This window comes from Nocardioides sp. Root190, from assembly GCF_001428565.1.
Taxonomy (GTDB): domain Bacteria; phylum Actinomycetota; class Actinomycetes; order Propionibacteriales; family Nocardioidaceae; genus Nocardioides.
Map to the genome: position 1 here is coordinate 280,942 of NZ_LMIA01000012.1, position 55,140 is coordinate 336,081.

Consider the following 55,140-nt stretch of genomic DNA (forward strand, 5'->3'; position numbering starts at 1 on the left):
CGCGCCGAGCTCGACGCGGTTGCGCTCGAGGTGGCCGCCGCCATCGCCGACAAGGACACCCGGGTGATCCGCGCCGCCAAGGAGGCGCTGAACGGGATCGAGCCGGTCGACGTGAACAAGAGCTACCGGTTCGAGCAGGGGTTCACCTTCGAGCTCAACCTCGCCGGTGTGTCCGACGAGCTCCGCGACGACTTCGCGGGCACTGACAAGGCAGGCAAGAAGTGACCAAGCCCCGCGACAAGCAGCTGACGATCGACGAGGTCGTCGCCCAACTCTCCGACGGGATGACGATCGGCATCGGTGGATGGGGTCCGCGGCGCAAGCCGATGGCCCTGGTCCGCGCGATCCTCCGCTCCGACCTCAAGGACCTCACCATCGTGAGCTGGGGCGGCGCCGACGTCGGCCTGCTGGCTCGCGCCGGCAAGATCCGCAAGCTCGTCTACGCCTTCGTCTCGCTGGACTCGATCCCGCTGGAGCCCAACTTCCAGAAGGCGCGCCAGGAGGGCACGATCCCCGAGATCGTCGAGCTCGACGAGGGTATGTTCCAGACCGGCCTGTACGCCGCTGCCCAGCGCCTGCCGTTCCTGCCGATGCGCGCCGGGCTCGGCTCCGACGTACTCGTCAACAACGCGTGGATCACGACCGTCACGTCGCCGTACGCCGACGAGAACGGCGACTTCGAAGAGCTCACCGCCGTCCCGGCGCTCAGGCTCGACGTCGCCCTGGTGCACCTGAACCGCGCCGACGTCCACGGCAATGCGACCTACCTCGGCCCGGACCCGTACTTCGACGACCTCTTCGTGCAGGCCGCCGACAAGGCGTTCGTCTCGGTCGAGCAGATCGTCGACACGGCCGGCCTCACGGTCGACACCCCGGTCCAGCGCCTGCTGATCAGCCGGATGATGGTCGACGGCGTCGTCGAGACGCCGAACGGCGCGCACTTCACGGTCTGCACCCCGGACTACGAGCGCGACGAGAAGTTCCAGAAGGCGTACGCCGCCGCAGCAGGCGGGTCCGACGAGGACTGGGCCGCCTTCGAGCAGCGATTCCTCTCCGGTGACGAGGCCGCCTACCAGGCCGCCGTCGCGGAGTTCCGTGCCGAGCAGGAGGCAAGCAAGTGACCGAGTTCTCGCGCGCAGACGTCTGCGCCGCTGCGATCGCCGACGCCTTCAAGGACGACGGCGAGATCTTCGCCTCGCCCATGGGCATGCTGCCGATGCTCGGGGTCCGGCTCGCCCGGCTCACGTCCAACCCCGACCTGGTGATCTCCGACGGCGAGTCGGTCTTCCTCGGCGGGACGCCCCCGCTGTTCGCCAAGGCCGACGTCGTCGAGGGCTGGATCCCGTTCCGCCGCGTCTTCGACGTCGTCGCGTACGGCAAGCGCCACGTGATGATGGGCGCGACCCAGGTCGACCGTCAGGGCAACCAGAACATCTCCGCGATCGGTGACTTCGCCCAGCCGAAGCGCCAGCTGCTCGGCTCACGCGGCGCGCCGGGCAACACCGTGAACAACCGGACGTCGTACTGGGTGCCGAAGCACAACACCCGGGTGTTCGTGGAGAACGTCGACATCGTCTCCGGCGTCGGGCCCGCTCGTGCCCGGGCCGCCGGCCCGGGTGCCTCGAAGTACAACGACATCCACCGGATCGTCACCAACCTGGGTGTGTTCGACGTCAAGGGCGCGGGTGACACCGTCCGACTGCTCTCCGTGCACCCGGGCGTGAGGGTCGAGGAGATCGTCGAGGCGACCGGTTTCGTCCTCGAGATCCCGACTGACGTACCGACCACGCGTGAGCCGTCCCTCGAGGAGCTCGTCATCATCCGCGAGGTGCTCGACCCCAAGGGCCTGCGCTTCCGCGAGGTGCCGGAGCCGGAGGCAGCCCGGTGATCGAGCAGCAGATCCGCACTCCGTTCACCGACCTGGTCGGGGTCCCGCACCCGATCGTGCAGACCGGCATGGGCTGGGTCTCCGGACCCCGTCTGGTCGCCGGCACGGCCGACGCCGGCGGTCTCGGCATCCTGGCCTCCGCGACGATGACCTTCGAGGAGCTCGAGAAGGCGATCGTCGAGGTCAAGGGACGCACCGACAAGCCCTTCGGCGTGAACCTCCGTGCCGATGCCGGTGACGCGGCGGCACGCTGCCAGCTGCTCATCGAGTACGGCGTGAAGGTCGCCTCGTTCGCGCTCGCACCCAAGCCCGAGCTGATCTCCAGGCTCAAGGAGCACGGCATCGTCGTGATGCCGTCCATCGGCGCTGCGAAGCACGCGAAGAAGGTGGCGGCCTGGGGCGCCGACGCCGTCATGGTCCAGGGCGGCGAGGGCGGCGGGCACACCGGACCGATCCCCACGACCCTGCTCCTGCCCACGGTGCTGGACGCGGTCGACATCCCGGTCATCGCCGCTGGTGGCTTCTACGACGGCCGGGGCCTGGCCGCCGCGCTGTCGTACGGCGCCGCCGGGGTCGGCATGGGCACGAGGTTCCTGCTGACCAAGGACTCCGCAGTGCCGGACGCGGTCAAGCAGCTCTACCTGGAGCGTGGCCTCACCGACACGGTGGTCACCGCCAAGGTCGACGGCATGCCCCACCGGATGCTGCGCACCGAGCTGGTCGAGTCCCTCGAGGAGACCTCGACCGTGCGTCGCCTCGGCCCGACCGCGCGCCGGACGCTGGAGTTCAAGAAGACCTCCGGCATGTCCTGGAGCCAGCTGCTCAAGGACGGGCGCGCCATGAAGAAGGCGCAGGGCCGCACCCTCGGCCAGATGGCGCTCGCCGCCAACACCCCGACCATGCTGCGGGCCGGTCTCGTCGAGGGCGACACCTCGGCGGGCGTTCTCGCCAGCGGTCAGGTCGTCGGCGTGATCGAGGACCTGCCGACCTGCGAGGAGCTGATCGAGCGCGTCGTGACCAGCGCCGCTGACGAGCTGCGTCGCGCTGCGTCGTACGTCCTCTGACCCCCGGAGCTCAGTCCCGGGGACTCCCCTGCTGGGCGCGGCGCTCCTGGAGGCGCTGCTCGGCCTCGGCGATGAACTCGAGGCAGGGAGCCTCGCTGGCGGGGTGCCGCTCGCGGAGGTGGAAGGTCCAACGGTCCATGGTCGCCATGAAGCCGTTGTCGTCACCGGGGCGGTAGGCCGACCACGGTCGCTCGCCCTTCGACGTCGTGGTGGTGCACTCGGTGCAGGTGATCTTGTAGACGAACTGCTCCTGCTGGTCGACCTCGATGCGCACCCGCGCCAGGGGACCTGCCTGCGCACCTGCCTTGCGCTCCCGAGCGGAACGGCTCGCCACCATGTCAGCCTCCTGGCCTCGTCGGACCAGCGAGCCTACCGACGCGGTGCCCGCGGTGTCGGACCCCTCCCCTACTGTTCGTCACGTGAGGCACCGATGAGCAAGATGGACGCAGTGCGCGCGATGCGCGAGGCCAGGTACGCCGAGGCCCAGGCCCGGTCGAGCAAGCCCGCCGCCGGCGCGGCGAGGAACGCCCCGACGCCGAAGGCCGCCGCGGCGCCGAAGAAGGCGACCAAGCCGGTCGCAACCCCCGACGCCGCCGGCGAGGACGCCGCGACCGAGGAGCTGTGCGGTCACCGCAACATGAGCGGGCGCACCTGCACCCGCGAGCGCGGGCACTCCGCCAAGTCGCACCGCTACTCCTGAGCGTCGCCCAGCGATCGCTGGTAGGCCCACTCGCGTCCGAGGACCTGGTAGCCCAGCACCTCGTTGACGCCGATCATGTGGTCGTTGGACTCCGCGTTCCACGTGTCGATGGTCGTCAGGTCCGGCGCCGCCTCGCGCAGCCAGCGCAGCATCTCGACCTTGAGCAGCAGGCCCAGCCGGTGCCCCCGGTGGGCCCGCACCACCGACGTGTCGTGCTGGTCGCCCCAGGTCGGGTCCGCGCTGGTCGTGGTCACCACGGTCTGTGCAGCGAGGTCGTCGCTCGGGCGGTGCCGCGCGACGATGCGATGGATCTGCTCGCCCCGGCCAGCCATCGCGGTCTCGTAGGCACGCATCCGGGTCGCGTCGAAGACCTCGTCCTCGTAGTCGAGGTCCCCGATCGGCGCGTCGTTGATCGCCGAGGCCATCTCGGCGAGCGCGTCCAGCCGCTCCTCGGGCGTGGGCACCGGCCACCGCTCCAGGACGTAGTCACGCGCGAACGGCAGCGCCGCGTCGTACCTCTCGTCCAACCTCGGCCAGTCGACATCGGCGAGGACCTGGCGTCGGTTGATCGAGGAGAGCTTGCGCTCGAACCCGTGACGTGAGGCGAAGGCGTCCGCAGCCGCCGACTCCCACGCCTCGCAGCCCACACTCGTGCGCCCCAGCCGCGCCACCTCGCTCAGCAGCTGCTCGATCATCGCAGTGCCGTGTCCCTTGCGACGCTCGTGCGGCAGGACCTCGACACGCAGCCAGGCGAGGTCGAGGTTGTCGTACTCGCTGGTGCCGATCGCGCACCAGCCGACCGCTCGCCCCTCGACCACCGCGAGGTACGGCGTGTCCGGCTCCTCGTCCCAGCCGTGGCGGAACCGACCCGCGCCCAGGGCGGGCGTCTGACGACGGTTCCAGGGGGCATCGGCGGCCGACACGGCGTTCGTCACGGCGGACCAGGTCTCGAGGGCGGCCACGTCGTCGGGGCCGAAGGGATGCAACTCCATGCTCAGCAGCATGCGATGTCGGGGCGCGCGATGCCACTCGATATTCTTGGTCGGTGACGCAGCAACCGGCTCCGCGCCGACGGCACCTGATGGATCCCAACGCCCCACGCAAGGCTCCGGATCCGCGCGACCTCGAGCGACTGCAGCGGGTCCAGCGACGGGTGATCTCGGTGCTGGCCATCACCACGGTCCTGCACCTGGCCGCCGGCTTGGTGATCGCCGCCGACCACGTCGACCCCGACCGCCTCGATGCCCGGATCGGGCTCAACGTCATCGCGTCGGCGTTCATGACCGGCGGCATCGCCGCCACCCTGCTCCTCAATGGCCGCCGATGGCTCTCGCCGTGGCTCCTGCTGGGCCTGGTGCCCTGCCTGGTCGGCCTGTGGTGGACGGTCCTGTGAGAGCCGTCAGTCCTCGCTGATCTCGACCGGGTACACGTCGTGCTCGGTACCCGCGGCGAGCGTGAAGCCCCAGCCGGTCGGGAGCGCGACGTAGGGCCAGATGGCGGGATGCGCCCGGTACATGTCCTGGAGCGTGGCGACCGTGAAACCGACCGTCCTGCTGACCTCCTCGAAGTCGTCGTTCTCGGCGAACACGACCCACCCGGTGTCCCGGCGCGACGCGTCAGCGGGGAACCGGGCGCCGTAGACGAGGAGGGACTGTGGGGTGAGGTTCTTGGCCAGCAGTCCGCTGCCCATCGGCCACGGCGGCTCCGGGCGCGCACCGACCCGGTCGCACACCTCCTGCTGGTCGCTGCGCAGGCGCGGCGGGGCGAGGCGATCCATCGCAGACGACGGGTCCACTCCCGGATTGTCGGGATCGGCCTCCCACTTCGCGAGGAACGCCAGGTAGTCATCGAAGCGGTCGACCCGCGCACCGGTGGCGATCAGGTGGGACAGCGGAATCCGCAGCCGGTCGTTGGGCAGGAGGCGGGTGTGGGTGCCGAACGGGAGGTTGTCCAGAGCGCATTCGACCGTGTCGCCCTCTACCTCCAGCACGATGGCCCACATCCTCTCCACCTGCGCGACGAGGCGGGGGTGGCCTGCCTCGTCGTACGGCGTCAGGCCGTCGCGCACCACGTCAGCGATCGTGGCGACCTGGAACATCGCGCGCACCATGCTCCCGGGCCCCAGGGCGCCGAGCTCCGCCGCGGTCGGCATCGCGAAGGTGTCCGGGTGCTGGGCTGCCGTCGGACGGGGGTCGAGCAGCTCCCATCCACCGTGGGCGAGCAGGGCCGACACGTCCCGGGAATCGGTCATGGCCCCGGAGCGTACCGGTGGGTCGACGCGCGAGCCCGCTCAGGTTCGGCGATCTCCTGCCGACCGGAGGGGCATGGCGGCGACGCGTCCGGTCGAGACGACAGCGGAGACGGTCCACCCCGCCCTGCTCCAGGCGGTGACCCTGACGTTGCGCCCGACCCACGGCGCCCCGGTCACGGTGGAGACGAGGGTCCTCGACGCCGAGCCACAGAGCGACGGCACCGCCACCATCGTGGTCGCCTGTCCGGAGGGCCTGGACCCCCACGAGCACCACTTCGACGCGACCGTCAGCTGGACCTACCCGCTCGGTCGCATGGAGTGCACCGTGAGCACGCGTCCCGGAACCCGGAACTACGGCCGGGTCTGGCTCCTGCGCCCCTCCGCGCCACCCTCACGCCTCCAGCAGCGGGCGTACTTCCGGGCACGCCTCGCCGTCCCCGTGGCCCTCAGCTGGCCGCAGGAACCGCCGACGCCTGACGTGGGCGAGGAGACCGGCGCCCACGAGGTCCTCGGCACCGCGATCGACCTCAGCGAGGGCGGTCTGCTCGCTTCGACCGGTCTGCCGCTGCCTCCGGTCGGCGCCGCCGTCACGGCGACGGTCCGCATCGACGGCGAGAACCTCGAGCAACAGGCCCGGATCGTGCGCCACGTCCAGTTCGCGGGCGGCGGTTCCGGCATCGCCGCGAGCTTCGTCGATCCGACGACCCACGGCGACCGCATCCGCCGGCTCGTCTTCGAGACCGAGCGGCGGCGCCGCCGTCCGCGATGAGTGATCCGCAGTGAAGAGTCCAGCTCAGCCGAGGCGCTCGATGATCGTGACGTTGGCCTGACCGCCGCCCTCGCACATGGTCTGCAGGCCATAGCGGCCGCCGGTGCGCTCGAGCTCGTTCAGCATCGTGGTCATCAACCGCGTGCCGGTCGCACCGATCGGGTGGCCCAGGGCGATGCCGCCGCCGTTGACGTTGACCTTCTCGTGCGGCGCGCCCGTCTCCTTCATCCACGCCAGGGCGACCGAGGCGAAGGCCTCGTTGCACTCGAACAGGTCGATGTCGTCGATGGCGATGCCCGACTTCTCCACCGCGTGCCTGGTCGCCGCGATCGGACCGGTGAGCATCCACACCGGGTCGTCGCCGCGCACGGACAGGTGCACGATCCGCGCCCGCGGGGTGAGCCCGTGGTCCTTGACGGCCTGCTCGGAGGCGATCAGCATCGCCGACGAGCCGTCACAGATCTGGGACGCGACCGCGGCCGTGATCCGGCCTCCCGGAGCGAGCGGCTGGAGCCCGGCCATCTTCTCCAGCGAGGTCTCGCGCGGGCACTGGTCGACCTCGAAGACGGTCCCGTCCTCGAGGGTCAACGGCACGATCTCCCGGGCGAAACGGCCCTCGGCGATGGCGGTCCGGGCGCGCTGGTGCGAGGCCAGGGCGAAGGCCTCCATCTCCTCGCGCGTGATGTCCCACTTCTCGGCGATCATCTCGGCCGAGCGGAACTGGCTGACCTCCTGGTCGCCGTACCTCTTGAGCCAACCCGGCGACTCCGCGAACGGCGTCGAGAAGCCGTACTGCTGACCGGCGAGCATCGCCGAGGAGATCGGGATCGCGCTCATGTTCTGGACGCCGCCGGCGACCACGAGGTCCTGGGTGCCGGACAGCACGCCCTGGGCGGCGAAGTGCACGGCCTGCTGCGAGGAGCCGCACTGCCGGTCGATGGTCACGCCGGGCACGTGGTCCGGCAGGCCCGCGACCAGCCAGGCGGTGCGGGCGACGTCACCGGCCTGCGAGCCGATCGTGTCGCAGCAGCCCAGGATCACGTCGTCGACGGCTCCCGGGTCGACCCCGGTGCGCTCGACGAGCGCCGCGAGGGTGTGGGCCGCGAGGTCGGCGGAGTGCACGCCCGCGAGGGCGCCGCCCCGCTTGCCGACCGCGCTGCGGGCGGCGTCGATGATGTAGGCCTCAGCCATGGTTCTTCCCTTCAACAGCGATCCCGTCGAGCAGGATGCGCACGTACTGATCGGCAATGTCGGTGTGCGTGAGGTCGCGGCCGGGGCGGTACCACCGCACGGCGACCCACACGGTGTCGCGGATGAAGCGGTAGGTGAGCGTCACGTCGAGGTCCGCACGCAGGACCCCCGTGCGCACGCCCTCCTCGATGAGGGTGACCCACACCTGCCGCGACTGCGCGTTGCGGTCGGCGAGGTAGCCGAAGCGCTCGAAGCTCCCGAGGTGGTTGGCGTCGTTCTGGAAGATCGCGACCTCGTGCGGGTGCTTGTCGATCGCCTCGAAGGACACCCGGACCGCGGCCTCGAGCTTGCTGCGGGCGTCGTCCCCGCTGGCGAGGATCGCGTCGTACTGCCCGAACAGCTCCTCCTGGAAGGCCACCAGGATCTCGTCGACCATCGACTCCTTGGAGTCGAAGTGGTGGTAGAGGCTGCCGGACAGGATGCCCGCGGCGTCGGCGATGTCGCGGACCGTCGTGTTGCGAAAGCCCTTCTCCGCGAACTGCTGTGCCGCGATGGCGAGCAGCTGCTCGCGGCGGCTGGGTCCGGCGCCGGTCGGGTCAGGCGTGCTGGCTGCTGACACTGATCACCTCACCGGTCAGGTACGACGAGTAGCCGCTGGCGAGGAAGACCATCACGTTCGCAACCTCCCACGGAGCCGCCGCACGGCCAAATGCCTCGCGCTGCTTGAGCTCGACCAGCAGCTCGGCCGAGGTGACCTTCTCGAGGAACGGATGCATCGCCAGGCTCGGCGAGACCGCATTGACCCGGATTCCGTGCGGTGCGAGGTCGAGCGCGGCACAGCGGGTCAGTGCCATCACGCCCGCCTTGGCAGCGGCGTAGTGCGCCTGGCCCTCCTGGGCACGCCATCCGATCACGGAGGCGTTGTTGACGATGACGCCTGCCTTGCCGGCAGCGACGAAGCGCTGACCAGCAGCCCGGGTCGCACGCATCGTGCCGTTCAGGGTGATGTCGATGACGCGGTTCCACGCCTCGTCGGTGACCTCGAGGATCGAGTCGGTTCCGCCCAGTCCTGCGTTGTTGATGAGGACGTCGACGCCGCCGAACTCGTCGGCCGCATCGAGCAGCGCCTGGACGTCCGCCTCCTGGGTGACGTCGCAGACGAGCTGACGGACCCGCTCGGCGCCGAACTCGGCCGCGAGCGCGTCCTCGGCCTCCTGGAGCCGGCGGGCGTGGGTGTCGCTGAACACGACTGCCTTCGCCCCTTCCTCCAGGGCGCGACGGACGACGGCGGCACCGATGCCGGCACCGGCCGCAGCGGTCACCACGACGACCTTGCCGGCCAGCAGGTCGTGGCCGGGCACGTAGTCAGGGGTGGGCTGCTCGGGACGCAGGGCGGTCATCAGGTTCCCTTCGGTTCACGCGGAAGGCCGAGCACACGCTCGGCCAGGATGTTCTTCTGGACCTCGTCACTGCCGCCGTACAAAGTGTCGGCGCGGGAGAAGAGGAAGAGTCGCTGGTGCTCGTCCAGGTCGTAGCCCCCTGGACCGGCCGGGCCTGTCGACCGGGCCAGCAGACCTTCGGCCCCGGCGACGTCCATCGCCACCTCGCCGAGGGTGCGGTGCCAGTTGGCCCAGGCCAGCTTGAAGATCGAGCCGGCGCCACCCCCGGCTGCGGAGTCCTGCCCGCCCTCGACCAGGGCGAGCGTGCGGAGCGCGAAGGAGCGGATCACGGCGAGCTCGGTCTTCATGGAGGCCAGTCGGTCACGGATGACCGGGTCGTCGATCGCGCCGTTGGCCTTCGCGCGGTCGACGACGGACGCGAGCTCGCGGGCGAATCCGACGGTCTGGCCCAGCGTCGACACGCCGCGCTCGAAGCCGAGCAGGCCCATCGCGACGCCCCACCCGTTGCCGGGCTCCCCCACGACCAGGTCGCCGGCGGTGCGGGCGCCGGTGAAGAAGACCTCGTTGAACTCCGAGCCGCTGGTCAGCTGCTCGATGGGCCGGATCTCCACGCCCTCCTGGTCGAGCGGGACCAGCAGGAAGGAGAGGCCCTGGTGGCGTGCGGAACCGGCCTCGGTGCGGGCGACGACGAAGCACCAGTCGGACAGGTGCGCGAGCGAGGTCCACACCTTCTGACCGTCGATCACCCACTCGCCCGTGCTCTCGTCGCGGCGGGCACGGGTCTGCACGTTCGCGAGGTCGGAGCCGGCATTGGGCTCGGAATAGCCCTGTGACCACAGCTCGCGAACCGCCACGATCTCCGGCAGGAAGCGCTTCTTGTGCTCCTCGGTGCCGAACGCGATCAGGGTCGGCCCGAGCAGCTGCTCGCCGAGGTGGTTGACGCCGGCAGGTGCGTCGGCACGGGCGTACTCCTCGTGGAAGATCACCTGCTGCCACAGCGAGAGGCCGCGGCCGCCGTGCTCGGTCGGCCAGCCGACGGCGGTCCAGCCGTGCTCGGCGAGGTGCCGGTTCCAGGCGAGTCGTTCGTCGTGGGCCTCGTGCTCCCGTCCGGGGCCGCCGAGGCCGCGCAAGGACGCCCACTCGCCGGTGAGGTGCTCGGCGAGCCAGGTGCGCACCTCCTCGCGGAAGGCGCGGTCGGCTGCACTCTCGGTCAGGTCCACACGGGGAGCATACCAAGCAAATGCTTGGTAGGGTGTCGGCGTGGACACGATTCCTGCCGTCCTGCGCCATGCGGCCACCACGTGGAGCGACCGGACTGCCTACGTCGAGGGCGCGCGCAGCCTCGGCTTCGCCGACCTCCTCGAGCGGGTGCGGTGCACCGCCGCGGGCTACCGGGCACGGGGATTCGCACCCGGCGAGCGGGCCGCGATCTGGGCCCCCAACAGCATCGACTGGGTGATCGCCGCCCTCGCCGTCTCCTACGCCGGCGGCACCCTCGTCCCGCTCAACTCCCGCTACACCGGGCACGAGGCCGCGGACATCATCGACCGGTCCGGCGCCACGCTGGTCGTGGTCGCGGACGGCTTCCTCGGACGCCACCAGGTCGAGGAGCTCCGCGCGGCCTCCGGGCTGGCTGGCGTGCGCGACCTCGTCGACATCGCCGACCTCGACCAGGTCGCGGCCGATCCGGGCGACATCGACCGCGTCGCCGACGCCGTCGACCCCGACGACATCGCCGACATCCTCTTCACCTCCGGCACGACCGGACGCCCGAAGGGCGCGATGAGTGCGCACCGCCAGACCGTCGGCGTCGCTCGCACCTGGGGCGAGCTCGGCGGGGTCACCGCCGAGGACCGCTACCTCGTGGTCAACCCGTTCTTCCACTCCTTCGGCTACAAGGTCGGCATCGTCACGGGACTCACCACCGGTGCGACGCTCTACCCGCTGGCCACCTTCGACCTCGAGAGCACCATGGAGCTCATCGAGTCCGAGCGGATCACCGTCCTGCCCGGCGCTCCGACCATCTACCAGTCACTGCTCAACGCGCCCGGGCGCACGGGGCGCGACCTGTCGAGCCTGCGCCTGGCCGTGACCGGCGCCGCCGTCGTACCCGTCGTGCTGATCGAGCGGATGCGTGCGGCCGACGGCCTGGCCATCGACACGGTCGTGACGGCCTTCGGGATGACCGAGGCGGTCGTCGTGACGATGGCACGCCACGGGGACCCGGCCGAGCTGGTCGCCACCACCTGCGGCCGGGCGATCCCGCGGATGGAGACCCGGATCGGCGACGACGGGGAGCTCCTCGTCCGCGGCGACTTCGTGATGCTCGGCTACCTCGACGACGCGGAGGCGACCGCACAGGCGATCGACGCCGACGGCTGGCTGCACACCGGCGACGTGGGCGTCCTCGACGAGCACGGCAACCTCACGATCACCGACCGGCTCAAGGACATGTACATCTCGGGCGGCTTCAACGTCTACCCGGCCGAGGTCGAGCAGGCCCTGATGCGCATGGACGGCATCGACGACGTTGCCGTCGTCGGCGTGCCGGACGAGCGGATGGGCGAGGTCGGCAGGGCGTACGTCGTAGGCCCGGCCGCTGCCGAGGACGTCATCGCATTCGCCAGGGAGCGCCTGGCCAACTTCAAGGTGCCGCGCTCCGTCGAGCACGTCGACACGCTCCCCCGGAATCTCTCCGGCAAGGTGCTCAAGACCGAGTTGAGGAAGAACTGATGGACCTCGAGCTGTCCGAGACCGAACTGGCCTTCCAGGCCGAGGCCCGCGCGTGGCTCGCCGCGAACGTGCCGCCGGAGCCACTGCCCTCCCTCGACACCGCCGAGGGCTTCGAGCTCCACCGGGAGTGGGAGTCCCGGCTGGCCGCCGACCGCTGGTCGGTCGTGTCGTGGCCCGCGGAGGCCCACGGTCGCGCCGCGTCGTTGGTCGAGTGGGTGGTGTTCGAGGAGGAGTACTACCGCGCGGGTGCTCCCCTGCGGGTCAGCCAGAACGGCATCTTCCTGCTGGCGCCGATCATCTTCGAGCACGGGACCGAGGAGCAGCAGGCGCGCTTCCTGCCGTCGATGGCGACCGGTGAGCGCGTCTGGGCCCAGTGCTGGAGCGAGCCCGAGGCCGGCTCGGACCTCGCCTCGCTGCGATCGACCGCGCGCCGCGACGACGACCGCGGGGGCTGGGTGCTGAACGGCCAGAAGATCTGGTGCTCGCGTGCCGCCCTGGCCCACTGGGGCTTCGGCCTGTTCCGCAGCGACCCCGAGGCGCAGAAGCACGCCGGGCTCACCTACTTCCTGTTCCCCCTCGATGCCGACGGCGTCACCGTGCGCCCGATCGCACAGCTCGACGGCGAGGCTGGCTTCGCCGAGGTCTTCTTCGACGACGTCTTCGTCCCCGATGCCGACGTGCTCGGCGCGCCGGGCGACGGCTGGCGCGTCGCGATGAGCACGGCGGGCAACGAGCGCGGCCTGTCCCTGCGCTCCCCCGGCAGGTTCACCGCCGCCGCGGACCGCCTCCTCGCGTCGTACGCCGAGAGGCCCGACCAGCGGGTCGCCGATCGCGTGGTCGACGCGTGGCTCAGGGCCGAGGCCTACCGTCTCTACACGTGGGGCACCGTCACCAAGCTCAAGGACGGCGGCGACATCGGTGCCGCGGGCTCGGTCAACAAGGTGTGGTGGAGCGAGCTCGACATCGCGCTCCACGAGACCGCCCTCGACCTCCTCGGCCCCGACGCCGAGCTGGAGTCGGCCTGGCTCGACGGCTACACGTTCTCGCTCTCCGGCCCGATCTACGCCGGGACCAACGAGATCCAGCGCAACATCATCGCCGAGCGGATCCTCGGCCTGCCCCGCGAACCGAAGGGACTTCAGAAGTGAAGTTCGAGCTCACCGGTGACCAGCAGGACTTCGCGTCCTCACTGGAATCCCTCCTGGTCGCGTCCGACCCCGTCAGCGCAGCCCGTTCGTGGGCAGAGGGCGACCACGCTGCGGGCCTGAAGCTGTGGCAACGGCTCGCCGAGCAGGGTCTGCTGATGCTCGCGACCGAGGCCTCCGCGGTCGAGGTCGCTCTCGCCTTCGAGGCACTCGGCCGCCACGGCGTACCCGGTCCGTGGGTCGAGTCCGCCGCCTACCTGCCGACGGCCCTGGGTCGCGAGATCGACGGCGTCGGCACCGTCGCCGTGCCTCCACTGGTGCCCTACGCGCTCGATGCCGACGCCGCGGACGAGGTCTATGCGACGACGACCGACGGCCTCCTCGCAGGCAGCATCGGCGCTCTGCACATCTCGGTGGACCGCACCCGGCGGCTCTTCGACGTCTCGCCCGACGGGGACCGGGTCGCCTCCGGCGAGTCCCTCGACGCCGCCTTCGACCTGGCCGTGCTGGCCTGCGCCGCGCAGCTGCTCGGCGCCGGCGAGAGGGTGCTGGCCGACTCGGTGACCTACGTGAAGCAGCGCAAGCAGTTCGGCCGCGAGATCGGGTCCTACCAGGCGATCAAGCACAAGCTCGCCGACGTCCGGATCGCACTCGACTTCGCGCGACCCCTCGTCTTCGGTGCCGCGATCGAGCCGACGCCCCGCGCCGTCTCCGCGGCAAAGGTCGCCTGCAGCGAGGCGGCGTACCTCGCGTCCCGCACCGGCCTGCAGGTCCACGGTGCGATCGGCTACACCCAGGAGTTCGACCTCAGCGTGTGGATCACCAAGATCCGCGCCCTGGTCTCCGCCTGGGGTTCACCGGCCGAGCACCGTGCCCGCATCCTCGACTCCCTCCTGGAGGCGTGATGGAGTTCGCGCTCAGCGAAGAGCAGGGCGAGCTGGCCTCGACCGTGCGCGGGTTGCTGGAGAAGCGGGCCGACTCCGCGGCCGTGCGTGCCTCCTCCGTCTCGGAGTCGGGCCACGACGAGACACTCTGGGCGACCCTGTGCGAGCAGATCGGGGTGGCCGCGCTCGGGGTCCCGGAGGAGTACGACGGCGTCGGAGCCACCTTCTTCGAGACCGCCGTGGTGCTCGAGGAGCTGGGCCGCAGCCTGGCACCGTCCCCCTTGCTCGCGACCACCGTCGCGACCCAAGCGCTCCTGGCCGGGGGCAACGAGGACGCGAAGGCCCGTCTGCTGCCGCGGATCGCGGCCGGCGAGATCGCCACGATCACCCTGGGCAACGCGCCCGTCCTCGACGGGGACCGCGCGAGCATCGTGCTCGCGGTCTTCGGCGACGAGCTGGTCGAGGTGGTCGACAGCCAGGCCACGTGGACCGAGTCGATGGACCAGAGCATCCGCCTGGCCAGGCTCGACCTCACCGCCGCCACGACCGTCCCGCTCGGCGACGGACAGGCAGCAGCACGTCGCGCCGAGCTCGTCGGCGCTGCCTCCGTTGCCGCCCTCGCCGTCGGGCTGTCGGACCGTGCCCTCGCGATGACACTGGCCTACGTCAAGGAGCGAGTCCAGTTCGGCCGGCCGATCGGGTCCTTCCAGGCGATCAAGCACCGCCTCGCGGACGTCTTCGCGCAGACCGAGCTCGCCCGCTCGGCGAGCTGGGCGGCGTCGTACGCGCTGGCTGACGATGCCACTGATCCGGCCGAGGCCGACTTCCTGACGCGCACAGCGGCGTCGTACGCCGTCGAGGCGGCTCAGCTGGCTGCGAGCGAGTGCGTGCAGCTGCACGGCGGCATCGCGATCACCTGGGAGCACGACGCCCACCTGGTGTTCAAGCGCGCCCACGCCCTGGGGCAATTGTTCGGCGCACCACACCGACACCGGGCAGCCGTGGAACTCTGAGCAGCCGGCGTCGCGGAGCAGGCGCCTGGTACCCCTCGGGACGCACCACCGCCGAGAACGCGTCCTCGCCCTGCAGCGCGGCGGCGACCGACGGCGCCGCCATCCGGACCACGTCGTCGACGGACGCCGAGGCGAGCGGCTCGAGCTTGAGCACGTAGCGGGTCATCGCCAGGCCGATCAGCTGGGAGGCCACGAGCTCGGCCTTCATCGCCGACATCGCGCGCCGCTCGACCATCGGCTGGAACCTCGGGTTGAGCACGGCCCGGTTGATCCAGCCGTAGAGGCGCGGTGCCTCGGGACCGAGACGTGTGGACTGGCGCACCATCTGCAGCATCCGCTGGCGGGTGCGGGGATGCTCGCAGAGCAGCAGGAAGCGTCGCACCAGTCGGATGACGAAGTCTTCGGTGGGGTCGAGGCTGTGCATGGCCCTCCGATCGTGCCCCAGCACGACCCCGATCGGTCAGCTCACGGGGCTGATGCACTCCGTGGCGTCCACCACAGCGGGCGTCCTGTCGTAGGGCAGCGGGCAGGGATGGACCCGCACCCGGGCCGCGGCACTGCGCGTCGTCGACGTCCGCACCCGGTACCAACGGTCCCCCACGCTGGCGACGCGGACGGTGAAGTCGATCGTCCGCGTGGAGCCGACCCGCGCGGAGGTGACCCGGCTCCACGAGCCGCGCAGCGAGAACCGGACGTCGAGGGTGAGGGTCGTGCCCGACGCCGCACGCGCACGGAGCACGGCCAGCTGGCCGCGACCGACGTGCGAACGCACGGCGCTCACCGAGGGCGAGGTCGCCGCCCGCACCGCGAAGGGCGTCAGCACGGCCGGGTTCGACTGGACCGTGGTGGCGGTCCGGGTGGTCGAGGCCCGGCTGTAGAGGCGGGCGTTGGACAGGAGCTTCTTGATCGAGGAGTCCAGAGGGTGCGCGAGGAGGTAGGCCTTGCCGACGGTCGTCCGCCGCGACGTGACGGCCCAGATGAAGCCGATGTTCGGCGACACCTTGCCGATGAACCAGGGTCCGCCACTCGCGCCACCGTTGAGCGGGCACGGGATGAACGCGTCACCGGAGGAGTCGAGCGGGGTCGCGCTCCCTGTGCAGCGCCGCACGGTCTGCCCGTCGTACGGCGCCTCGGCGGGCCAGCCCCAGATGTGGATGTCGGTCTGGCGGGCCGGGAAGTTCCAGGCCAGACCGTTGCCGCCCACGACGTCGACGAGGTTGCGACCGCTGCGGGGCGCGACCTCGATCAGCGCCTGGTCGTAGTCGAGGTCCTCGCTCTGGACCCACTGGCGGTGGGTGATCGCCCGCGTGCCGACCCACGAGCCGTCCGGCGCCGTACCGTTCGCGTAGCGCGGGACGAAGAGGAACTTGGTGAAGTAGGCCGGGCAGTTCCGCAGCAGACCGCACGGGTTGCGCGGCCCGGTGTGGGCGCAGTGGGCCGCGGTGATGATCACGTTCTTCTGGGCCGTGTTGACCGATGCGGCCGAGCACACCGCATCACCCTGCGGCGTGCGGAAGAAGAGCTTGCCGACCGAGCGCGGCGAGGCGAGCCCGGCCCGGGCACGCACCCGGGACGTCGCGGGCGGACCCGGGTCGATCAGGTCGCCGGCAGCGTCGAGGTCCAGCGGGAGCGCGGATCTCATCCGGCTCCCGGTCCAGTAGGACCGGACCGCACCAGGATCGAGGTCGACGGCGACCACGTCGGGCAGTCGCGACGACGTGGGCGAACCCGTCGCGCGTCCGGAGGCGGGCACCAGCAACAGCACCGCGACGAGAGTCGTTCCGAGCATCGCCGCACAGCAGCGCAGAGCATTCTTCGTCACGCCGACCCCCCAAGGCCTACTGAAACCAGGAGGCCACCGTACGACAGATCGACCCTCAGGAGTCGGTCGTGCGGTAGCGACCCTTGAAGTAGAGCAGCGGCTCGACCGTCTCCGCGTCGGGACCGTGCTGCTCGAGATGCTCGACCCGCCCCACGACGATGAAGTGGTCACCGCCCTCGTAGACGGCGTGGATCGTGCAGTCCAGGTGAGCGAGGGTGCCGGCGATGACCGGCGACCCGGTGCCCGCGCCGGGCGTCCAGTCGATGCCGGCGAACTTGTCGACACCCTTGGTCGCCATCTGGGTCGACACGTGCTCCTGGTCGGCGGCGAGGACGTTGACGCAGAAGCGGCCCGAGCGCTGGATCATCGGCCACGCGCGCGAGCTGCGCGCCGGGATGAAGGTGATCAACGGCGGATCGAGGGAGACGCTCGAGAAGGACTGGCACGTCATGCCGACCGGCTCGTCGCCGCTCATCGTGGTGATGACGGTGATGCCGGAACCGAAGCACCCCAGGACGTCGCGGAAGCGACGGGCCTCGGCCTGCGCCTGCGGGTCGTCGTGGACCGCGACCTCGTCGCCGGGACGGAGCTCGAAGTCGACCTCCGCGTCCCCGAGCCAGGACTGGATGAGGTCCGGATGGGGCCAGGTCGCCCGTGCGTCCGGGCTGATCCCGTCGGGAACCTCGCCCCCGGAGGAGGTCTCGTTGTCTGCCGCCACGGTGTCCACGCTATCCATCCCGATCCACCATCACCGTCAGTGTCCGCCGAAGACGTGGCCCCAGTAGGACACCGCCGTCGACTCGCGGGCGACCCAGCGGGTGTCGTCCACCTGCATGCCGTCCGTGCCGAACTCGATGTCGAAGCCGCCGGGCGACTTCACGTAGAACGAGACCATCTCGTCGTTCATGTGGCGACCGAGCGTGGCCGAGAGGGGCGCACCGTTCTTGCGAACGCGCTCCAGCGCACGGCCCACGTCGTCGAGCTGGTCGACCTCGAGCATCACGTGCACGCACTTGCTGGCATTCGGCATCGGCAGGAACGCGAGCGAGTGATGACGCGGGTTGACCCCGAGGAAGCGCAGCCAGACCTTGCTGCCGGGCTCCTTGCCGACGAACTCGCCGGGCATGCTCATGGAGTCACGGAGCCGGAACCCGAGGACCTCGGAGTAGAACCGCAGCGCCTCGACGTCATCAAGGACCGGGACCACGATGTGGCCGAGGCCCTGGTCACCGGTGACGAACTTCGCGGCGTACGGCGTCACGACGGGCCGCGACTCGTAGGTGATGCCGTGGTAGAGCTCGAAGACGTTGTCCCACGGGTCGCGGAACCGGACGAGCTCCTGCACGCGGCGCTCGGCGAGCTCCTCCTTAGTGCCCTCCTCGAAGTCGACGCCGGCCTTCTGGAGGTGCTCGCGCGCCTCCTGGAGTGCCTGGTGGTCCGCGACCTCCCAACCAGTGCAGTCGAGCAGGTCGACGTCGGAGGGGAACACCACGATCCGTGCGGAGACCTCGTCGACGCGCCAGTACTGGTGATCCGGGTTCGGACCGCGCCCCTCGGCCAGGCCGAGGACCTTGCCGGCGAACTGCTTCCAGGCACCGAGGTCGGTGCTCGCGACCCGGATGTAGCCCATGGACCGGATGTCGATGGTCATGACTTCGTCCTCTCGACGTGTCGGGCGAGGAACGCCGTGCAGATCTCGGCGAACTCGTCGGCCGCCTCGATCTGGGCCCAGTGGCCGCAGTTGGGGAACACGTGCAGCTGGGCCTTCGGGATCTGCTTGAGTGCGACCAGGGCGCCGTCGAGCGGGTTGACCCGGTCCTCGCGGCCCCAGGTGAGCAGGGTGTGCTTGCGCAACCGGTGCGCCTCGCGCCAGAGCATGCCGTCCTCGGCCCACTCCGGGTTCCAGAACGATGCCCCCATCGACCTCATCGCCTCGAGCGAGCCCGGTGCCGTGGCGTCGGCGAACCGTTCCTCGACCAGCTCGTCGGTGACCAGCGACTTGTTGACGACCATGGTCGAGATGAACGCCTTCAACGCCTCACGGCTGGGGTTCATGCTGAAGTCCATCAGCCGCTGGACGCCCTCGGTCGGGTCGGCGTGCATGAGGTTGAGCGACAGGCCGCCCGGGCCCATCAGCACCAGCCGGCCGACACGGTCGGGGTACTCGAGGGCGAACCTCATCGCCGTACCTCCGCCGAGCGAGTTGCCGAGCAGGTGGACCCGCTCGATCTGGAGCTCGTCGAGCAGCTGCAGGAGGTAGGACGCCGAGTGGCGGAAGTAGTTGGCCTTGACCTCGGGCTTGTCCGAGGAGCCGAAGCCCGGCTGGTCGACCAGCAGGGTCCGGAACTGGGCCGCGAACCGGGGCAGTGCGGAGCCGAAATTGCTCCACGCGGATGCGCCCGGACCGCCACCGTGCAGGAGCACGAACGGCAGTCCACCACCCACCGACGAGCCGCCGTCAGGGCCGGCCTCGTAGTAGTTGAGGGTGATGTCGCCGGCCTTGGCCGAACGGCGGGTCGCTTCCTTGCTGCAATCCAATCCGCTGGCCATCAGTACATCCCGGGGTCGACCTTGTGGCCGAACTGCTGGGCGCCGTACATCTGCAGGGCACGCTCCGGGTCGTTCGCGGCGTGCACGCGGCCGGCGTGCGCGTCGCGCCAGGCGCGCTGCAGGTAGGTGCCCTCGGCGAGCGCACGACCACCGGACGCCTCGAACAGGGAGTCGATGGCCTCGATCGCACGGGAGGTGCCGAGCACCTGGTCACGGCGCACCCGGAGCCGCAGCTCCAGCGGGATCTGCTCGCCGCGGGCGACATGGGCCTGCTCCTCACGGATGTTGCTGATCAGCAGCGCCCACGCGGCGTCGATCTCGGAGGACGACCGGGCGATCCGGACCGCGGCGAAGGGGTCCAGGGACGCCTTCTCACCGAGGTACGCCGCACGGACGCGCTTCTGCTGCGTCTCGACGTGCTCGGCGTAGGCGCCCTGCGCCATGCCGATGATCGGCGTGGCGATCGTCGAGGTGAAGATCGAGTGGAACGGCAGCTTGTAGAGGTCGCTGGTGTTGACCTCCTGGCCGGGGCCCTTGCACTGGCCGGTCTCCCCCATGGAGAGCGTGAACGCCTCGGGGATGAAGGTCTCCTCCACCACGATGTCGTTCGAGCCGGTGCCGCGCAGGCCGACGACGTTCCAGACGTCGACGATCTGGTACTTCTCGCGGGGCACCAAGAACGTGCGGAAGTCGACGATCTGGCCCTCCTCGTTGAAGACCAGGCCACCGAGCAGCACCCACGAGCAGTGGTCGCTGCCGGAGGAGAAGCTCCACTTGCCGGAGAGCTTGAAGCCGCCCTCGGTCAGGATCGCCTTGCCCGTCGGGGCGTACGACGACGACAGGCGGACCGTCTGGTCCTCGCCCCACACGGCCTGCTGCGCCTCGTCGGCGAACAGCCCGATCTGCCAGGGGTGCACACCCACGACGCTGGAGACCCAGCCGGTGGAGCCGTCGGCGGAGGCGATGTCGCGCACAGCGGTGTAGAAGGCGACCGGGTCGGCTTCGTAGCCGCCGTGCCGCTTCGGCTGCAGCAGCCGGAAGAATCCGGTCTCCTCGAGCTCCTTGATCGACGCGTCGGGGATCACCCGGAGGCGGTCACCCTCCTCGGACCGCTCGCGGAACGTGGGGAGCAGGTCGCGGACGCCGTCGAGAACGGCGGTGACCTCGGGAGAGAAGTCCTGGTGCATGTGCGCTCCTAGTGGATGGATCGAATGACCCAATACTAGAACACGTTCTTATTTTGGTCCACGCGCCACTCCCGGTGAGCGCGACGGGCTGTCGCTGGGACGGCTCTCGGCCGACCTCAGCGCCTCGACGAAGGCCGGGTGCACACCCGTGAGGACCAGGTCACCATCGCGTGTCAGCCTGATCCCGACCGTGTTGGTCGCCCGTTGGTCGAGGAGGCCGCCCGCGGCCGTCTCGAGACCCCTGTCCGCGCTGCACCCCGCTCCCCCGTCAGCTGCGATCGGTCGGTGGTTCCGTTCCGAAAGGCAGCGACGAGGAGGTACGGCGGAGGGCGGGTTGCGCTGTCGTGGCCCGTTGGTCGAGGAGGCCGCCCGCGGCCGTCTCGAGACCTCTGTCCGTGCTGCAACCGCCTGCTCGTGTTCGGGTTCCGGCACCGCTTCACCCGGTCTCGAGACGGTCGCTGCGCGACCTCCTCGACCCACGACAGGCGCGAGATCCCACCTTGCAGCTTCAACCGCAATCAAGATGAATCGCACGGTGTGCCGAACATGACGCGTACGGTCTGGTCCATGACCGCGTCGCCTGAGGCCAAGTTCGCACCCATCGGAGCACTACGGGGTGGTGTGGCTCTGATGGTCCTCGGCGCGTTGATGGTCTGGGGACCCGTCGACTCGATCCCTGCCTTGATCTCGGTCGGGACGATCTTCCTGGGTGGCTTTCTGGTTGCGATCGCCATGGGCATCCGAATGCTGCGCCCGTAGCCGTGCGTAGTCTCAGGACAACAGCGGGTTGAGCTTGACGGTGCAGACGACGACGCCGTCGACCTCGAACTCCTTGATCGTCGTGAACTTCCGCCACGGATCGCGCCGCCAGTCCATCAGCGTGTAGATCCCGAAGTCGGGCTTGCCCTCGGGCAGCACGCGCAGGTCGTCGCCGAGGTAGGGCTCCAGGGCGCCGTCGGAGCCCCAGCGGTTCTGGACGGTCGCCCAACGGTCGTCGCTGTAGTCGCGCCAGTGGTCGCGGACCCAGAGGACCGCCTCGCGTCCGCAGACGCCCCAGTAGTCGGTCTCGAACTCGCTGTGCTGCTTTGCGAAGCCACCCGAGGCGGCGTTGAAGTACATGTACTCGTAGGGGTAGATCCGGGCGACGCCGACGAGCACCTGCACCTGCGCAGCCACCACGACCGCGACCGCCACCCCGGCCGACCAGGTCCGCCAGCGGGCGCCATCAGCGTGGGCGAGCAGCCAGCCGACACCGAGGACCAACGCCCAGGCGGCGAGCAGCAGCATCGGTGGAATGACGAACACGAAGTGGCGCAGGCCGTTGTAGAGGGTGGGACGCATCGCGACGAGGGCGAGGACCGGCAACAACCACGCGGCGACGAGCAACAGGTCGGCGGAGGTCCCCCGACGTCGTACCAGCGCGACGACGGCCAGCGCGGTGCCCGCCAGGGCCAGCAGGACGGTGAGCCACGGCGAGCCCTGCCACAGCCAGGTCGGCACGTAGGTGCGCGGCAGCTGCTCGGCCTGGATCATCTCGCCGCCGAACATGATGGCGTCGTCCCACGGGTACTTCGACATCGACGCGATCGAGTCCGGCAGGCCACCGATCGGGTTGAGGAAGACGTAGGGCCAGGTCGCCAGGATCGTCGCGTACGACGCCAGCGCGATCACCCCCGTGCCGATCGCCGCCCGGCGGAGCGTGGGCCGGGACCAGCCGGCGCGGACCAGCCACGCGACCACGAGCAGCCCGAGCACCGGCACCCACAGCAGTGCGATCACCCGGATCGCCATGGACAGCCCGAGCAGCACCCCGACGGCGGCGAGGTCGCGCCACGGCATCCGGTCGGGCTCCTCCTCCCAGCGTCGTGCGAGCCGCAGGGTCGCCCACAGCAGCGCCAGCATCGCGACGGCGAGCGGCAGGTCCTTGGAGTTGTTGAAGATCGCGCCGGTGTAGCGCGGGTAGAGCGCCAGCGCGAGGGCCGCGGTGAACGCGAACCACCACCGCCCCTGCTCACCGATGCGGCGCGAGGAGCGCGCGATCTCGAGGGCGCACAGCGCCATCAGCGCAATGCCGAGGACCCCGGTCAGACCGCAGACGATCGACCGCACCGTCCACGGGTCGGCGTCGAACACCCGGCCCAGCGTGGACTGGAAGAGCGCCACGACCGTTTCGAAGAACGGGCCGTGCTGCGGCAGCTGGGTCTGCTCGGGGTAGTCCAGGAAGCCGCGGTCCCCGCCGAAGCTGAGGTACCAGTCGAGCACGCGGTGGCCGTAGTCGTTCTGCAGGGGCTCGTCAAAGGTCCGTCCGTGGACCTCGCCCTGCGTCAGGACGAAACCGAGGAGGAGACAGAAGAGCAGTCCGAGAAGGACCTGCGGAACACGACGGAGCACCCCGTGAGGATAGGTGCCCCACAGTGAGCCCACAGGGAGGCGCCCCGGATGGTCACACCGTGACAGGCGACTCCGACTCCTGGGCGGCCTTGAGCTGGAGCGCGATGTCGATCAGCTGGTCCTCCTGGCCGCCGATGAGCTTGCGCTTGCCGGCCTCCAGCAGGATCTGGGCACCCGAGACACCGAACCGCTCGGCGGCGTTGCCGGCGTGCTTCAGGAACGAGGAGTAGACCCCGGCGTAGCCCATCATCAGCGTCATCCGGTCGAGCTGGCACTCCTCCGGCATGGCGGGCTTGATGACGTCCTCGGAGGCGTCGACGATCTTGAGGAAGTCCACGCCGGTGGTCCAGCCGAGCTTGTCGGCCACACCGACGAACGCCTCGAGGGGCGTGTTGCCCGCACCCGCACCGAAGCGCCGTACGGAGCCGTCGATCTGGGTCGCACCCGCACGGGCGGCGACCACGGTGTTCGCGACACCCAGGCCGAGGTTCTCGTGGCCGTGGAAGCCGACGTCGGCCTGGTGGCCGATCTCGGCGACCACGGCAGACACGCGGTCGGCGGTCTGCTCCATGATCAGCGCGCCGGCCGAATCCACGACGTACACGCACTGGCAGCCGGCGTCGACCATGATCCGCGCCTGCCGGGCCAGGACCTCGGGCGGCTGGGTGTGGCTCATCATCAGGAACCCGACCGTTTCCAGGCCGAGCTCGCGGGCGAGTCCGAAGTGCTGGATCGAGACGTCGGCCTCGGTGCAGTGGGTCGCGATCCGGCAGATCTGGCCGCCGTTGTCCTGGGCAGCTCGGATGTCGTCCTTGGTGCCCAGGCCCGGGAGCATCAGGAAGGCGATCTTCGCGCGCTTGGCCGTCTCGGCCGCGATCTTGATGAGCTCCTGCTCCGGCGTGCGGGAGAAGCCGTAGTTGAACGAGGAGCCGCCCAGGCCGTCACCGTGGGTGACCTCGATGACCGGCACACCGGAGTTGTCCAAGGCCTCGACGATGTCGTGCACCTCAGTGGCGGTGAACTGGTGGCGCTTGTGGTGCGAGCCGTCGCGCAGGCAGGTGTCGGTCAGCCGCAGGTCGAGGGTGCCGAACGGCTTGTCGCCGTGGGTTCCGGACCAGGTGCGGGTCAGGTCGTTCAGGTCAGTCATCTCAGTTGCCCTTCTCGGCCAGCAGGTGGCGTGCGATGTTCTCGCCGACCTGCGCAGCGGCGGCGGTCATGATGTCGAGGTTGCCGGAGTACGGCGGCAGGAAGTCCCCCGCGCCCTCGACCTCGACGAAGATCGAGACCCTGCGGCGCCCACCGGTCAGGTCGGAGGGCCCGTCGAACTGGGGCTCCTGGAGCAGGCGGTAGCCCGGGACGTACTGCTGGACGGCCTTCTCCATGCGGTGCACCGACTCGGAGATCGCATCGGTGTCGGCATCGGGGTCCACGGCGCAGAAGATCGTGTCGCGCATGATCATCGGCGGCTCGGCGGGGTTGAGGATGATGATCGCCTTGCCCTGCGCGGCGCCACCGATGCTGACCACACCCGCCGAGGTGGTGCTGGTGAACTCGTCGATGTTGGCCCGGGTCCCGGGACCGGCGCTGACCGAGGAGACCGAGGCGACGATCTCGGCGTACGACACCGGGGTGACCCGCGAGACGGCGTTGACCATGGGGATGGTGGCCTGGCCACCACAGGTGATCATGTTGACGTTGAGCGCGTCGACGTGCTCGAGACCGTTGACCGGCGGGATCACCGCCGGACCCACGGCGGCCGGCGTCAGGTCGATCGCACGGATGCCGGCCTCGGCGTAGCGCGGCGCGCAGGCACGGTGCACGTAGGCCGAAGTGGCCTCGAACAACAGGTCGGGCAGCTCGTCCTGCCCCAACAACCAGTCGACACCCTCGTGACTGACCTCGAGGCCCTTGTCGGCGGCAATCTTCAGACCCTCGCTGGATGGGTCCACACCGATCATCCAGCGCGGCTCGACGACATCGGAGCGGAGCAGCTTGAAGAGCAGGTCCGTGCCGATGTTGCCGGGACCGACGATGGCGGCCGTCAGCTTCTTTGCACTCACGTCTTTACTCCTCGAACGAGACGGTCAGGGGCGCGAAGCCACTGATGGACGCCGTGACCCGGTCACCCGGGACGAACGGCACGAAGGGGCCCAGGGCCCCGGACAGGATGAGGTGGCCCGCTCGGAGCGGGTCACCGAAGCGGGCCGCCTGCACGGCCAGCCAGCGCAGGGCCTCGAGCGGGTCGCCCAGGCACGCCGCGCCAGTGCCCGATGAACGCTCCACGTCGTTGATGGTGAGTGACATCGTCACGTCGCGCGGCTCGATCCCGCCCTCGCCGTGACCACTGAGCGGGAGTCCGTCCCGTCCGATCACGAACAGACCGCTCGACGCGTTGTCGGCGACGGTGTCGGTGAAGCCGATGTCCCAGTTCTCGATGCGGGAGTCGACGATCTCCAGGGCCGGCAGCGCCATCTCGACCGCGTCGCGCACGAGCTCGAGGGTGATCTGGTCCTCCGGCACGTCGATGTCGCGGGCCAGCACGAAGGCGACCTCGGCCTCGACGCGCGGCTGCACGAGCGTGCGCATCGAGATCGGCACGCCCCCCGCGCCGTCGCTCACGTCCATGTCGGACAGGAGGTAACCGAAGTCGGGCTGGTCCACGCCGAGCTGCCGCTGCACCGCCTCGGAGGTGGCGCCGATCTTGCGCCCGACCACGTGGACACCGGTCGCGGCGATGCGCGCCTGGACGAGGCCCTGCTGCACGGCGTACGCGGCGGGGAGGTCGTCGGTGCCGATGAGGTCACGCACGGCGGCGCACGGTACGCGGGTCGCCTGGGCGGTGGCGAGCCGGTCGACGGCGGCCGCGACGGCTTCGGTTGAGGTCACCCGGACATACTAGAACGTGTTCTACGTCGGCGCACGGACTGTCCTACCCCGCGTCGACGAGCGTCGTGACGGCACCCAGCTCGGGGTCCCACCGGCGCAGCCCGGCCAGCACCAGCTCCCCTCCCCCGTGGGCGAGCACCTCGAGGGCGCGCGGCACGTCGGCACGCAGGACCCGACGCGCCAGGGTCACGTGCGGCAGCCAGCCGGCCGGGTGACGGTCCGGCACCTGCGCCCGGACCGCGAGCACCCGGCGCAGGACGGTGTCGTCGACGTCGACCGCCCGGGCGATGGTGACCCGCTCACCCCCGAGCAGCAGCAGCCCGGACAGTCGCGCGGCGACGGGGAGGAGTCCGCCCAGCCGGACCTCGGCGACGTCCAGCGCCTCCTGGGGCAGCAGTGGCGCGGAGACCACCGTCACGTGCGGGGCGTTGCTCGCCCCGCGGTGGTCGAGCTGGGAGGGCAGTCCCGCGTCGCGCAGCGCCTGCCAGTCGTCGAGCAGCGCAGATCTGCCGGCCTCGTCGGGCACCAGCTCGAGCGCATGAAGTCTCACCACGGATCCAGTCTGCCCGCCCCTTCCACGGCAGTAGAACCTGTTACAGTTTTGCCATGAAGGAGACGTACGACGTCGTCGTGGTCGGCGCCGGTGGTGCTGGCATGTCCGCTGCACTGGCTGCCTCCCGCAAGGGACTCGACACGGTACTCATCGAGAAGAGCGTGTACTTCGGTGGCTCGACCGCCCGCTCCGGCGGCGGCGTGTGGATCCCCGGCAACTACGCCCTGGAGGCCGCGGGGCAGGTCGATCCCGCTGACCGGGACCGCGCCAAGGAGTACCTCGACGCCATCGTCGGCGACACCGTCCCGAAGGTCCGGCGCGACACCTATCTCGACCGGGGCCCCGAGGTGCTGGACTTCATCCGGCAGAACACTCCGCTGACCTTCACCTGGGTCCCCGAGTACGCCGACTACCTGCCCGAGCAGCCCGGCGGCCGTCCGCGTGGCCGCAGCGTCGAGCCGGTCCCGATGGACGCCCGCTTCCTCGGCGACGAGCTCGACCACCTGCACCCGGCCTACACCAAGGCTCCGGCCAACCTCATCGTGATGCAGCGCGACTACCGCAAGATCAGCCTCGGGCTGCGCACGATCAAGGGTCCGCTCACCATGCTCCGCGTGATGCTGAAGCGCCTGATCTCCCTGGTGCTCGGCAAGAAGATGTACGCGATGGGCAACGCCATCGCCATCGGCCTGCGCAAGGGCCTCAGCGACGCCGGCGTGCCGGTCGAGTACGAGACCTCGCTGCTCGACCTCCTCGTCGAGGACGGTCGCGTCGTCGGCGTCGTCGTCGAGCAGGGCGGCGAGCGTCGTGAGATCCGCGCCACCCGCGGCGTGATCCTGGGCTCCGGCGGCTTCGAGCACAGCCAGGAGCTGCGCGAGAAGTTCCTCCCCCAGCCGACCTCGACCGAGTGGTCGACCGGCGCCGTCTCCAACACCGGCGGCGGGCTCCTCGCGGGCACCGCGGCCGGAGCCGCGACCGACCTCCTCGACGACGCCTGGTGGGGGCCGACCATCCCGCTCCCGGGCCGCGCGTGGTTCTGCCTGGCCGAGCGCAACCTGCCCGGCTCGATCATGGTCAACGCCGCCGGCAAGCGCTACATGAACGAGGCACTGCCCTACGTCGAGGCGACCCACGAGATGTACAAGGGCGAGGCCACCGGCGTCAGCCACGTGCCGTCGTACCTCGTCTTCGACCAGACCTACCGCAACCGGTACCTCTTCGCCGGCCTCGCCGGCCGACAGCCCTTCCCGGGCCGTTGGTACAAGGAGGGCATCGTCGTGCGCGCCGACTCGCTGGCCGAGCTCGCGACGAAGGTCGGCCTGCCCGACGGTTCGCTCGACGCGACCGTCGAGCGGTTCAACGGGTTCGCCCGCAGCGGCGTGGACGAGGACTTCCACCGCGGCGAGAGCGCCTACGACAAGTACTACTCCGACCCGACCGTGAAGCCGAACTGCTCCCTGGCCCCGATCCAGAAGGGCCCGTTCTACGCCGTCAAGATCGTCGCCGGCGACCTGGGCACCAAGGGCGGCCTGGTGACCGACGAGACCGCCCGCGTGCTGCGCGAGGACGGTTCGGTGATTCCCGGCCTGTACGCCGCGGGCAACGTCTCCTCCGCCGTCATGGGCAACACCTACCCCGGCCCGGGCGGCACGATCGGACCTGCCCTCGTGTTCGGCTACCTGGCCGCCGAGGACATCGCCAAGGAGGCCAGCTGATGCCCATCGACCCGTCCGTCGCGATCGGATCCGAGACCGCTCACAGCACGTTCAGCTGGACCGAGTCCGACGTCCTACTCTACCACCTCGGCATCGGTGCCGGCTCCCGTGCCGGCGACAACCTCTCCAGCGCCGCGCTGCGCTACACGCTCGACGACGCCGCGCTGCAGGTGCTGCCGTCCTTCGGAGTGGTGGCGCCGACCTTCCACGAGACCGACCCGCCGCCGCTGGACCTGCCGGGTTGCGACATCAACCTCGCCCAGGTCGTGCACGGGTCCCAGTCGATCTCCGTGTCCGGGCCGCTCCCCACCTCCGGGACAGCGACGATCCGGACCACGCTCACCGACATCTGGGACAAGGGCAAGGCCGCCGTCATCTGGCAGGAGGGCGTCGCGACGTCGGACGCCACCGGCGAAGAGTTGTGGCGCGTGCGTTCCTCGATCTTCGTCAAGGGCGAGGGCGGCTGGGGCGGCGACCGTGGCACGGCCACGCCCGTCGAGGTGCCGGACCGCGACGCGGACCACGTGTCGTCGTACACCGTGACCCCGCAGCAGGCGCTGCTGTACCGGCTCTCCGGTGACCGCAACCCGCTCCACGCCGATCCCGGCTTCGCGAAGACGGCCGGCTTCCCCGCGCCGATCCTGCACGGCCTGTGCTCCTACGGCATCGTGCTGCGCGAGCTGACCGACGGTCTCCTGGGGGGCGACGCGTCCGCCGTCGGTGGTTTCACCAGCCGCTTCGCAGGCGTGGTCTTCCCGGGCGAGACGATCCGGGTCGCCGGTTGGCGCACCAACGACGCGATCATCGGCTCGGCCACCATCGAGGGCGGCGAGCGGGACGGCTCCCCCGTGCTCGCGGACTGCGTGCTGACCCTGGCTTGATCGACCGGCCTGATTCAGGACAGGGACGCGGTCAGCGTCCGCAGGAGCGCACGGAGCTGGTCGGCCTGCTCGAGGCTGATGCCCAGCGCGTCGGCGATGCGGCAGTGCACGTCACCGAAGCGGGCGTGCACGGCCCGCCCCTGCTCCGTGAGCGCCACCACGACCGCACGCTCGTCATCGGTGCTCCGCCGACGGGTGAGCAGACCGTCGCGCTCGAGTCGCCGCAGGAGCGGCGACAGGGTCGCGTGGTCGAGGCGCAGCTCGCGCCCGACGTCCTTGATCAGCATCTCCTCGCGCGCGCCGAGGACCACCAGCACGAGGTACTGCGGGTAGGTCAGGCCGAGCTCGCCGAGGATCGGCCGGTACGCCGCCGTGACCTGTCGCGATGCGGCGTACAGGTCGAAGCAGAGCAGGTCCTCCAGCACCGGGGTGTCGACCGATTCAGTCATGCTTGGAATATACCTCGTGGTCGATTAACTTGTGCACTACGTAATCCCCAACGTGATCACGTGTCACCCACCGAGAGGAAACCCCATCATGCCCACTCGCACCGGACGTACCGCCTGGAACGGCGGCCTGCAGGACGGCTCCGGCCAGGTCGAGCTGACCTCGTCGAAGGCCGGCACCTTCGAGGTCTCCTTCCCGAAGCGGGCCGCGGACGACGCCGACGGCACCACGAGCCCTGAAGAGCTCATCGGTGCTGCCCACTCCGCGTGCTACGCCATGTCGCTGTCCAACGAGATCGCCCAGGCCGGAGGCACCCCCGTCGCGCTGGACGTGCAGGCCGACGTCACGCTCGGCCCGGACCCGGCGGGCGGCTTCCAGCTCACCGCGATCAAGCTGACCGTGCGCGCCGAGGTCGAGGGGCTCGACGAGGAGGCCTTCCAGACTGCCGCCGCGGCCGCCAAGGTCGGCTGCCCGGTGAGCAAGGCGCTCACCAGCGTGCCGATCACTCTCGACGCGGCTCTGGAGAGCTGAGCTCGACCGGGTCACCGACCCGGATGGTGCCGCCCTCCAGCACCCGGAAGACGGTCCCGGCCCGGCGCCGGAGCGCTCCCTGCGCTCCGGCGCCGATCGTGTCGTCGAGGAGCTTGCACGGCGCAGCCACCCGCACCGCTTCGAGCAGCACGTCACCGATCCGGATGCGCGACCCCGGATCACGGGGTACGACGCCGTGGTCGATCGTGATGTTGCGCCGGGTCAGGTGCGAGGGGACCTCACTCCCGAAGACGACCGCCGCCTCGTCGAGCGTCTCCCGACTCTGCACGGTCACGTGCCGGTGCCGGGTGCCGTGGTAGCGGTCCCCCACGATGCCGCGCCCGGCCTCGACCTCGACCACGTCCTTGGCCTGCATCGGCAGGCGGGTCGCCTTGGCCAGGTGGATCGCGTCCACCACCGGAGTCACCACACCCTCAGCCTAGGGTGAGCACATGCAGCCCCTGGAGGTCCGACTCCCCTCACCCGGCGGCAGCCGGAGCTCGATCTGGCCACCGGTCGCGTTGGCGATCGGCACGATCCTCGTCGTCGCTCCGCTCGCGGCGGTCGCGACCCAGGGGCTCGACACGATCGACAGCCTGGACGCCTTCCTGCTGGCTCTCGCGGGTGTCGTCATCGCGGGGTGGGGCGTGCTGCAGCTGGCCGGCGGTGGCACGCGCCTGCACCATGACGCGCTCCTGCGCCTCGACGAGGACGGCGCAGCACTGCACACCGGCGGCAGCCGCTCCGGCGGCTGGGCGCAGATCGCCTGGGCGGACCTCTCCGCGATCGAGATCGCCTGGTGGGAGATCCTGCCGCCGTTCGTGGAGGATCCCGAGCACCTGCCGGTGCTGCGCTTCCTGAGCAGGTACGACGCCGCGATCCGCGTCAACGAGCCGACCGGCCTGGCCACGGACCTGGGCCACGCCTTCGGCATCTCGCCGCAGGCAGCCTCACTGCTCACCGTGCTCGACCCGTCCGCGGCAATCGCGCTGCAACAGGTCGAGGCATGGCTCGAGGCCCACCGGCCCGACGTACCCCTCGAGGTCGGCGCTCCGCCGGCTCAGGCCTGAGCGGCCAGCTGGAGCTCACCCACGCGGCGGATCGCCAAACCTGGCCTCGGACCAGGCGCGCAGGTCGTCTGAGAAGCACCACGCCCGCCGCGTGATCCCGACCCAGCCCGCGAAGAGGCCCTCCTGCGCGGCTGGCAGGGGGATGTGTCGCGGCCAGAGACCGCGGGGCTCAACCTTTCCCGTCACCCGAGGATGTGTTCAGGTCATGGGAATCGTCTGCGGTCGGTCAGGGGCAGAACTCTTCGAGCTTGACCGCGCCGAGGTCGACCAGCCTCGACACCGGCACCTTCTTGCCCGCGGCAGGCTTCTGCCAGCAGACCTTCCAGTTGGCGTCGAGGACCTGGAACCTCTCGGCGCCGGTCGCGTCGGTCTGGGTGAGGACGTAGCTGCCGAGCGCCTGGAGCTCGTCTTGCGCGGCCTGAAGGTTCATCCCGACCAAGGACGGCATCACGAAGGTCTCCTCGGCAGGCTCCGGATCGTCAGCCAGACCGGCGGACTTCGTGCTCTTGTCCTCCGGCTCCGCCGACTTCTCGGGCTCGGGCTCCTCGGACGGCTCCTCCGTCCGCTCTTCCTCAGCCGGCTCCTCGTCACCCTCGCACTCGCGGTCGACGACTAAGCGGGGCTTGGCATCGATGAGGGTGCCGGGGGCGGGGTCCTGCTCGCAGACCACCCAGTTCCCCTCGTCAACGACGCCGAGCGCTCCACCACCGACGATCTCAACGTCGTCTGAGCTGTACCCAGCCCGCTCGATGTCGCTCAGCGCCAGGTCGAGGCGGGTCGACTCGACGTCGGGCATCTCGGCGTCCTCGCCACCACAGCCCGCTGCAGTGAGCAGCAGGCCCGTCAGGGCTGCCGCAACCGCGATCTTGTTCCTCACCGATGTCCCCCTCGAGACGGTCCTGGCACACCACCCCGGGATCTGGGGTCGGCCGCGGCTCATCCTGTCGACCACGTCCGACAGATGTCGCCGTTCGCTAAGTTCTTTACCTTGCCGAGACCAAGTTCCCCGCGTACGCGCGGCCTCGTCGCTTGCGGGTACTCAGGCGCCGCGCGGGACCTCAGCTCGCTCGAATGTCTCGCGTTGCCAGGAGAATGAGTGAGCCCCCGCTCGCTCCCGGCTGGGCAGGGCGGGCGAGGGCCTGGAAAGCGCGGGGCTCAGACTGCCGGCGTGCCTGCCTGGGCGCGTACGTTGAGGGAGCTCGCGTAGGCCTCGGCGCCCTTCTTGAGGCGGCGGGCGGCGCCGATGAAGGGCCAGCCGGCCAGCCAGAAGCAGGCCCACTTGGACGTCTTGTGGTTTGAGCCGAGCGAGGCGTTCGCGGCGGTGAGGCGGGTGGCGAGACCGTACGCCGCGAAGGCGTAGAAGAACCACGCGAACGGGGCACCGGTCTTGTGGTTGAGCTGGGCGTTGATGCCGGAGATCCACTTCGCGCGGGCGATGCCGATGGTGAGCCAGTTGAGGAACCAGCTGGGAGCCGAGGTGAAAATGCTGTCTGCTGCGGCCATGTCGAAGTCTCCTGAGACCTGAGGGCTTGTGCGCTCAGAGGACCTGAGTTCGCCGGGCGAAACGTACCGCTGACCCCTGACTCAAGGTGACGGTTCCACCAAACTGGGACGCTCGCCCCCAGCGGTCCCGAGGTCCGGCAGACAAACTGGACAGCTCCGACCCGAGCGGGACGGTTCGGGTGGAGGGCGACGTCCGCTGCGGCGAAATCGACGACGGCGCCAAGAGCCGTTAGCCGTACGCCAAGGTTGAAGGGTTCACGATCAGCGCGCAGAGCGGAGCTCACGAGGACGGACCCCACCGCAACCGGTTACATGTCGCGGTATGAAGAGGACGTTCCGATCGGCTGGTGGGTCCCCGAGCGACCGCGGGGGAAGGGGCTGCCCTCCTGCCGACGCCTGACAGGCGCCGACTTGTCAGACCGACCCGCGGTCGCTGACAACCCCCCGCCGTCAGTGAGCTGTTTTGTGCACTCCTCAGGAGGCCATCGGCGAGTCGCCTGCTCAGGCCCGGGCGGCAGCAGCCTTGTCGCGCAGGGCAGCCACCATCTTGTCCGGGTCCTCGGCCGAGTAGACGGCCGAGCCCGCGACGAACACGTCAGCACCGGCCTCGGCGCACCGCTCGATGGTCTCGAGGGAGACGCCGCCGTCGACCTGCAACCAGGTCTCGACACCGTGCTTGTCCATCAGGGCACGCGCCCGGCGGATCTTCGGCAGGCACAGGTCGAGGAACTTCTGGCCGCCGAACCCCGGCTCGACGGTCATGATCAGCACCATGTCGAGCTCGGCGAGGAGGTCTTCGTACGGCTCGATCGGCGTGGCGGGCTTGAGGGCCATCGAGGCCCGGGCGCCGGCGGCGCGGATCTCGCGGGCCAGCCGCACGGGCGCCTTGGCCGCCTCGACGTGGAAGGTGACCGAGCCACAGCCCGCATCGACGTAGTCGAGGGCGTTGTCGTCGGCGTCGGCGATCATCAGGTGCGCGTCCAGCGGCACCGGGCTGACCCGGGCGAGCGCCTCGACCATCGTCGGACCGAAGGTGAGGTTGGGGACGAAGTGGTTGTCCATTACGTCCACGTGGACCCAGTCGGCTCCGGGAATCCGGGCGACCTCCTCGCCGAGACGGGCGAAGTCGGAGTTGAGGATCGACGGCGTGATCTGGATGTGGCCCACGGGCCACGATTCTAGGGACGTCCGGGGAGATCGGCGATTCCACTGCGCTGGCCCGGACATCGGCCGATCATGGGATCAGGGACCGACGGAGGTTCCGAGGAGATGGAACATCATGCCGATGATGAACAGCGAGGCCCGCAAGCGCGCGGCCGCCCAGCAGGCCGACCCGATCGAGGTCGCCCACCAGCTCGCCGACGCCTGGGACCGCGAGGCCGAACACGAGGACGCCTGTGGCAACGGCTTCGCCGCGGTCATCCTCCACAAGCAGGCCCGCGTCCTGCGCGAGGCGCTGCGGCCGCCCCTCAGCGCCTGATCTCGTCGCGGATCGCGGCGATCCCGCGCGCGACCTCGTCGAAGGACGTGGACAGCGGGGACAGTCCGATCCGGAGGCCGTCCGGGTTGCGGAAGTCCGGGATCACGTCGTTCTCCCAGAGCGCGCCGGTGACCTCGCGCATCCTCGGGTGGGCGATCGTGACGTGTCCGCCCCGGAGCGCGGCGTCGCGCGGGGACACCAGCTCGACCTCGGGCAGGTCGCGGTCGATCAGGTCCACGGCGTACGACGTGAGGGCGACCGACTTCGCCCGGACCGCCTCGATGCCGACCTCGCCCAGCAGGTCGACCATGTCCTCGAGTCCGAGCATCCCGAGGATCGGCGGCGTCCCGCTCAGCAGGCGCCGGATGCCGGTGGCCGGGGCGTAGGCAGGTCCCATCGCGAACGGGTCCGCCGCACCCATCCAGCCCTGCACCGGCTGCGCGAACGCGTCGGAGTCCAGGTGCCGCTGGGCGACGTAGCCGAAGGCAGGCGCGCCGGGGCCACCGTTGAGGTACTTGTAGCTGCAGCCGACGGCGAGGTCGATGCCCCAGTCGTCCAGCGCGACCGGCACGGACCCGCTCGAGTGGCACAGGTCCACCAGGATCCAGGCACCCGCATCGCGGGTGATCCGGGCCAGCTCGGCGACGTCGGCGAGCCAGCCCGACTTGTAGGCGACGTGGCTGACCACGACGAGAGCGGTGTCGGGCCCGACGACAGCGGCCAGGCCCTCGGGGGTGATCCCTCCGGCGGGATCGACGTCGAGCCAGCGGACCGTGCGGCCGCACTCGGCGGCGATGCCCTCGACGACGAAGCGGTCGGTCGGGAAGTTGTCGCGGTCGATGACGATCTCGCGGCGGTCGGGATGTGCGGCGACCGCGGCCCGCACCAGCTTGTAGAGCAGCACGGTGGTCGAGTCGCCGACCGCCGTCTGTCCGGCGGCAGCGCCGAGCGTCGCCGCACCGAGTCGGTCACCGAGCGACAACGGGAGCTCGAACCACCGCTCGTCCCACCCGCGGATCAGGCGTCCGCCCCACTCGTCGGTGACGAAGGAGGCGATACGGTCGGCCGTGGCCCGCAGCGGTCGCCCGAGCGAGTTCCCGTCGAGGTAGACCAGTGGGGACGACGCCCCCACGAACAGGTCACGATGGGCGGCCAGCGGGTCGGCGGCGTCCAGGGCCGCGGCGTCGAGGGTCACCCGCCGAACCTACTCCGCGTCCCCCTCCGACGGGGTCGACTCCCCCGCCGCGTCGTCACGATCGGCCCAGGCGACGAGCGGCGCGATGTCGAACACGTGGTCGTCGATGTCGTGGTGCAGGTCGCCGATCTCGGCGAAGCGCTTCGGCACGGTCAGGATCGTGAAGTCACGCGGATCTGCGTCGTCGATCTCGTCCCACCGGATCGGCGTCGACACCCGACCGTCGGGCAGGCCCCGCACGGAGTACGCCGCGGCGATCGTGTGGTCCCGGGCGTTCTGGTTGTAGTCGATGAACACCGCCGACGGGTCGCGGTCCTTGCGCCACCAGGCGGTGGTGACGAGCTCGGGGGCCCGACGCTCGACCTCGCGGGCGAAGGCGAGTGCGGCGCGGCGTACGCCCTTGTGGTCGAGCTCCGGCTCGATCCGGACGTAGACGTGGATTCCCTTGTTGCCACTGGTCTTCGGGTAGCCGACCGCTCCGAGCTCGTCGAGCACCTCGTGGGCGACGTGGGCGACCTTGCGGACGTCGTCGTACGACGACTCCGGACCCGGGTCGAGGTCGATGCGCCACTCGTCGGGGATCTCGGTGGCACCGCGGCGGCTGTTCCAGGGATGGAACTCGACGGTCGACATCTGCACCGCCCAGATCACCGAGGCGAGCTCGGTGACGCAGAGCTCGTCGGCCGTGCGCTTCCAGCGCGGGAAGAACAGCTCGACGGTCTCCACCCAGTCGGGCGCACCGCCGGGGAGCCTCTTCTGATGGACCTTCTCGCCCTCGAGGCCCTTCGGGAAGCGGTGCAGCATGCACGGCCGCTCCCGGAGGGCGTTGACGATCCCCTCGCCGACGGAGAGGTAGTACTCGACGAGGTCGAGCTTGGTGGCCCCGTTCTTCAGCATCGGGTGGGGCGGGAAGTAGATCCGGTCGGGGTTGCTGATCCGGATTACCCGGCTCTCGACCTCGATCTCCACCGCCGGGGACGCCATGGCGCGACCCTATCCGTTCCACACCAGTCGGGTCGGACCTCGCGGCTACGGTGACAGCGTGGACTTCGACCAGCCACCCGTCGTCCGGGTCACCGCCGATCGCGGCCGGCTCGACCCCCATGAGTGGCCGATGACGGTCCCCGCCGTCGACCAGGTGGTCCGGCGCGGGCTCGACCTGGCTCCCGGCGTGACCTTCCTGGTCGGCGAGAACGGATCCGGCAAGTCGACCCTGGTCGAGGCGATCGCGGTGGCCTACGGTCTCTCGCCCGAGGGCGGCACCCGCTACGGCCTGCACTCCACCCGGGCGACCGAGTCGCCCTTGCACACCGCGCTCACCCTGCAGCGGGGCATCGGGACGGGACGCTGGGGGTTCTTCCTGCGCGCCGAGACGATGCACGGCTGGTACACCTTCGCCGAGGACCACGGCGGACCGAAGGACCCGGCCTTCCACGAGATGAGTCACGGGGAGTCCTTCCTCGAGGTGCTGCGCACCCGTTTCGACTCCCCCGGTTTCTACTGCCTCGACGAGCCGGAGGCCGCGCTCTCCTTCTCCTCCACGCTCGGCCTCATCGCCCGCCTCCACGACGTCGTCTCCGACGGCGGCCAGGTCCTGTGCGCCACCCACTCACCGGTCCTCGCCTCCATGCCGGGTGCCACGATCCTCGAGGTCGGCGACTGGGGTCTGCGGCACACGACGTGGGAGGAGCTCGAGCTCGTCCAGCACTGGCGCCGCTACCTCGACGACCCCCGCCGCTACCTGCGCCACGTGCTGGACTGAGGAAAACCGATGTCACCTGTCACGCGCACCCGGCCCCGGAGCGTCTGATGGGTGTGAAGGCAGACAGGCAGACGGAGGCGTTCACCGCCTTCGTCCGGGAGACCGGCACGCAGCTCCACCACGCCGCGATGCTGCTCACCGGCGACCACCACCTCGCCGAGGACCTGACCCAGTCGACGTACGCCAAGGTGTTCGTCCACTGGCGGCGGGTGAGCACGACCGACAGCCCGATCGCCTACGCACGCACCACCCTGCTCAACACGTTCCTGTCCCACCGCCGGCTGCGCCGCAACACGGAGCGGCCGACCGACGACGTCCGCCAGCACACCCGAACCGACGACAGCCGACCCGATGTCGACCCCGGAGCCCGCGTCGACCTGCTCACCGCGCTCGCCACGTTGCCGCCGATCGACCGCGCTGTCGTGGTCCTCCGCTACTGGGAGGACCGCAGCGTCGCCGAGACGGCTGCCGACCTCGGGCTGACCGAGTCGGTCGTCCGTACCCGGGCACGGCGTGCGCTGCAACGTCTCCGCCCCCTCATCGACGTCCCCGAGAGGACCTCCCCATGAACGACCACGAGCCCATGAACGACCACGACACCCTCCTCGGCCCGGCCCTGCGCGAGCGGATGCGTTCGGAGCAGCCGGACCTCGAGCACCTCGCCACCGCCTCGCTCCGCGCCGGCGTGCGACTCCGCCGACGGCGTACGGCCTCGATGGTGCTGGGCAGCGCTGCGGCGGTCGCCGGGATCGGCGTCGGCGGCACACTGCTCGCCGGTGGCGGCACCGCACCGAGTGCCGTGGAGGAGCCCGGTCTCGCCGCGACCAGCCCGGCCGCGCCCTCCTTGGCGGTCGGCCAGGTCCTCGACCTCGGCAACGGCCTGACCGGGACCATCGCGGCCGATGACACCGGGGCCTTCGTGATGGGCGAGAGCAGCCTCCCCGGCGCGGGGACGGGCTTCGTGGCGGTCGTCACCGGCCCCCTCGTCCCGCTCCAGGACTGGCTCTCCGGCGGCTGGGGCAGCCTGTCCACCGACTGGCCCGGCATCACCGTGGCCGTGTCCATGGCCGACGCCGGCGCGCTCGGCATGCTCGGGTCGGTGGACGAAGCGCCGGTCACCGTCGGCGCGGGCTGGACCTGTGAGTGGTTCCTCGTCGACGACAAGGCATCCTGCACCGCCGACGACGGCGGCGGTGCATCCCTCGTCATCCGCGACGCCGCCGATCGAGCCGTGTGGCTGGGGTCCACCGACAAGGGCGACACGTCCGCGGTCTGGACGAGCGAGAACCACGACGGGATCTTCATCTCCGTCCAGGGCGGTGACGGCACGACGAACGCCGAGGTCCGCCAGCTGGGCCACTCGCTCGCCTGGGTCGACTGACGTCTCGGGCTCAGCGCCAGCCGAGCGCCGGCGCGACGTGGGTCAGGATCGACTCGATCACGTGGGCGTTGTAGTCGACGCCGAGCTGGTTCGGGACGGTCAGCAGCAGGGTGTCCGCCTCGGCGATCGCCTCGTCCGCGCGCAGCTGCTCGATCAGCGCCTCCGGCTCGGCCGCGAACGAACGGCCGAAGATGGCACGCATGTCGTCGATCTGGCCGACCTGGTCACCGTCGGGGCGCCCGCCGAAGTACATCCGGTCCTCGTCGGAGACGAGCGGGAAGATCGACCTGCTCACCGACACCCGGGGCTCGTGCGCGTGACCTGCCTCGGTCCACGCCTCCCGGAAGACCCGGATCTGCTCGGCCTGCTGGACGTGGAACGGCTGACCGCCCTCGTCCTCCTTGAGCGTGGAGCTCATCAGGTTCATGCCGAGGCCAGCGGCCCAGCGGGCGGTGCCGTTGGACGCAGCACCCCACCAGATCCGGTCGCGCAGGCCCTCGGAGTGCGGCTCGAGGCGCAGCAGTCCGGGCGGGTTGGCGAACATCGGGCGGGGATTGGGCTGGGCGAAGCCCTCGCCCTTCAGCACGTTGAGCACGACCTCAGTGTGGTGGCGGGCCATGTCGGCCTCGGTCTCGCCCTCGGCGGGGGCGTAGCCGAAGTGGCGCCAGCCGTCGATCACCTGCTCCGGTGACCCTCGGGAGATGCCGAGCTGCAGTCGCCCGCCGGAGATCAGGTCGGCCGCGCCGGCGTCCTCGACGAAGTAGAGGGGGTTCTCGTAGCGCATGTCGATCACGCCGGTGCCGATCTCGATGCGGCTGGTCCGGGCGCCGATCGCAGCGAGCAACGGGAACGGGCTCGCCAGCTGGCGGGCGAAGTGGTGCACACGGAAGTACGCCCCGTCGGCACCCAGCTCCTCGGCTGCGACGGCCAGGTCGATGGACTGCAGCAACGTGTCGGCCGCCGACCGCGTCTGCGAGTGCTGCCCGGGCGTCCAGTGCCCGAACGAGAGGAACCCGATCTTCTTCATGATGGTTGAACTGTCAACCTTCTCGGTTCATTCCGCAGACGGGTTCTCAGGGCTTGCGGAGCAGCGCGATGAACATCGCGTCGGTGCCGTGTCGGTGCGGCCACATCTGCACGGTGCCCGGCAGCGGGCCATCGGCATCGGGCACTTCGCCGAGGACGGGCCGCAGGTCGTCGATGACCGCGCCGGACGTCTCCAGTGCCGACGCGACGACCTCGGAGGTCTCGGCCAGCAGCGGCGAGCAGGTCGCGTAGACCAGCGCTCCCCCGGGCCGCAGCACGCGCAACCCGTCGGCGAGCAACGCGCCCTGGAGCTGGACCAGGTCCTTCAGGTCCCGGGGTGTACGACGCCAGCGCGCCTCGGGTCGGCGCCGCAGGGCACCCAGACCGGTGCAGGGAGCGTCGATCAGCACGCGGTCGACGGAACCGTCCGCGAGCGGGGACCGCGTGCCGTCGGACTGGACGACGAGCACGCCCGCATCCCGGCCGACCGCACGGCGTACCAGCTGGGCGCGGTGGTGGTGGCGCTCGACGGCGAGCAGGCGGGCGCCGCGCTGGGACGCCAGAGCGGCGAGCAGCGAGGCCTTGCCGCCGGGGCCGGCGCACAGGTCGACCCAGACCTCGTCGCGGCCCGACACGGGTGCCTGGGCCGCAGCGATCGCCACGAGCTGGGAGCCCTCGTCCTGGACACCGGCGCGCCGCTGGGCCACGGCCGGCACAGCGGCCGGGTCGCCACCGTCGAGCACGGAACCATAGGGCGAGTACGACGTCGGGGTGCCCGGCAGCTCACTGCGCTCCGAACGCCCCGGCCGCGAGACCAGGGTGACCCGGGGCGCGAGGTTGTCGGCCTCGAGCAGGGCGGGCAGCTCCTTGGAGGAGTCCCGAAGCGCGCGCTTCAGCTCGTCGACGACCCACTGCGGGTGGCTGTGCGAGACCGCGAGGTTGCGGGGCGCGACCTGCGCGATCCAGGCATCGAGCTCCTGCGCGGCGACCTTGCGCAGGACGGCGTTGGCGAACCCGGCCGCACCCTGGCTGACCTGGTCCCGCACCAGCGTGACCGTCGTGTCGATGGCTGCGTGGGTGGGGACGCGCATCGCCAGCAGCTGGTGGGTCCCGAGCCGGAGCCCGTCGAGCACCTTGGCCTCGACCTTGGCCAGTGAGCGGTCGATGCAGGCGCCGAGAATCGCGTCGTAGGTGCCCTGTCGCCGGATCGTGCCCGAGACCAGCTCGGTCACGAAGGCCGCGTCGCGACCGGTCAGTGCGTGCCGCTGCAGGGCGGCGGGGAGCAGCAGGTTGGCGTAACCGTCGTCGACCCGCACCGCCTTGAGGACCTCGAAGGCCGCGAGGCGGGCCGGATCGACCTGCTTGCTCACTCGAACCGCGCCGTGTCGGGCAGTCGCACGCCTCGGGCCCAGTCCGCGGCGCCCATCTGCTTCTTGCCGAACGCCTTGACCTCGCCGAGGCGGACCGCTCCGCTCGCCGTACCGACCAGGACATGGTTCTTGCCGACCCGGATCGCCCCGGGAGCGAGGTCGTCCGCGCCCTCCTCGAGGGTGACCGCGCCGAGCTTGACGCGCTCCCCGTCCAGGGTCGTCCAGGCACCGGGGCCGGGCGTGCAGGCGCGGATCCGGCGATCCACGCCGATGGCAGGCTCGGACCAGTCGACCCGCGCGTCCTCGACGGAGATCTTCGGCGCCAGGCTGACGCCGTCCTCCGGCTGCACGCGTGCCTCGATGGTTCCCGTCTCGATGCCGTCCAGGGTCGCGACGAGCAGCTCGGAACCGCCCTCCGCCAGGCGGGTCAGCAGGTCACCGGCCGTGTCGGTCGGGCGCACCCGCTCGGTCATGACGCCGAACATCGGGCCGGCGTCCAGCGCTTCGACGATGCGGAACGTGGTGGCTCCGGTGTACTCGTCGCCCGCCCACAGCGAGTGCTGGACCGGCGCGGCTCCGCGCCAGGCCGGGAGGACCGAGAAGTGCAGGTTGACCCAGCCGTGCCGCGGGATGTCCAGAGCGCTGCGCGGGATCAGGGCGCCGTAGGCGACGACCGGGCAGCAGTCCGGCTCGAGCGCCCGGAGCTGCTCCTGGAACTCGGGGTCCCGAGGATGGGTCGGCTTGAGCACCGGCAGGCCGAGCTCCTCGGCGCGCTGCGCCACGGGGCTCGGGGTCAGCTTCCGACCACGTCCCGACGGAGCGTCGGGGCGGGTGACGACGCCGACGAGCTCGTGGGGCGAGGCGGCGATGGCGTCGAGGGCCGGGACGGCGACCTCGGGCGTGCCGGCGAAGACGAGCCTCATCGGCCGAACCCTCCGGTGGCGTGGGGCGAGAGCTTGATCGTCGGCTTCTCCAGACCGAACCACTCCGACTCCCGGATCTCGCGCATCGCGGACTTGCGTCCGACGTCGTCGAGACGGTCGATGAAGAGGATCCCGTCGAGGTGGTCGGTCTCGTGCTGGATCGCGCGGGCCAGGAGCTCGGAGCCCTCGATCCGGAGCGGGTCGCCGTGCATGTCGAAGCCGGTGGCGACCACGGACAGGGCCCGCAGGCAGTCGTAGGTGAGCTCCGGGAGGGACAGGCAGCCCTCCGGGCCGTCCTGGGTGTCGGCCGAGAGCTCGAGCTTCGGGTTGACCAGGTGACCGACCTCGTCGTCGACGAACCAGGTGAAGACGCGGAGCCCGACACCGATCTGGGGCGCGGCGAGACCGGCACCGGGAGCGTCGAGCATCGTGTCGGTCAGGTCACCGACCAGCTGACGCAGCTCGGCATCGAACTCGACGACCTCGATCGCGGGCTTGCGGAGGATCGGGTCGCCGAACAGGCGGATGGGTCGAATGGCCACCGGCCAAGCCTACTGAGGCACGCGGCGGACCCCGATTCCCGGCGGCCTACAGCTCCCAGGGATCGACCTGGACCCGGACAGCTTCCAGCTTGCGCGACGAGCGCAGGCGCTGCATCTCGGCCAACGCGCGGGCCAGCTCGACCCCGTTGGCCCGTGGCACCCGCACCACCAGACGTTCGTCCTCGGACTCGGCTCCGCCGGGAACCGGCACCGGTCCGAGCACCTCCGCCGCCTCGGGCAGGGCCAGCAGCGCGCGAACGTCGTCGAGCGCCCCCGGGGAGCCGGTGAGGGTCGCGACCCGCGCCGCCGGAGGGAGCCGGGCGGCCCATCGCTCCTCGGCCTCGCGGGCTGCGAAGCCGGCGGGGTCCCAGCGGACCAGGGCCCGCATCGTGGGCTGGGTCGGGTCTCCGACGGCGAGTGCGCGCCCGCCCGGTCGCACCAGGCCGATCGCGTTGCACCAGCGCCGCAGCGCCTCCTCCGAGGCGCGCATGCTGTCGCGGCCCAGTGCCCACCACGTGTCCAGGAGGACGACCACGGCGTAGCCCCCCTCGGCCACGGGCTCGGCGCCGGGAGTGGCCACGACGATGCGTGGCGCACCGTCGACCGTCGCACGGATCCGGTCCCCCGAGGAGGTCACCACCGGCGCCGACGGGAAGGAGCGCCCCAGCTCGTCGGCCGTGCGGGCATCACCCAGGACCGGTGCCCGCAGTCCGGTGGCGCCGCACTCCGGGCACGACCAGTCGGGCGCCTCGGTCGCGCACCAGCGGCAGTGGGGAGGAGCCGTGGGACCGGCCAGCTCCAGCGGACCGGCGCAGGCACGACAGCGGGCGGGCGTACGGCACCGCTCGCAGGCGAGCCGCACCGCGTAGCCGGCCCGGGGGGTCTGGACCAGGACCGGGCCGCGTTCGAGACCCCAGCGCAGGGCGTCGTACGCCTCGCGGGGGACGCGTGCGGTCGCGGCATGCGGGTCGCGCTCCAGGGCGTGGTCGCTCGCGCCGGTGATGGCCACCAGCGCCCGCTCCCGGAGACGTTCGCGGGGCAGGGCGATCTCGCGGGCCCATCCCGTGCGGAGCAGCTGGTCGGCCTCGACGCTGCGGGCAAAGCCCCCGACCAGTGCGGCGGCGTCCTCCCCCTCGGCGCGCAGCAGCAGGACCTCCCGGGTGTGGGGGTACGGCGCCCGCGGCTCCGCGTGGAGGTCGTCGCCGTCGTCCCAGATCACCACCAGGCCGAGGTCGGCGACCGGCGCGAACGCCGCGGAGCGGGTGCCCACCACGATGCGTCGGGTGCCGCGGCTGACGGCGAGGAAGTCCCTGTAGCGGGCTGCAGGCCCGGCCTCGGCCTGGAGCGTGACGTGGTGGCCAGGACCGAGGACCGCCGTGAGCGCCGCATCGACGCGGGCGACGTCGCGGTGGTCGGGCAGGCAGATCACCGTCCCCCGACCCGCAGCGAGCGTGGCTGCCGCCACGTGGGCGAGCAGCGCCGGCCAGTCCTCCCCCGGTCCCGCGCTCCACACGGCACGGGGCGCATCACCGGAGCGAAGGTGGGCGATGAACGGCGCGGCGGCGGGATAGGGCGACCAGGCCTCCTCGCAGCCGGGAGTCTCGGGAAGGGGTGCCTCCGGCTCGGACGGCGCCTTCTCCGTCGTGGCGTGCCGCGTCGGGACCGCGAGGCGACGGACATCGGAGCTGACGCCGGCGTAGCGCTCGGCCACCCGCTCACAGAGTGTTGCGACGGCCGGGCTCAGCACCGGCTCGGGGCTCACCAGTCGCTTCAACGGTGCCAGCCGCCCGTCGTGCTCCGAGGCGGCCGCCCGGTCGAGGACGAACCCGTCGACGTCCTGGCCGCCGAAGCGCACCTTGACCCGGGCGCCGGGCACCGCGCCCTCAGCCATCGCCACCGGCACCGCGTAGTCGAAGGTCCGGTCCAGGTGGGCCAGCGGCAGGTCGAGCACCACGTGGGCCACCGGATCCACGGTCGCGATCTCCGCCTCGGCGACCTTGCGGGCACGAGTCGCGGCCGCCTTGACCCGACCTTCGGCCACCTTGTCCCGGACCAGACCGGGCAGGTCGAGTGCCGGCTCGTCGGGGGTGGGCGTCATGGGCGCAGTTCTACCAGCGACCTCCGATGGGTGAGGTCAGCGGCGGACCAGGACCGATCCCGACGTACGCGTCACCGCCGTGTAGCCCGACTTCGAACCCGTGATCCGCACCGAAATCCGGAAACCCTTGTCCCCCTTCCGCAGCAGGTAGCTGGACCCTGTCGCGCCCGTGATCGCCTTCGATCCACGGAACCAGCGGTAGCTGTAGGTGATCGGGCTCGGTGCCCACGTACCGCGGACAGCGGCAAGGCGGCGGCCCACGCGGGGCGTGCCACTCAGGCCTGCCGTCTTCGGAGCGACGAGGAGCCCTCGGGCGACGATGCCGGAGGTCGCGGTCAGCTGGACGCTCTGGTCGGCGAGTATCCCGGTCACCACGACGCTGAGCCGCCTGCCCGCATCGGCAGCGACGGGTGTGTACGTCCTCAGGGTCCGCCCGGCGATGGCGACGCCGTCGCGGCGCCACTGGTAGGTCGTGATCGTCCCCGGGTCGTTCCAGATGGGGGCGGTCACCGCGTACACCTTGCCGACGCGAGGGGCCGTGGCCGGCAGGGTCGGCGCGGACACGATGGTCAGCGGCACGGCGTCGGTCTCCACGTCGGCGGAGGCCGTCACCACCAGCGGGACGACCTGGTCGTCCAGCTTCCCGGTCACCACCACGCTGAGCCTCGTGCCGACATCGGCAGGGACCGGTGTGTACGTCGCCTGCGTCATGCCCGCCAGCGGTACGCCGTTGCGGCGCCACTGGTGGCTCGTCGTTGCCCCCGGCAGGTTCCAGGTGGGCTCGGACACGGTCAACGGCAGGCCGACATGCGGCGCGGCGTCCGGGAGGACAGGCGCGACGTCAACGGCCAGGGTCCGGTCGCAGGTGTAGACCAGGATGTCGTCGAGGTACCAGCCCGGTGCGCCGTACGACGAGTCCGTCCTCATCGTGAAGGTCGGACGGACCGACATCCCGCCGAACGCGGTGATGTCGACCCTGCTCCCGACCCATCCCCGACTGCTGCCGCCGAACGCCCGGCGGCCCGCGTTGGGAGCCTGGAGCGTCCGGGTCGGCCCGAAGTCCCAGGGGTGGTCCCACAATGGGTAGACAGTGCCGTCGACCGCGGTCATCTCGGCGGTCCCGCCGTCCCACCAGTACCCGACGCCGTTCGAGGGATCGATCGAGAAGTCGAAGAGGTGCCAGTGCCGGAAGGCGAGGTAGGTCGACTGGCCCTCGGGCACCACCACCGGCGCCGCCGAGAGCAGCGCGCGGGTGACCGGGGTGGCGGGGTCGGCAGCAACCCACGCAGTGTCTCCGGAGTAGGCGCTGACGCCGTAGGCGGAGTTGACCACCGTTTCCGGCGTCCTGCCCCACCCCGCCGCCGGCCCGAACAGGGAGGCCTGGTCGGCGCCCGACTCGGAGTCGAGAAGGGTCCTCGGATGGCTGCCGGCCGGGCAGGTCCGCGGGGCGTCCTTGACCGGGTCGGTGGCCGGGGGCAGCGCCATCTCGGTCGCCGCGACGGCATAGCGGACTGCGGTGCAGTTCGATGCCGTGAAGCCGCGGTGGCCGATCAGCGCGGTGCAGGTCTGGTCGAGGACGTTGGCGAGGTCGGCGTACTCGGTGAACGCCGTGATCGCGGCCATCGTGTGCAACCACAGCGTCGCTGACTTCAGCAGTGTCGGGTCGCCCGCATCGATCCCGGTGACCGTGCGGCCGTTGAACGTGCCGCCCTGGGAGATCAGCTGGAAGGCCCTGTTCCCGACGCCGGAGTTGGTGTGCACGCCACCGCTGTCCTCGTAGCTGGGATCAGCCGCCCACCGGGGGCTCGTCATGCGGTCCGGCTGGTGATGCAGGGTCGGGTCCGCCATGTCACGCAGCGCACCGCCCGGCAGGTCCTCGCCCAGCTGCCAGTCAGTCGGGCTGTCCCCCGGCCCGGCATTGCGATGGTCGACCAGCTCTCCGACGATGTCGGCGAGCGACTCGTTGATCGCACCCGCCTCGTCCCAGTACAGGAGCCCGGAGGTCCGCTCGATCACGCCGTGCGTCATCTCGTGACCGACGACATCGTCCGCCGCGGCATAGCCCTCGCCGTAGAACATCGCCTGCCCGTTCCAGAAGGCGTTGTCGTACGGACAGGAGTCCGGCCCGGTGACACACACCCGAACCGTTGACGCGAGCTTCCTGCCCTGCGCGGACGGCAACCCGATCGCCGTGGTCAGGTCGAGGCCGATCACCTCACGGTAGAAGTCAGAGACCGCTCCGGCGTTCTGGAAGGCCGCCTCCACGTCTGCCGTCGAGGAACCGCCCGGAGCCTCGGTGCGCACAGCGGCGGCGCTGGAGCACGCCACCACATTGGTCCGGACATTGGCCTGGTCACACACGATCCGGTCGATGCCCTGGATCAGGTCGATGTCGAGGACGACGTCGCCGGACCGGTCGTCGACCAGAACGAGCCGTCGAACGTGATCACCCGAGCGCACCTCGAACCGCCAGACCCCGCGCACCCCGATGGCAGGATCGAGTCCGACCGCGGCCGGGTCGAGGATCCAGCGACCCTGGTCGGCGGCACGGACATCGCTGATCCCAGACCTGCGGAGCACTCCCTCGGCGACATCGCGCGCCATGCTCTCGGTGACGGCGGCTGGTCGGACGCCTGCGGACCTGGAGAGATTGGCGTTGAGCGAGGTGAGCTCGCGGTCCGCCCCCACGCTGACGACGACCTCGGCGCCGAGGACCGGCACGCCGGCGATCTCCTGGCGATACCGAACGACGTCACCTCCGCCGGCGCCTTCCGAACTGCCCGTCTCGACCAGGCCGGTTCCGGACCGGTCGGCCTCGACGGCACCCCCGTACCGGGTCAGGTGTGCCCGCGCTGCCGCCGAGACCGAGGTGCCGCGACTCACCGTCGGATTGTCCACGTCGGTCCCGACCGGCGTTCCGACGAAGGTCGTATCGGCGCCGGAGCGCTCGATCCGCAACGGACCATCGGCGTCCGAGCGCAGGAGCCTCTCGCCATCGTCCGGGTCCGGGGCGGCCGACCCGGATGGCGACTGGGCCAGCAGGCTCACCGACAGGGCACTGGCGCAGGCCAGGGCAAGAACGCGACGCATGGGAGTCCTTCGAGCATTTGGGGGGTCCGCACATGCTTCCACCCCTGCAGCGCGTCGGCGGTCGAATCGCCCGTTTGAATGGTCCTGCCGCAACGCCGAACGCCCGCCGTCCCACAGGACGACGGGCGTTCGAGACGTGCGTTGGTGCTCAGACCCCGGCAGCAGCCTTCAGTGCCTCGGCGCGGTCGGTGCGCTCCCAGGTGAACTCCGGCAGCTCGCGGCCGAAGTGACCGTAGGCGGCCGTCTTGGCGTAGATCGGGCGACGCAGGTCGAGGTCGCGCAGGATCGCGGCGGGCCGCAGGTCGAAGACCTCCAGCACGGCGGCCTGGATCTTCTCGTCGGCGACGACACCGGTGCCGAAGGTCTCGACGAACACACCGACGGGCTTGGCGACACCGATCGCGTAGGCGACCTGGACCTCGGCGCGGCGAGCGAGACCCGCGGCGACGATGTTCTTGGCGACCCAGCGCATGGCGTACGCCGCGGACCGGTCCACCTTCGACGGGTCCTTGCCGGAGAACGCGCCGCCACCGTGACGGGCCATGCCGCCGTAGGTGTCGACGATGATCTTGCGACCGGTCAGGCCGGCGTCACCCATCGGGCCGCCGACGACGAAACGGCCGGTCGGGTTGATGAAGAGCTGGTAGCCCTCGGAGGGCAGCAGCTTGCTGAACTGCTCGAGCACGGGCTCGATGACGTTGACGGTGATGTCCTTGGCCAGGGTCTCCTGGTCGACGTCCTCGGCGTGCTGGGTCGACAGCACGACGGTGTCGATCCGCACCGGGCGGTCGTCCTCGTCGTACTCGATGGTGACCTGGGTCTTGCCGTCAGGACGCAGGTAGGGCAGCGTGCCGTCCTTGCGCACCGCGGTGAGCTTCTCCGCGAGCGTCTGCGCGATCTTGATCGGCAGCGGGAACAGCTCCGGGGTGTCGTCGCAGGCGTAGCCGAACATCAGGCCCTGGTCGCCGGCACCCTGGCGGTCGAGCTCGTCACCCGATCCGTCGACGCGCTCCTCGAAGGCGTCGTCGACGCCCTGGGCGATGTCAGCGGACTGCGCGCCGATGGCAACCTGCACGCCGCACGAGTTGCCGTCGAAGCCCTTGTCCGAGGAGTCGTAGCCGATCTCGAGGATCTTCTGGCGAACCAGCTGCGCGACGGGGGCGTAGGCCTCGGTCGTGACCTCACCCGCAACGACGACGAGGCCCGTGGTGAGCAGCGTCTCGACGGCGACCCGGCTCATCGGGTCGTGCTCGAGGAGATAGTCGAGCACGGTGTCGCTGATCTGGTCGGCGATCTTGTCGGGGTGACCTTCGGTCACGGACTCCGACGTGAAGAGACGTCCGGTCATAGTGGTGGGAACTCCTGGTTTCTCAGACCGAGGCGGGACCCCCGCTCCGGCTCGGTCAGTACGTGTGTGGCTGTTGTGGTGACGATCCAACGATACGGAGGCCCCGGGGTGATGCCCCAGCGTCTCAGGACCCGGCACCTTTTCAGGACAGGCGGGAGGCGACCTGGTCCCAGATCATGTGGGCGAGTGCGGACTTCGACCCGTGGGGTACGTCGACCGCGGACCCGTCCGCACCCAGGATCACCGCTTCGTTGTCGGTGCTCCCGAAGACCGCTCCCCCGCTGACGTCGTTGACGACCAGCAGGTCACAGCCCTTGCGGGTGAGTTTGGCACGAGCCAGGTCGAGGACACTGCCGGTGTCGTCGCCTGTCTCGGCGGCGAATCCCACGATCACCGAACCAGGACGGGCCCGGTGGGTCGCGATCTCCTTGAGGATGTCGGGATTCTGTTGCAGCGTGATCGACGGTGCCGACCCGTCATGCGCCTTCTTGATCTTCGTGTCCGAGGTCGAGACCGGCCGGAAGTCCGCCGGTGCGGCCGCCATGACCACGGCATCCGCGGCAGCGGCAGCGGACAACACGGCGTCGCGCAGGTCGGCGGTCGACTCGACCCGCACCACCTTGACGCCCGCCGGATCCGGGAGCGTCACGTTGGCGGCGATCAGGGTGACCTCCGCGCCGCGGGCTGCAGCAGCCCGGGCGAGGGCGTAGCCCTGGCGCCCCGAGGAACGGTTGCCGAGGAAGCGGACCGGGTCGAGCTTCTCCCGGGTGCCGCCGGCCGAGACCACGACGCTGCGACCGACGAGATCGGCCACCGGCCGTCCGGTCGGGACCCGGCCCAGGACGTCGCGGGCGATCTCGAAGATCTCCTCCGGGTCCGGGAGCCGGCCCTTGCCGGTGTCCGCGCCGGTCAGTCGGCCCTCGGCGGGCTCGATGACGATCACGCCGCGCGAGCGCAACGTCGCGACGTTGGCAACGGTGGCGGGGTGCTCCCACATCTCGGTGTGCATCGCCGGGGCGAGCACGACCGGGCATCGCGCCGTCAGGAGCGTGTTGGTGAGCAGGTCGTCGGCCAGGCCGTGGGCCGCCTTGGCCAGCAGGTCGGCGGTCGCCGGTGCGACGACCACCAGGTCAGCGGTCTGGCCCAGGCGCACGTGAGGAACCTCGTGCACCTGCGACCAGACGTCGGAGGAGACAGGCTTGCCCGACAGTGCCGACCACGTCGGCGCGCCGACGAACTCCAGCGCAGCCGCCGTGGGGACCACGCTCACGTCGTGACCGGACTCGGTGAACCGACGCAGGAGCTCGCAGGCCTTGTACGCCGCGATTCCGCCCGAGACACCGAGGACCACGCGTGGGCGGGTCATGGACGTCGTCAGATCACTCGGCAGCCGGAGCGGCCGGAGCAGCAGCGGCAGCAGCCTCTTCGGCAGCGAGCTCGGCCGGGTCGATGTCCTCGCAGGTCAGCATGTCCTGGCTGATCTCGCGCAGCGCGATCGAGAGGGGCTTCTCCTGCACGTGGGTCTCCACGAGCGGGCCGACGTACTCCAGCAGGCCCTCGCCGAGCTGGGAGTAGTAGGCGTTGATCTGCCGGGCACGCTTGGCGCTGTAGAGAACCAGCTTGTACTTGCTGTCGGTCTTGGACAGCAGGTCGTCGATCGGAGGGTTCGTGACACCTTCGGCGGCGATGTTCGGGGCAGACACAGAGGTCCTCACAGTCGGTGGATCCCGACCATCAAGGTCGGGAGGATGAGTCAACCATCAAGGTTACCAAGTCCTCGACCGCAGCGTGAACTTCCCGGTTGACGATCGTCACGTCGAACTCCGCCTCGGCGGCGAGCTCCTCGCGTGCGGTGGCGAGCCGGCGCTCCCGCTCCTCCTCGCCCTCGGTGCCCCGACCGACCAGCCGGCGGACCAGCTCGTCCCAGGACGGAGGCTTGAGGAACACGAAAACAGCCTCCGGCATGGACTCCCGCACCTGGCGTGCGCCCTGCAGGTCGATCTCGAGCAGCGCGGGCCGGCCGGCGTCGAGCGCCTCCTGGACCGGTCCGCGAGGCGTGCCGTAGCGGTTGACGCCGTGCACGACGGCCCACTCGAGCATCTGACCCTCGGCGACCAGGCGGTCGAACTCCTCGGTCGAGACGAAGTGGTAGTGGACGCCGTCGACCTCACCGGGGCGGGGACTGCGGGTCGTGGCCGACACCGACAGGTAGATCTCCGGGTGCTCGTCGCGCATGGCAGCAGCAACGGTGCCCTTGCCGACCGCAGTGGGGCCGGCAAGGACGAAGAGCTTGGCGCTCACTCTGCGAACTCACGCTCCAGCGCGGCGACCTGCTTGGTGCCCAGGCCGCGCACACGACGCGACTCCGCGATGCCCAGCCGCTCCATCACCTGGCGGGCGCGCACCTTGCCCAGCCCCGGCACGGACTGGAGCAGGTCCATGACCTTCATCTTGCCGATGACGTCGTTGACCTGGCCCTGCTGCAACACCTCGGAGATCGATGCACCGGAGTTCTTGAGGCGGTTCTTGATCTCGGCCCGCTCACGGCGCGCCGCTGCTGCCTTCTCCAGTGCGGCTGCGCGCTGTTCGGGAGTCAGGGGAGGCAGGGCCACGAGGTCGAAGTCCTTCGGTTGCAAGCGGGATCACGGCGGGGAGCACCGCCGTCGGTCAATCTAGCCAGTCCGGTTCGACCGGGGCAATGCGGCGGCCGCGATCACAGGCTCAATGGGGTCTTGCACACATCGCGGGCCTGTTGCTCGACCCCGGTGAGCGCGGCGGCGGTCTCCGCCGAGCCCAGTCGGACAGCAGCGGTCTCGATCGCCTTCAACCGAGCCGCGTCGACACCCTCGGGCGGACGATCCGGGTCGTACGCTGCGGGGTCGACCTCGGCAGCGGACAGGGCGTCGCGCAGCTCGCTCACGCGGGCCACCACGACCTCCCACTCGTCCTTGATGTCGTCAGGGGCCTTGTCGGCCAGCGCCTCGAACGCCGGCAACGCCCGGAGCAGCCCGGTCGTCTCGCCGTCGCCGCGGGCCAGCCCGATCTCCGCGCGCCGGTCCTGCACCTCGGAGCAGTAGCGGTCGAACGGGTCGTCGCCACCGGACTCGCGGAACAGGAAGTACCCGCCGGCCATGAGTGCCAGCACCACGACGACCGTGAGCGGGACGTCGCGCACGGCCGGCCGCCTCATCGGAGCGCTCCGCTCACCCGAGCAGCCCGCGCAGTTCGTCGTTGGCACGCAGCACTGCGTCCCGCATCGCGACCGGGTCCGGTCCCAGCCGGAGCACGCCGCGCGACGAGCTGGGGATCACGTGCCCGGCACTGGCGCCGAAGATCCGCAGGATGTCGCTGGTCGTGCCGCCCTGCTCGCCGTAGCCGGGAGCCAGGATCGGGCCGTTGAGGGCGAAGTCCAGCCCAGAGCCGTCGATCGTGGCACCGACGACCGCTCCGAACGACCCCATCGGGGCGGCACCCGCGTTGAGCTCCCGGAGGTGGTCAAGCATCGCCGAGGCCACGGTGCGGCCGCCGAACTCGTCCGAGGTCACCGCCTCCTGGACCTCCGGACCCTCCTTGTTGGAGGTCGCTGCGAGCACGAAGAGACCGGCGTCGTGGCGACGGGCGGTGTCGACGAACGGGAGCAGCGAGCCGAAGCCGAGGTAGGGGCTGATCGTGATCGCGTCGGACGCCAGCGGTGAGGAGGGGTCGAGGTACGCATCGGCGTAGGCCTGGGAGGTCGAGCCGATGTCGCCGCGCTTCACGTCGAGCAGGACGAGCGCACCAGCGGCACGGGACTCCGCGATCACCCGCTCGAGGACGGCGATGCCGCGGCTGCCGAACCGCTCGTAGAACGCCGACTGCGGCTTCACGACGCTGCTGTGCGGGGCCACGGCCTCGACCGCGCCGAGGGCGAACCGCTCGAGCCCGGCCACGTCGTCGTCGTACCCCCACTCGTGGAGCAGGGCGCTGTGCGGATCGATGCCGACGCAGAACGGGCCGCGCTCGACCATCGCTGCCGCGACCCGGGCTCCGAAGGTCCCCACGGCCGGCGTCTCGGAATTCATCAGGTCAGCCTCCGCAGGGCATCGGGGCCGAGGTCGGCCAGGGTGGGGTAGCCGTCCACGGCCATGACGAGGTCGGCCTCGGCCTGGAGCGCGCGGACCTGGTGGATCGCGCCGGGGACGCCGCCGAGGGCGAGCGCGTAGACATAGGGCCGACCGATCGCGACGGCGTCCGCGCCGAGCGCGATGGCCTTCACCACATCCGCGCCCGTGCGCACCCCGGAGTCGAAGACGACCGGGCCGCGGCCGTCGACCGCGGCGACGACGTCGGGCAGCCAGTCGAGGGCCGCTCCCCCGCCATTGGCCTGACGACCGCCGTGGTTGGAGCAGTAGATCCCGTTGACGCCCTCGTCGAGTGCGCGACGCGCGTCATCGGGGTGGCACACCCCCTTGACCAGGATCGGCAGGTCCGTGAGGGACCGCAGCCAAGGAAGGTCCTCCCAGGTGACGGGGTGCCCGAAGGTGCCCACCCAGGTCATCACGACGGTGCCGGGATCGGGGTCGGGTCCGGTCATCTCCTGGAAGACCGGGTCGGACGTGTAGTTGGCCAGGGCCTTGCCGCGCAGCTGCGGGAAGTTCCCCGACGCCAGGTCGCGCGGACGCCAGCCCGGCACCCAGGTGTCGAGGGTGATCACGATCGCCTCGTAGCCCGCGGCCTCGGCCCGGCTCACCAGGCTGGCCGCGAGCTCGCGGTTCTTCGGGGTGTAGAGCTGGAACCAGGCGGGAGTGTCGCCGGTCGCCGCGGCGACGTCCTCCAGCGGGTCGCTCATCAGCGTCGAGCCGATGAGCGGGACGCCGGTGGCGGCCGACACCTCGGCCGCGTGGATGTCACCGTGCTGGTCGGGCGTGCAGAGTCCGACCACACCCACCGGCGCCAGCAGGAGCGGGCTCTCGAGCCTCCTGCCGAAGAGCTCCACGGACAGGTCGCGCTCGGGTGTGGCCCGGAACATCCGCGGCACCAGCGCATGACGGGCGAAGGCCTCCACATTGGCCCGCTGGGTCGTCTCGTCCCCGGCACCTCCGGCGACATAGGTCCGCAGCTCGGGCGGGAGCGCCGCGAGCGCGTTGCGCTCGAGATCGGCGTGGTCGAACGGGTGTGCCGGGAGGACTCCACCGAGAGCACCGAGGTAGAGCTCGATCTGGTAGTCGCCGAACGCCATGGGCACCACCGTAGATGAGAGCGGCACCGCCGCCGGGAACAGGTCGGCTCCTGCCCCTATCCTTCGGCTGTGCCGCCGACGACAACCTTCGCCCAGCGTCTCGACGCGCGGGTCGCCGAGGCCGTCGACCGACGCGTCGTGGACCGCGTCGCCTCGGGCGGACGCCGGAGCCTCGCGCTCGCGCTGGTCGTGGCGCTGGTCACCCCCGTGCACCTCCTCAGCGTCGCGCTGCTCCTCGGTGCGGGCGCGCTCCTGGTCCGCGGTGACGGCTGGTGGCAGTGGAGCATCGCGGCCTTCCTCCTGTTGCTCGCGTGGGTGACCCGGCCGCACCTCGTCCACCGGATGGATCCGGACGTGCTCTGGGTCGACCCGGCGGACGCGCCGACCCTCGTGGCGCTCGTCGAGGAGGTGTCGGCGCTGGCCGGCTGCCGTCCGCCCGCCCGGATCGGTGTCGACGCCGATCTCAACGCGTCCGTGGGGCCGCTCGGCATCCGGAGCCGGAGGCTGGTCCTGGGCGCACCGCTCTGGGTGGCCCTGGGTCCGCAGGAGCGGGTCGCGCTGCTCGGCCACGAGATCGGCCACATCGCCCACGGGGACCTCCTCGGCGGGCAGTACGTCGGCGGGGCCTGTCGCACGCTCGACCACTGGGTCCACCTGATGGCCCCCGACGAGTGGGACTCGCTGGTCGTGCACGCGGTGTTCGCACCGCCGCGGTGGCTCGTGCAGGGCTACCTGCGCCTGCTCCTGGCCCTCAACTCCACCGCGTCGCGGCGCCAGGAGCTCCATGCCGACGTCGCCTCGGCGCTCACCGGCGGGACCGCCGCTGCGGTGTCGGGCCTGGAGATGCTCCTCATCACCGACGGCATCGACGTGGCGGCCAATCGCGCCGCCATCGCCCGCGACGTCGACCTCGCCACGGCCATCAGGGAGCGGGTGACGGCCTTCGGCGCCGCGCAGCGGGCCTCGGCGCGCGAGCAGGGCCGCGAGGACCGGCGGAGCATCGACGCGACCCACCCGCCGACGACCGACCGGCTCCGCCTGCTCGAGTCGATCGAGCCGTCACCCGCCGCGGTGGTGCTCGACGGCGACCGGAACCGCCGCATCGACGCCGAGATCTCACGCCACCTCGAGAA

60 protein-coding genes (2 of these 60 cut by a window edge) are annotated in these 55,140 nt (G+C 70.8%); 21 read left to right on the plus strand and 39 right to left on the minus strand.

The features are described from left to right. The 4 genes in view from ASE01_RS19775 to ASE01_RS19790 are tightly spaced (each overlapping or abutting the next) and all read left to right on the plus strand, a layout consistent with a single transcriptional unit that may run on beyond the window. Window positions 1-225 carry the 3' end of an enoyl-CoA hydratase family protein gene (locus ASE01_RS19775; protein ID WP_056756480.1) on the plus strand. It extends 534 nt beyond the left edge of the window, so 225 of the gene's 759 nt are visible here — the last part of the coding sequence; its start codon lies beyond the left edge, outside the window; the stop codon is at window positions 223-225. After that, window positions 222-1,121, plus strand: a complete 900-nt coding sequence (locus tag ASE01_RS19780; protein WP_235536111.1) for a CoA transferase subunit A — start codon at window positions 222-224, stop codon at window positions 1,119-1,121. Before ASE01_RS19775 ends, ASE01_RS19780 begins: the two co-directional genes overlap by 4 nt. After that, entirely contained in the window at window positions 1,118-1,888 is a 771-nt protein-coding gene (locus ASE01_RS19785; RefSeq protein ID WP_056756484.1) for a CoA-transferase subunit beta, read from the plus strand. The genes ASE01_RS19780 and ASE01_RS19785 overlap by 4 nt, the downstream gene beginning before the upstream one ends. After that, window positions 1,885-2,952: an NAD(P)H-dependent flavin oxidoreductase gene (locus ASE01_RS19790; RefSeq protein WP_056756487.1), complete on the plus strand. Its 1,068-nt coding sequence runs from the start codon at window positions 1,885-1,887 to the stop codon at window positions 2,950-2,952. The genes ASE01_RS19785 and ASE01_RS19790 overlap by 4 nt, the downstream gene beginning before the upstream one ends. A gap of 10 nt (window positions 2,953-2,962) precedes the next feature. Here ASE01_RS19790 and ASE01_RS19795 read toward each other — a convergent pair whose 3' ends face one another. Beyond that, the gene (locus ASE01_RS19795) at window positions 2,963-3,289 is read right to left on the minus strand and encodes a hypothetical protein (RefSeq protein WP_056756490.1); all 327 of its coding nucleotides are present in this window, start codon (window positions 3,287-3,289) and stop codon (window positions 2,963-2,965) included. Window positions 3,290-3,382: 93 nt separating this feature from the next. Between ASE01_RS19795 and ASE01_RS19800 the strand changes: the two genes are divergently transcribed. Continuing rightward, window positions 3,383-3,652, plus strand: a complete 270-nt coding sequence (locus tag ASE01_RS19800; RefSeq protein ID WP_056756493.1) for a hypothetical protein — start codon at window positions 3,383-3,385, stop codon at window positions 3,650-3,652. Here ASE01_RS19800 and ASE01_RS19805 read toward each other — a convergent pair. After that, the gene (locus ASE01_RS19805) at window positions 3,643-4,644 is read right to left on the minus strand and encodes a GNAT family N-acetyltransferase (RefSeq protein ID WP_162260321.1); all 1,002 of its coding nucleotides are present in this window, start codon (window positions 4,642-4,644) and stop codon (window positions 3,643-3,645) included. The genes ASE01_RS19800 and ASE01_RS19805 overlap by 10 nt on opposite strands. Window positions 4,645-4,697: 53 nt before the next feature. Here ASE01_RS19805 and ASE01_RS19810 point away from each other — a divergent pair, with 53 nt between their 5' ends. Then, complete coding sequence (locus ASE01_RS19810) at window positions 4,698-5,045, plus strand: hypothetical protein (protein WP_157537604.1); 348 nt, start codon at window positions 4,698-4,700, stop codon at window positions 5,043-5,045. Window positions 5,046-5,051: 6 nt separating this feature from the next. Here ASE01_RS19810 and ASE01_RS19815 read toward each other — a convergent pair whose 3' ends face one another. Continuing rightward, window positions 5,052-5,903, minus strand: a complete 852-nt coding sequence (locus ASE01_RS19815) for a hypothetical protein (protein ID WP_162260322.1) — start codon at window positions 5,901-5,903, stop codon at window positions 5,052-5,054. Between the two features lie 73 nt (window positions 5,904-5,976). On the opposite strand from ASE01_RS19815, the gene ASE01_RS19820 reads away from it, so the two are divergent. Beyond that, window positions 5,977-6,672, plus strand: coding sequence for a PilZ domain-containing protein (locus ASE01_RS19820; RefSeq protein WP_056756505.1), 696 nt, complete (start codon window positions 5,977-5,979; stop codon window positions 6,670-6,672). 24 nt (window positions 6,673-6,696) lie between these two features. Here the strand turns inward: ASE01_RS19820 and ASE01_RS19825 are convergent, their stop codons facing one another. Genes ASE01_RS19825 through ASE01_RS19840 form a run of 4 tightly spaced genes read right to left on the minus strand, consistent with a single transcriptional unit; the run spans window position 6,697 to window position 10,483 of the window. Beyond that, a complete protein-coding gene (locus tag ASE01_RS19825; RefSeq protein WP_056756508.1) occupies window positions 6,697-7,863 on the minus strand; it encodes an acetyl-CoA C-acetyltransferase in 1,167 nt (388 codons plus the stop codon). After that, window positions 7,856-8,482, minus strand: coding sequence for a TetR/AcrR family transcriptional regulator (locus ASE01_RS19830; protein ID WP_056756511.1), 627 nt, complete (start codon window positions 8,480-8,482; stop codon window positions 7,856-7,858). The genes ASE01_RS19825 and ASE01_RS19830 overlap by 8 nt, the downstream gene beginning before the upstream one ends. Then, a complete protein-coding gene (locus ASE01_RS19835; protein WP_056756512.1) occupies window positions 8,460-9,263 on the minus strand; it encodes an SDR family oxidoreductase in 804 nt (267 codons plus the stop codon). Before ASE01_RS19835 ends, ASE01_RS19830 begins: the two co-directional genes overlap by 23 nt. Continuing rightward, window positions 9,263-10,483, minus strand: a complete 1,221-nt coding sequence (locus tag ASE01_RS19840; protein WP_056756516.1) for an acyl-CoA dehydrogenase family protein — start codon at window positions 10,481-10,483, stop codon at window positions 9,263-9,265. Before ASE01_RS19840 ends, ASE01_RS19835 begins: the two co-directional genes overlap by 1 nt. Before the next feature lie 40 nt (window positions 10,484-10,523). On the opposite strand from ASE01_RS19840, the gene ASE01_RS19845 reads away from it, so the two are divergent. The 4 genes from ASE01_RS19845 to ASE01_RS19860 are packed head-to-tail and all read left to right on the plus strand — an operon-like array spanning window position 10,524 to window position 15,038. Further along, complete coding sequence (locus ASE01_RS19845; RefSeq protein WP_056756519.1) at window positions 10,524-11,996, plus strand: FadD3 family acyl-CoA ligase; 1,473 nt, start codon at window positions 10,524-10,526, stop codon at window positions 11,994-11,996. Next, on the plus strand, window positions 11,996-13,144 hold the full coding sequence (locus ASE01_RS19850) for an acyl-CoA dehydrogenase family protein (protein WP_056756523.1): 1,149 nt from the start codon (window positions 11,996-11,998) through the stop codon (window positions 13,142-13,144). The genes ASE01_RS19845 and ASE01_RS19850 overlap by 1 nt, the downstream gene beginning before the upstream one ends. Further along, the gene (locus ASE01_RS19855) at window positions 13,141-14,046 is read left to right on the plus strand and encodes an acyl-CoA dehydrogenase family protein (RefSeq protein WP_056756526.1); all 906 of its coding nucleotides are present in this window, start codon (window positions 13,141-13,143) and stop codon (window positions 14,044-14,046) included. The genes ASE01_RS19850 and ASE01_RS19855 overlap by 4 nt, the downstream gene beginning before the upstream one ends. After that, window positions 14,046-15,038, plus strand: coding sequence for an acyl-CoA dehydrogenase family protein (locus tag ASE01_RS19860; protein WP_056756529.1), 993 nt, complete (start codon window positions 14,046-14,048; stop codon window positions 15,036-15,038). The genes ASE01_RS19855 and ASE01_RS19860 overlap by 1 nt, the downstream gene beginning before the upstream one ends. Here the strand turns inward: ASE01_RS19860 and ASE01_RS19865 are convergent. From ASE01_RS19865 to hsaA, 6 genes are read right to left on the minus strand one after another with little or no spacing between them, the layout of a single operon-like run. Next, on the minus strand, window positions 14,968-15,462 hold the full coding sequence (locus tag ASE01_RS19865) for a hypothetical protein (protein WP_056756532.1): 495 nt from the start codon (window positions 15,460-15,462) through the stop codon (window positions 14,968-14,970). The genes ASE01_RS19860 and ASE01_RS19865 overlap by 71 nt on opposite strands. Before the next feature lie 36 nt (window positions 15,463-15,498). Further along, a complete protein-coding gene (locus ASE01_RS19870; protein ID WP_157537610.1) occupies window positions 15,499-16,860 on the minus strand; it encodes a trypsin-like serine peptidase in 1,362 nt (453 codons plus the stop codon). Window positions 16,861-16,915: 55 nt separating this feature from the next. Continuing rightward, window positions 16,916-17,578, minus strand: a complete 663-nt coding sequence (locus ASE01_RS19875; protein WP_235536112.1) for a flavin reductase family protein — start codon at window positions 17,576-17,578, stop codon at window positions 16,916-16,918. 36 nt (window positions 17,579-17,614) lie between these two features. Beyond that, window positions 17,615-18,511: an iron-dependent extradiol dioxygenase HsaC gene (gene hsaC / locus ASE01_RS19880; protein ID WP_056756540.1), complete on the minus strand. Its 897-nt coding sequence runs from the start codon at window positions 18,509-18,511 to the stop codon at window positions 17,615-17,617. Then, a complete protein-coding gene (gene hsaD, locus ASE01_RS19885; RefSeq protein ID WP_056756543.1) occupies window positions 18,508-19,410 on the minus strand; it encodes a 4,5:9,10-diseco-3-hydroxy-5,9,17-trioxoandrosta-1(10),2-diene-4-oate hydrolase in 903 nt (300 codons plus the stop codon). The genes hsaC and hsaD overlap by 4 nt, the downstream gene beginning before the upstream one ends. Continuing rightward, complete coding sequence (gene hsaA / locus ASE01_RS19890; protein WP_056756546.1) at window positions 19,410-20,597, minus strand: 3-hydroxy-9,10-secoandrosta-1,3,5(10)-triene-9,17-dione monooxygenase oxygenase subunit; 1,188 nt, start codon at window positions 20,595-20,597, stop codon at window positions 19,410-19,412. Before hsaA ends, hsaD begins: the two co-directional genes overlap by 1 nt. A gap of 567 nt (window positions 20,598-21,164) precedes the next feature. On the opposite strand from hsaA, the gene ASE01_RS19895 reads away from it, so the two are divergent. Further along, window positions 21,165-21,356: a hypothetical protein gene (locus ASE01_RS19895; protein ID WP_157537612.1), complete on the plus strand. Its 192-nt coding sequence runs from the start codon at window positions 21,165-21,167 to the stop codon at window positions 21,354-21,356. Between the two features lie 12 nt (window positions 21,357-21,368). Here ASE01_RS19895 and ASE01_RS19900 read toward each other — a convergent pair whose 3' ends face one another. From ASE01_RS19900 to ASE01_RS19920, 5 genes are read right to left on the minus strand one after another with little or no spacing between them, the layout of a single operon-like run. Continuing rightward, window positions 21,369-22,988, minus strand: a complete 1,620-nt coding sequence (locus tag ASE01_RS19900; protein ID WP_056756549.1) for a hypothetical protein — start codon at window positions 22,986-22,988, stop codon at window positions 21,369-21,371. A gap of 52 nt (window positions 22,989-23,040) precedes the next feature. Next, on the minus strand, window positions 23,041-24,135 hold the full coding sequence (gene dmpG / locus ASE01_RS19905; RefSeq protein ID WP_082606246.1) for a 4-hydroxy-2-oxovalerate aldolase: 1,095 nt from the start codon (window positions 24,133-24,135) through the stop codon (window positions 23,041-23,043). A 1-nt stretch (window position 24,136) separates the two neighbouring features. Next, a complete protein-coding gene (locus ASE01_RS19910; protein WP_056756553.1) occupies window positions 24,137-25,048 on the minus strand; it encodes an acetaldehyde dehydrogenase (acetylating) in 912 nt (303 codons plus the stop codon). A 4-nt stretch (window positions 25,049-25,052) separates the two neighbouring features. Continuing rightward, complete coding sequence (locus tag ASE01_RS19915; protein ID WP_056756557.1) at window positions 25,053-25,874, minus strand: 2-keto-4-pentenoate hydratase; 822 nt, start codon at window positions 25,872-25,874, stop codon at window positions 25,053-25,055. 43 nt (window positions 25,875-25,917) lie between these two features. Next, the gene (locus ASE01_RS19920) at window positions 25,918-26,427 is read right to left on the minus strand and encodes a 2'-5' RNA ligase family protein (protein WP_157537614.1); all 510 of its coding nucleotides are present in this window, start codon (window positions 26,425-26,427) and stop codon (window positions 25,918-25,920) included. A 53-nt stretch (window positions 26,428-26,480) separates the two neighbouring features. Between ASE01_RS19920 and kstD the strand changes: the two genes are divergently transcribed. Together kstD and ASE01_RS19930 are read left to right on the plus strand one after the other, a co-directional pair. Then, complete coding sequence (kstD, locus tag ASE01_RS19925) at window positions 26,481-28,142, plus strand: 3-oxosteroid 1-dehydrogenase (RefSeq protein WP_056756563.1); 1,662 nt, start codon at window positions 26,481-26,483, stop codon at window positions 28,140-28,142. After that, window positions 28,142-29,023: a MaoC/PaaZ C-terminal domain-containing protein gene (locus tag ASE01_RS19930; RefSeq protein ID WP_056756566.1), complete on the plus strand. Its 882-nt coding sequence runs from the start codon at window positions 28,142-28,144 to the stop codon at window positions 29,021-29,023. The genes kstD and ASE01_RS19930 overlap by 1 nt, the downstream gene beginning before the upstream one ends. Window positions 29,024-29,037: 14 nt before the next feature. On the opposite strand, the gene ASE01_RS19935 is transcribed toward ASE01_RS19930, so the two are convergent. Further along, window positions 29,038-29,472 (minus strand): MarR family winged helix-turn-helix transcriptional regulator, encoded by a 435-nt coding sequence (locus ASE01_RS19935; protein WP_056756568.1) that lies wholly within the window; start codon window positions 29,470-29,472, stop codon window positions 29,038-29,040. Window positions 29,473-29,560: 88 nt separating this feature from the next. Between ASE01_RS19935 and ASE01_RS19940 the strand changes: the two genes are divergently transcribed. After that, complete coding sequence (locus ASE01_RS19940) at window positions 29,561-30,001, plus strand: OsmC family peroxiredoxin (RefSeq protein WP_056756571.1); 441 nt, start codon at window positions 29,561-29,563, stop codon at window positions 29,999-30,001. On the opposite strand, the gene ASE01_RS19945 is transcribed toward ASE01_RS19940, so the two are convergent. Next, window positions 29,973-30,431, minus strand: a complete 459-nt coding sequence (locus tag ASE01_RS19945; protein WP_200958918.1) for an MOSC domain-containing protein — start codon at window positions 30,429-30,431, stop codon at window positions 29,973-29,975. The two genes, ASE01_RS19940 and ASE01_RS19945, sit on opposite strands and share 29 nt — an antisense overlap. 22 nt (window positions 30,432-30,453) lie before the next feature. Between ASE01_RS19945 and ASE01_RS19950 the strand changes: the two genes are divergently transcribed. Next, window positions 30,454-31,071: a hypothetical protein gene (locus ASE01_RS19950; protein ID WP_056756573.1), complete on the plus strand. Its 618-nt coding sequence runs from the start codon at window positions 30,454-30,456 to the stop codon at window positions 31,069-31,071. A gap of 226 nt (window positions 31,072-31,297) precedes the next feature. Here ASE01_RS19950 and ASE01_RS19955 read toward each other — a convergent pair whose 3' ends face one another. The 3 genes from ASE01_RS19955 to rpe form a co-directional block, all read right to left on the minus strand. Continuing rightward, window positions 31,298-31,948 carry a PASTA domain-containing protein gene (locus ASE01_RS19955; protein WP_056756576.1) on the minus strand — a complete coding sequence of 217 codons (651 nt, stop codon included), beginning with the start codon at window positions 31,946-31,948 and terminating at the stop codon, window positions 31,298-31,300. Window positions 31,949-32,226: 278 nt separating this feature from the next. Beyond that, a complete protein-coding gene (locus ASE01_RS19960; protein ID WP_056756579.1) occupies window positions 32,227-32,574 on the minus strand; it encodes a hypothetical protein in 348 nt (115 codons plus the stop codon). A 501-nt stretch (window positions 32,575-33,075) separates the two neighbouring features. Then, window positions 33,076-33,741: a ribulose-phosphate 3-epimerase gene (gene rpe, locus ASE01_RS19965; protein WP_235536113.1), complete on the minus strand. Its 666-nt coding sequence runs from the start codon at window positions 33,739-33,741 to the stop codon at window positions 33,076-33,078. Window positions 33,742-33,853: 112 nt separating this feature from the next. Here rpe and ASE01_RS19970 point away from each other — a divergent pair, with 112 nt between their 5' ends. Next, on the plus strand, window positions 33,854-34,054 hold the full coding sequence (locus ASE01_RS19970) for a hypothetical protein (protein WP_056756581.1): 201 nt from the start codon (window positions 33,854-33,856) through the stop codon (window positions 34,052-34,054). On the opposite strand, the gene ASE01_RS19975 is transcribed toward ASE01_RS19970, so the two are convergent. Together ASE01_RS19975 and ligD are read right to left on the minus strand one after the other, a co-directional pair. Next, window positions 34,044-35,249: a kynureninase gene (locus tag ASE01_RS19975; RefSeq protein ID WP_056756584.1), complete on the minus strand. Its 1,206-nt coding sequence runs from the start codon at window positions 35,247-35,249 to the stop codon at window positions 34,044-34,046. The genes ASE01_RS19970 and ASE01_RS19975 overlap by 11 nt on opposite strands. A 9-nt stretch (window positions 35,250-35,258) precedes the next feature. Then, window positions 35,259-36,233 (minus strand): non-homologous end-joining DNA ligase, encoded by a 975-nt coding sequence (gene ligD / locus ASE01_RS19980; RefSeq protein ID WP_056756586.1) that lies wholly within the window; start codon window positions 36,231-36,233, stop codon window positions 35,259-35,261. A gap of 58 nt (window positions 36,234-36,291) precedes the next feature. On the opposite strand from ligD, the gene ASE01_RS19985 reads away from it, so the two are divergent. The 3 genes from ASE01_RS19985 to ASE01_RS19995 are packed head-to-tail and all read left to right on the plus strand — an operon-like array spanning window position 36,292 to window position 38,392. Continuing rightward, window positions 36,292-37,011 carry an AAA family ATPase gene (locus ASE01_RS19985; protein ID WP_056757022.1) on the plus strand — a complete coding sequence of 240 codons (720 nt, stop codon included), beginning with the start codon at window positions 36,292-36,294 and terminating at the stop codon, window positions 37,009-37,011. A gap of 47 nt (window positions 37,012-37,058) precedes the next feature. Further along, the gene (locus ASE01_RS19990) at window positions 37,059-37,580 is read left to right on the plus strand and encodes a SigE family RNA polymerase sigma factor (protein WP_082606249.1); all 522 of its coding nucleotides are present in this window, start codon (window positions 37,059-37,061) and stop codon (window positions 37,578-37,580) included. Further along, on the plus strand, window positions 37,577-38,392 hold the full coding sequence (locus ASE01_RS19995) for a hypothetical protein (protein WP_056756588.1): 816 nt from the start codon (window positions 37,577-37,579) through the stop codon (window positions 38,390-38,392). The genes ASE01_RS19990 and ASE01_RS19995 overlap by 4 nt, the downstream gene beginning before the upstream one ends. Window positions 38,393-38,402: 10 nt before the next feature. Here the strand turns inward: ASE01_RS19995 and ASE01_RS20000 are convergent, their stop codons facing one another. From ASE01_RS20000 to ASE01_RS20065, 14 genes are all read right to left on the minus strand, one after another. Further along, window positions 38,403-39,419, minus strand: a complete 1,017-nt coding sequence (locus ASE01_RS20000) for an LLM class flavin-dependent oxidoreductase (RefSeq protein ID WP_056756591.1) — start codon at window positions 39,417-39,419, stop codon at window positions 38,403-38,405. A gap of 46 nt (window positions 39,420-39,465) precedes the next feature. Further along, window positions 39,466-40,788, minus strand: a complete 1,323-nt coding sequence (locus ASE01_RS20005; protein WP_200958919.1) for an RsmB/NOP family class I SAM-dependent RNA methyltransferase — start codon at window positions 40,786-40,788, stop codon at window positions 39,466-39,468. After that, window positions 40,785-41,711: a methionyl-tRNA formyltransferase gene (gene fmt, locus ASE01_RS20010; protein ID WP_056756598.1), complete on the minus strand. Its 927-nt coding sequence runs from the start codon at window positions 41,709-41,711 to the stop codon at window positions 40,785-40,787. Before fmt ends, ASE01_RS20005 begins: the two co-directional genes overlap by 4 nt. Next, entirely contained in the window at window positions 41,708-42,253 is a 546-nt protein-coding gene (gene def / locus ASE01_RS20015) for a peptide deformylase (protein ID WP_056756599.1), read from the minus strand. Before def ends, fmt begins: the two co-directional genes overlap by 4 nt. Window positions 42,254-42,299: 46 nt before the next feature. After that, window positions 42,300-44,351, minus strand: a complete 2,052-nt coding sequence (locus ASE01_RS20020) for a primosomal protein N' (protein WP_056756602.1) — start codon at window positions 44,349-44,351, stop codon at window positions 42,300-42,302. 36 nt (window positions 44,352-44,387) lie between these two features. Continuing rightward, window positions 44,388-47,441 carry a M4 family metallopeptidase gene (locus ASE01_RS20025; RefSeq protein ID WP_056756604.1) on the minus strand — a complete coding sequence of 1,018 codons (3,054 nt, stop codon included), beginning with the start codon at window positions 47,439-47,441 and terminating at the stop codon, window positions 44,388-44,390. A gap of 148 nt (window positions 47,442-47,589) precedes the next feature. Continuing rightward, the gene (metK, locus tag ASE01_RS20030; RefSeq protein WP_056756607.1) at window positions 47,590-48,789 is read right to left on the minus strand and encodes a methionine adenosyltransferase; all 1,200 of its coding nucleotides are present in this window, start codon (window positions 48,787-48,789) and stop codon (window positions 47,590-47,592) included. 142 nt (window positions 48,790-48,931) lie between these two features. Beyond that, on the minus strand, window positions 48,932-50,155 hold the full coding sequence (coaBC, locus tag ASE01_RS20035) for a bifunctional phosphopantothenoylcysteine decarboxylase/phosphopantothenate--cysteine ligase CoaBC (protein WP_056756611.1): 1,224 nt from the start codon (window positions 50,153-50,155) through the stop codon (window positions 48,932-48,934). A gap of 13 nt (window positions 50,156-50,168) precedes the next feature. After that, window positions 50,169-50,492, minus strand: a complete 324-nt coding sequence (rpoZ, locus tag ASE01_RS20040) for a DNA-directed RNA polymerase subunit omega (RefSeq protein WP_056756613.1) — start codon at window positions 50,490-50,492, stop codon at window positions 50,169-50,171. Window positions 50,493-50,523: 31 nt separating this feature from the next. Continuing rightward, window positions 50,524-51,090, minus strand: coding sequence for a guanylate kinase (gmk, locus tag ASE01_RS20045; RefSeq protein ID WP_056756614.1), 567 nt, complete (start codon window positions 51,088-51,090; stop codon window positions 50,524-50,526). Further along, a complete protein-coding gene (mihF, locus tag ASE01_RS20050) occupies window positions 51,087-51,401 on the minus strand; it encodes an integration host factor, actinobacterial type (protein WP_056757032.1) in 315 nt (104 codons plus the stop codon). Before mihF ends, gmk begins: the two co-directional genes overlap by 4 nt. 101 nt (window positions 51,402-51,502) lie before the next feature. Then, the gene (locus ASE01_RS20055) at window positions 51,503-51,979 is read right to left on the minus strand and encodes a hypothetical protein (RefSeq protein ID WP_157537618.1); all 477 of its coding nucleotides are present in this window, start codon (window positions 51,977-51,979) and stop codon (window positions 51,503-51,505) included. Between the two features lie 13 nt (window positions 51,980-51,992). Then, a complete protein-coding gene (gene pyrF / locus ASE01_RS20060) occupies window positions 51,993-52,850 on the minus strand; it encodes an orotidine-5'-phosphate decarboxylase (protein WP_056756620.1) in 858 nt (285 codons plus the stop codon). After that, entirely contained in the window at window positions 52,850-54,007 is a 1,158-nt protein-coding gene (locus ASE01_RS20065; RefSeq protein WP_056756623.1) for an alpha-hydroxy-acid oxidizing protein, read from the minus strand. Before ASE01_RS20065 ends, pyrF begins: the two co-directional genes overlap by 1 nt. A gap of 69 nt (window positions 54,008-54,076) precedes the next feature. On the opposite strand from ASE01_RS20065, the gene ASE01_RS20070 reads away from it, so the two are divergent. Then, window positions 54,077-55,140, plus strand: the 5' portion of a protein-coding gene (locus tag ASE01_RS20070; RefSeq protein ID WP_056756626.1) for a M48 family metallopeptidase. It continues 43 nt past the right edge of the window; only the first 1,064 of its 1,107 coding nucleotides appear in the window; its start codon is at window positions 54,077-54,079; its stop codon lies off the right edge, out of view.

What these genes read in the sequence shown, in the direction of transcription:
- kstD (WP_056756563.1), top strand. Translation starts at nt 26,481, where the DNA reads ATGAAGGAGACGTACGACGTCGTCGTGGTCGGCGCCGGTGGTGCTGGC.
- ASE01_RS19940 (WP_056756571.1), top strand. Translation starts at nt 29,561, where the DNA reads ATGCCCACTCGCACCGGACGTACCGCCTGGAACGGCGGCCTGCAGGAC.
- hsaD (WP_056756543.1), bottom strand. Translation starts at nt 19,410, where the DNA reads ATGGCCAGCGGATTGGATTGCAGCAAGGAAGCGACCCGCCGTTCGGCC.
- ASE01_RS19930 (WP_056756566.1), top strand. Translation starts at nt 28,142, where the DNA reads ATGCCCATCGACCCGTCCGTCGCGATCGGATCCGAGACCGCTCACAGC.
- ligD (WP_056756586.1), bottom strand. Translation starts at nt 36,233, where the DNA reads ATGGCGTCCCCGGCGGTGGAGATCGAGGTCGAGAGCCGGGTAATCCGG.
- ASE01_RS19895 (WP_157537612.1), top strand. Translation starts at nt 21,165, where the DNA reads ATGACCGCGTCGCCTGAGGCCAAGTTCGCACCCATCGGAGCACTACGG.
- hsaC (WP_056756540.1), bottom strand. Translation starts at nt 18,511, where the DNA reads ATGACCATCGACATCCGGTCCATGGGCTACATCCGGGTCGCGAGCACC.
- fmt (WP_056756598.1), bottom strand. Translation starts at nt 41,711, where the DNA reads ATGAGGCTCGTCTTCGCCGGCACGCCCGAGGTCGCCGTCCCGGCCCTC.
- ASE01_RS20065 (WP_056756623.1), bottom strand. Translation starts at nt 54,007, where the DNA reads ATGGCGTTCGGCGACTACCAGATCGAGCTCTACCTCGGTGCTCTCGGT.
- pyrF (WP_056756620.1), bottom strand. Translation starts at nt 52,850, where the DNA reads ATGAATTCCGAGACGCCGGCCGTGGGGACCTTCGGAGCCCGGGTCGCG.
- ASE01_RS19815 (WP_162260322.1), bottom strand. Translation starts at nt 5,903, where the DNA reads ATGACCGATTCCCGGGACGTGTCGGCCCTGCTCGCCCACGGTGGATGG.
- hsaA (WP_056756546.1), bottom strand. Translation starts at nt 20,597, where the DNA reads ATGCACCAGGACTTCTCTCCCGAGGTCACCGCCGTTCTCGACGGCGTC.
- metK (WP_056756607.1), bottom strand. Translation starts at nt 48,789, where the DNA reads ATGACCGGACGTCTCTTCACGTCGGAGTCCGTGACCGAAGGTCACCCC.
- ASE01_RS20000 (WP_056756591.1), bottom strand. Translation starts at nt 39,419, where the DNA reads ATGAAGAAGATCGGGTTCCTCTCGTTCGGGCACTGGACGCCCGGGCAG.
- ASE01_RS19865 (WP_056756532.1), bottom strand. Translation starts at nt 15,462, where the DNA reads ATGCACAGCCTCGACCCCACCGAAGACTTCGTCATCCGACTGGTGCGA.
- ASE01_RS19835 (WP_056756512.1), bottom strand. Translation starts at nt 9,263, where the DNA reads ATGACCGCCCTGCGTCCCGAGCAGCCCACCCCTGACTACGTGCCCGGC.
- ASE01_RS19850 (WP_056756523.1), top strand. Translation starts at nt 11,996, where the DNA reads ATGGACCTCGAGCTGTCCGAGACCGAACTGGCCTTCCAGGCCGAGGCC.
- ASE01_RS19995 (WP_056756588.1), top strand. Translation starts at nt 37,577, where the DNA reads ATGAACGACCACGAGCCCATGAACGACCACGACACCCTCCTCGGCCCG.
- ASE01_RS19935 (WP_056756568.1), bottom strand. Translation starts at nt 29,472, where the DNA reads ATGACTGAATCGGTCGACACCCCGGTGCTGGAGGACCTGCTCTGCTTC.
- dmpG (WP_082606246.1), bottom strand. Translation starts at nt 24,135, where the DNA reads ATGACTGACCTGAACGACCTGACCCGCACCTGGTCCGGAACCCACGGC.
- ASE01_RS19805 (WP_162260321.1), bottom strand. Translation starts at nt 4,644, where the DNA reads ATGGAGTTGCATCCCTTCGGCCCCGACGACGTGGCCGCCCTCGAGACC.
- ASE01_RS19950 (WP_056756573.1), top strand. Translation starts at nt 30,454, where the DNA reads ATGCAGCCCCTGGAGGTCCGACTCCCCTCACCCGGCGGCAGCCGGAGC.
- ASE01_RS19800 (WP_056756493.1), top strand. Translation starts at nt 3,383, where the DNA reads ATGAGCAAGATGGACGCAGTGCGCGCGATGCGCGAGGCCAGGTACGCC.
- ASE01_RS19990 (WP_082606249.1), top strand. Translation starts at nt 37,059, where the DNA reads ATGGGTGTGAAGGCAGACAGGCAGACGGAGGCGTTCACCGCCTTCGTC.
- ASE01_RS20055 (WP_157537618.1), bottom strand. Translation starts at nt 51,979, where the DNA reads ATGAGGCGGCCGGCCGTGCGCGACGTCCCGCTCACGGTCGTCGTGGTG.
- coaBC (WP_056756611.1), bottom strand. Translation starts at nt 50,155, where the DNA reads ATGACCCGCCCACGCGTGGTCCTCGGTGTCTCGGGCGGAATCGCGGCG.
- ASE01_RS20020 (WP_056756602.1), bottom strand. Translation starts at nt 44,351, where the DNA reads ATGACGCCCACCCCCGACGAGCCGGCACTCGACCTGCCCGGTCTGGTC.
- ASE01_RS19825 (WP_056756508.1), bottom strand. Translation starts at nt 7,863, where the DNA reads ATGGCTGAGGCCTACATCATCGACGCCGCCCGCAGCGCGGTCGGCAAG.
- ASE01_RS19795 (WP_056756490.1), bottom strand. Translation starts at nt 3,289, where the DNA reads ATGGTGGCGAGCCGTTCCGCTCGGGAGCGCAAGGCAGGTGCGCAGGCA.
- ASE01_RS19970 (WP_056756581.1), top strand. Translation starts at nt 33,854, where the DNA reads ATGCCGATGATGAACAGCGAGGCCCGCAAGCGCGCGGCCGCCCAGCAG.
- ASE01_RS20025 (WP_056756604.1), bottom strand. Translation starts at nt 47,441, where the DNA reads ATGCGTCGCGTTCTTGCCCTGGCCTGCGCCAGTGCCCTGTCGGTGAGC.
- ASE01_RS19960 (WP_056756579.1), bottom strand. Translation starts at nt 32,574, where the DNA reads ATGGCCGCAGCAGACAGCATTTTCACCTCGGCTCCCAGCTGGTTCCTC.
- ASE01_RS19860 (WP_056756529.1), top strand. Translation starts at nt 14,046, where the DNA reads ATGGAGTTCGCGCTCAGCGAAGAGCAGGGCGAGCTGGCCTCGACCGTG.
- ASE01_RS19820 (WP_056756505.1), top strand. Translation starts at nt 5,977, where the DNA reads ATGGCGGCGACGCGTCCGGTCGAGACGACAGCGGAGACGGTCCACCCC.